General features: G+C 63.3%; 78 protein-coding genes (1 of these 78 running past the window's edge). 51 read left to right on the plus strand and 27 right to left on the minus strand.

All coding sequences use genetic code 11. The features are described from left to right. Positions 1-82 precede the first annotated feature (82 nt). From GA615_RS13065 to GA615_RS13105, 10 genes are all read right to left on the minus strand, one after another. Positions 83-277, minus strand: a complete 195-nt coding sequence (locus GA615_RS13065) for a helix-turn-helix transcriptional regulator (RefSeq protein WP_152051756.1) — start codon at positions 275-277, stop codon at positions 83-85. Further along, positions 274-852, minus strand: a complete 579-nt coding sequence (locus GA615_RS13070) for a hypothetical protein (RefSeq protein WP_161602313.1) — start codon at positions 850-852, stop codon at positions 274-276. Before GA615_RS13070 ends, GA615_RS13065 begins: the two co-directional genes overlap by 4 nt. Positions 853-1,845: 993 nt before the next feature. Beyond that, the gene (locus GA615_RS13075; protein ID WP_152051758.1) at positions 1,846-2,052 is read right to left on the minus strand and encodes a hypothetical protein; all 207 of its coding nucleotides are present in this window, start codon (positions 2,050-2,052) and stop codon (positions 1,846-1,848) included. Further along, complete coding sequence (locus GA615_RS13080; protein ID WP_152051759.1) at positions 2,049-2,381, minus strand: hypothetical protein; 333 nt, start codon at positions 2,379-2,381, stop codon at positions 2,049-2,051. The genes GA615_RS13075 and GA615_RS13080 overlap by 4 nt, the downstream gene beginning before the upstream one ends. Positions 2,382-2,423: 42 nt before the next feature. Next, positions 2,424-2,603 carry a hypothetical protein gene (locus GA615_RS13085; protein ID WP_152051760.1) on the minus strand — a complete coding sequence of 60 codons (180 nt, stop codon included), beginning with the start codon at positions 2,601-2,603 and terminating at the stop codon, positions 2,424-2,426. Positions 2,604-2,731: 128 nt separating this feature from the next. Beyond that, on the minus strand, positions 2,732-2,941 hold the full coding sequence (locus GA615_RS13090) for a hypothetical protein (protein ID WP_152051761.1): 210 nt from the start codon (positions 2,939-2,941) through the stop codon (positions 2,732-2,734). A 122-nt stretch (positions 2,942-3,063) separates the two neighbouring features. Continuing rightward, positions 3,064-3,471 (minus strand): hypothetical protein, encoded by a 408-nt coding sequence (locus tag GA615_RS13095; protein WP_152051762.1) that lies wholly within the window; start codon positions 3,469-3,471, stop codon positions 3,064-3,066. 47 nt (positions 3,472-3,518) lie between these two features. Beyond that, positions 3,519-5,189 carry a type IV secretory system conjugative DNA transfer family protein gene (locus tag GA615_RS13100; RefSeq protein WP_161602314.1) on the minus strand — a complete coding sequence of 557 codons (1,671 nt, stop codon included), beginning with the start codon at positions 5,187-5,189 and terminating at the stop codon, positions 3,519-3,521. Then, on the minus strand, positions 5,165-5,548 hold the full coding sequence (locus GA615_RS27450; protein WP_161602315.1) for a hypothetical protein: 384 nt from the start codon (positions 5,546-5,548) through the stop codon (positions 5,165-5,167). Before GA615_RS27450 ends, GA615_RS13100 begins: the two co-directional genes overlap by 25 nt. 188 nt (positions 5,549-5,736) lie before the next feature. Beyond that, positions 5,737-6,525 carry a ParB/RepB/Spo0J family partition protein gene (locus tag GA615_RS13105; RefSeq protein WP_152051764.1) on the minus strand — a complete coding sequence of 263 codons (789 nt, stop codon included), beginning with the start codon at positions 6,523-6,525 and terminating at the stop codon, positions 5,737-5,739. A gap of 605 nt (positions 6,526-7,130) precedes the next feature. Here GA615_RS13105 and GA615_RS13110 point away from each other — a divergent pair. The 3 genes from GA615_RS13110 (at position 7,131) to GA615_RS13120 (ending at position 10,218) form a co-directional block, all read left to right on the plus strand. After that, entirely contained in the window at positions 7,131-7,328 is a 198-nt protein-coding gene (locus tag GA615_RS13110; protein WP_152051765.1) for a hypothetical protein, read from the plus strand. Between the two features lie 65 nt (positions 7,329-7,393). Next, the gene (locus GA615_RS13115) at positions 7,394-9,190 is read left to right on the plus strand and encodes a DNA cytosine methyltransferase (protein WP_152051766.1); all 1,797 of its coding nucleotides are present in this window, start codon (positions 7,394-7,396) and stop codon (positions 9,188-9,190) included. Continuing rightward, positions 9,187-10,218, plus strand: a complete 1,032-nt coding sequence (locus GA615_RS13120) for a DNA-methyltransferase (protein ID WP_152051767.1) — start codon at positions 9,187-9,189, stop codon at positions 10,216-10,218. The genes GA615_RS13115 and GA615_RS13120 overlap by 4 nt, the downstream gene beginning before the upstream one ends. A 22-nt stretch (positions 10,219-10,240) precedes the next feature. Here the strand turns inward: GA615_RS13120 and GA615_RS13125 are convergent, their stop codons facing one another. Beyond that, positions 10,241-10,972 (minus strand): hypothetical protein, encoded by a 732-nt coding sequence (locus GA615_RS13125; protein WP_152051768.1) that lies wholly within the window; start codon positions 10,970-10,972, stop codon positions 10,241-10,243. A 285-nt stretch (positions 10,973-11,257) separates the two neighbouring features. Between GA615_RS13125 and GA615_RS13130 the strand changes: the two genes are divergently transcribed. From GA615_RS13130 to GA615_RS13150, 5 genes are all read left to right on the plus strand, one after another. Next, positions 11,258-11,524 (plus strand): hypothetical protein, encoded by a 267-nt coding sequence (locus GA615_RS13130; protein ID WP_152051769.1) that lies wholly within the window; start codon positions 11,258-11,260, stop codon positions 11,522-11,524. Positions 11,525-11,570: 46 nt separating this feature from the next. Further along, a complete protein-coding gene (locus tag GA615_RS13135; RefSeq protein WP_152051770.1) occupies positions 11,571-11,768 on the plus strand; it encodes a hypothetical protein in 198 nt (65 codons plus the stop codon). A 178-nt stretch (positions 11,769-11,946) separates the two neighbouring features. After that, complete coding sequence (locus tag GA615_RS13140) at positions 11,947-12,465, plus strand: hypothetical protein (RefSeq protein ID WP_152051771.1); 519 nt, start codon at positions 11,947-11,949, stop codon at positions 12,463-12,465. After that, positions 12,455-12,739 carry a hypothetical protein gene (locus GA615_RS13145; protein ID WP_152051772.1) on the plus strand — a complete coding sequence of 95 codons (285 nt, stop codon included), beginning with the start codon at positions 12,455-12,457 and terminating at the stop codon, positions 12,737-12,739. The genes GA615_RS13140 and GA615_RS13145 overlap by 11 nt, the downstream gene beginning before the upstream one ends. After that, entirely contained in the window at positions 12,736-12,975 is a 240-nt protein-coding gene (locus tag GA615_RS13150) for a hypothetical protein (protein WP_152051773.1), read from the plus strand. Before GA615_RS13145 ends, GA615_RS13150 begins: the two co-directional genes overlap by 4 nt. Before the next feature lie 269 nt (positions 12,976-13,244). Here GA615_RS13150 and GA615_RS13155 read toward each other — a convergent pair whose 3' ends face one another. Further along, positions 13,245-14,315, minus strand: coding sequence for a hypothetical protein (locus tag GA615_RS13155; protein WP_152051774.1), 1,071 nt, complete (start codon positions 14,313-14,315; stop codon positions 13,245-13,247). After that, positions 14,312-14,959 carry a helix-turn-helix transcriptional regulator gene (locus GA615_RS13160; protein WP_161602316.1) on the minus strand — a complete coding sequence of 216 codons (648 nt, stop codon included), beginning with the start codon at positions 14,957-14,959 and terminating at the stop codon, positions 14,312-14,314. Before GA615_RS13160 ends, GA615_RS13155 begins: the two co-directional genes overlap by 4 nt. Before the next feature lie 308 nt (positions 14,960-15,267). On the opposite strand from GA615_RS13160, the gene GA615_RS13165 reads away from it, so the two are divergent. The 17 genes from GA615_RS13165 to GA615_RS13240 all read left to right on the plus strand — a co-directional run bounded on the left by GA615_RS13165 (position 15,268) and on the right by GA615_RS13240 (position 22,414). Next, on the plus strand, positions 15,268-16,077 hold the full coding sequence (locus tag GA615_RS13165) for a DUF932 domain-containing protein (RefSeq protein WP_152051776.1): 810 nt from the start codon (positions 15,268-15,270) through the stop codon (positions 16,075-16,077). A 55-nt stretch (positions 16,078-16,132) separates the two neighbouring features. Further along, positions 16,133-16,405, plus strand: coding sequence for a hypothetical protein (locus GA615_RS13170; protein ID WP_152051777.1), 273 nt, complete (start codon positions 16,133-16,135; stop codon positions 16,403-16,405). A 25-nt stretch (positions 16,406-16,430) separates the two neighbouring features. Further along, positions 16,431-16,676, plus strand: a complete 246-nt coding sequence (locus GA615_RS13175; protein WP_152051778.1) for a hypothetical protein — start codon at positions 16,431-16,433, stop codon at positions 16,674-16,676. A gap of 151 nt (positions 16,677-16,827) precedes the next feature. Then, positions 16,828-17,313 carry a hypothetical protein gene (locus GA615_RS13180; RefSeq protein ID WP_201750180.1) on the plus strand — a complete coding sequence of 162 codons (486 nt, stop codon included), beginning with the start codon at positions 16,828-16,830 and terminating at the stop codon, positions 17,311-17,313. After that, positions 17,310-17,498, plus strand: coding sequence for an adhesin (locus tag GA615_RS13185; RefSeq protein ID WP_152051779.1), 189 nt, complete (start codon positions 17,310-17,312; stop codon positions 17,496-17,498). The genes GA615_RS13180 and GA615_RS13185 overlap by 4 nt, the downstream gene beginning before the upstream one ends. Continuing rightward, entirely contained in the window at positions 17,495-17,860 is a 366-nt protein-coding gene (locus tag GA615_RS13190; RefSeq protein ID WP_152051780.1) for a hypothetical protein, read from the plus strand. The genes GA615_RS13185 and GA615_RS13190 overlap by 4 nt, the downstream gene beginning before the upstream one ends. Next, the gene (locus GA615_RS13195) at positions 17,857-18,099 is read left to right on the plus strand and encodes a DUF551 domain-containing protein (protein ID WP_152051781.1); all 243 of its coding nucleotides are present in this window, start codon (positions 17,857-17,859) and stop codon (positions 18,097-18,099) included. The genes GA615_RS13190 and GA615_RS13195 overlap by 4 nt, the downstream gene beginning before the upstream one ends. Before the next feature lie 167 nt (positions 18,100-18,266). Further along, complete coding sequence (locus GA615_RS13200) at positions 18,267-18,686, plus strand: hypothetical protein (protein WP_201750181.1); 420 nt, start codon at positions 18,267-18,269, stop codon at positions 18,684-18,686. 7 nt (positions 18,687-18,693) lie between these two features. Next, on the plus strand, positions 18,694-19,218 hold the full coding sequence (locus GA615_RS13205) for a hypothetical protein (RefSeq protein WP_152051782.1): 525 nt from the start codon (positions 18,694-18,696) through the stop codon (positions 19,216-19,218). Between the two features lie 97 nt (positions 19,219-19,315). Then, positions 19,316-19,738, plus strand: coding sequence for a helix-turn-helix domain-containing protein (locus GA615_RS13210; protein WP_152051783.1), 423 nt, complete (start codon positions 19,316-19,318; stop codon positions 19,736-19,738). Between the two features lie 23 nt (positions 19,739-19,761). Beyond that, complete coding sequence (locus GA615_RS13215; protein WP_152051784.1) at positions 19,762-19,950, plus strand: hypothetical protein; 189 nt, start codon at positions 19,762-19,764, stop codon at positions 19,948-19,950. Between the two features lie 36 nt (positions 19,951-19,986). Next, the gene (locus tag GA615_RS27455) at positions 19,987-20,142 is read left to right on the plus strand and encodes a hypothetical protein (RefSeq protein ID WP_161602317.1); all 156 of its coding nucleotides are present in this window, start codon (positions 19,987-19,989) and stop codon (positions 20,140-20,142) included. A gap of 14 nt (positions 20,143-20,156) precedes the next feature. Continuing rightward, positions 20,157-20,666, plus strand: coding sequence for a hypothetical protein (locus GA615_RS13220; protein ID WP_152051975.1), 510 nt, complete (start codon positions 20,157-20,159; stop codon positions 20,664-20,666). Then, positions 20,663-20,944 carry a hypothetical protein gene (locus tag GA615_RS13225; protein ID WP_152051785.1) on the plus strand — a complete coding sequence of 94 codons (282 nt, stop codon included), beginning with the start codon at positions 20,663-20,665 and terminating at the stop codon, positions 20,942-20,944. Before GA615_RS13220 ends, GA615_RS13225 begins: the two co-directional genes overlap by 4 nt. Before the next feature lie 263 nt (positions 20,945-21,207). Then, a complete protein-coding gene (locus tag GA615_RS13230) occupies positions 21,208-21,459 on the plus strand; it encodes a hypothetical protein (RefSeq protein WP_161602318.1) in 252 nt (83 codons plus the stop codon). Then, positions 21,456-21,812, plus strand: a complete 357-nt coding sequence (locus tag GA615_RS13235) for a hypothetical protein (protein WP_152051787.1) — start codon at positions 21,456-21,458, stop codon at positions 21,810-21,812. Before GA615_RS13230 ends, GA615_RS13235 begins: the two co-directional genes overlap by 4 nt. Beyond that, on the plus strand, positions 21,809-22,414 hold the full coding sequence (locus GA615_RS13240) for a hypothetical protein (protein WP_152051788.1): 606 nt from the start codon (positions 21,809-21,811) through the stop codon (positions 22,412-22,414). Before GA615_RS13235 ends, GA615_RS13240 begins: the two co-directional genes overlap by 4 nt. Here GA615_RS13240 and GA615_RS13245 read toward each other — a convergent pair. Together GA615_RS13245 and mobF are read right to left on the minus strand one after the other, a co-directional pair. After that, entirely contained in the window at positions 22,386-22,835 is a 450-nt protein-coding gene (locus GA615_RS13245; protein ID WP_152051789.1) for a hypothetical protein, read from the minus strand. The genes GA615_RS13240 and GA615_RS13245 overlap by 29 nt on opposite strands. After that, positions 22,819-25,557, minus strand: coding sequence for a MobF family relaxase (mobF, locus tag GA615_RS13250; RefSeq protein WP_152051790.1), 2,739 nt, complete (start codon positions 25,555-25,557; stop codon positions 22,819-22,821). Before mobF ends, GA615_RS13245 begins: the two co-directional genes overlap by 17 nt. Positions 25,558-25,895: 338 nt before the next feature. On the opposite strand from mobF, the gene GA615_RS13255 reads away from it, so the two are divergent. Next, on the plus strand, positions 25,896-26,216 hold the full coding sequence (locus tag GA615_RS13255; protein ID WP_152051791.1) for a hypothetical protein: 321 nt from the start codon (positions 25,896-25,898) through the stop codon (positions 26,214-26,216). A 151-nt stretch (positions 26,217-26,367) separates the two neighbouring features. On the opposite strand, the gene GA615_RS27460 is transcribed toward GA615_RS13255, so the two are convergent. The 6 genes from GA615_RS27460 to GA615_RS13275 are packed head-to-tail and all read right to left on the minus strand — an operon-like array spanning position 26,368 to position 28,531. Beyond that, entirely contained in the window at positions 26,368-26,523 is a 156-nt protein-coding gene (locus tag GA615_RS27460) for a hypothetical protein (protein ID WP_161602319.1), read from the minus strand. Positions 26,524-26,529: 6 nt separating this feature from the next. Continuing rightward, the gene (locus GA615_RS27465; RefSeq protein ID WP_161602320.1) at positions 26,530-26,703 is read right to left on the minus strand and encodes a hypothetical protein; all 174 of its coding nucleotides are present in this window, start codon (positions 26,701-26,703) and stop codon (positions 26,530-26,532) included. Continuing rightward, positions 26,703-27,578 (minus strand): hypothetical protein, encoded by an 876-nt coding sequence (locus GA615_RS13260; RefSeq protein ID WP_152051792.1) that lies wholly within the window; start codon positions 27,576-27,578, stop codon positions 26,703-26,705. The genes GA615_RS27465 and GA615_RS13260 overlap by 1 nt, the downstream gene beginning before the upstream one ends. After that, positions 27,575-27,826, minus strand: a complete 252-nt coding sequence (locus GA615_RS13265; RefSeq protein ID WP_152051793.1) for a hypothetical protein — start codon at positions 27,824-27,826, stop codon at positions 27,575-27,577. The genes GA615_RS13260 and GA615_RS13265 overlap by 4 nt, the downstream gene beginning before the upstream one ends. Next, complete coding sequence (locus GA615_RS13270; RefSeq protein WP_152051794.1) at positions 27,826-28,125, minus strand: hypothetical protein; 300 nt, start codon at positions 28,123-28,125, stop codon at positions 27,826-27,828. The genes GA615_RS13265 and GA615_RS13270 overlap by 1 nt, the downstream gene beginning before the upstream one ends. Further along, positions 28,118-28,531, minus strand: a complete 414-nt coding sequence (locus tag GA615_RS13275; RefSeq protein WP_152051795.1) for a hypothetical protein — start codon at positions 28,529-28,531, stop codon at positions 28,118-28,120. The genes GA615_RS13270 and GA615_RS13275 overlap by 8 nt, the downstream gene beginning before the upstream one ends. Before the next feature lie 118 nt (positions 28,532-28,649). Between GA615_RS13275 and GA615_RS13280 the strand changes: the two genes are divergently transcribed. From GA615_RS13280 to GA615_RS13310, 9 genes are all read left to right on the plus strand, one after another. After that, positions 28,650-28,799 carry a helix-turn-helix transcriptional regulator gene (locus tag GA615_RS13280; protein ID WP_161602321.1) on the plus strand — a complete coding sequence of 50 codons (150 nt, stop codon included), beginning with the start codon at positions 28,650-28,652 and terminating at the stop codon, positions 28,797-28,799. Positions 28,800-28,820: 21 nt separating this feature from the next. Then, positions 28,821-28,991 carry a DUF1508 domain-containing protein gene (locus GA615_RS27470; RefSeq protein ID WP_161602322.1) on the plus strand — a complete coding sequence of 57 codons (171 nt, stop codon included), beginning with the start codon at positions 28,821-28,823 and terminating at the stop codon, positions 28,989-28,991. Between the two features lie 73 nt (positions 28,992-29,064). Then, positions 29,065-29,310: a hypothetical protein gene (locus tag GA615_RS13285; protein ID WP_152051797.1), complete on the plus strand. Its 246-nt coding sequence runs from the start codon at positions 29,065-29,067 to the stop codon at positions 29,308-29,310. A 3-nt stretch (positions 29,311-29,313) separates the two neighbouring features. Then, complete coding sequence (locus GA615_RS13290) at positions 29,314-29,925, plus strand: hypothetical protein (protein WP_152051798.1); 612 nt, start codon at positions 29,314-29,316, stop codon at positions 29,923-29,925. Continuing rightward, positions 29,922-30,368: a hypothetical protein gene (locus GA615_RS13295; RefSeq protein WP_152051799.1), complete on the plus strand. Its 447-nt coding sequence runs from the start codon at positions 29,922-29,924 to the stop codon at positions 30,366-30,368. The genes GA615_RS13290 and GA615_RS13295 overlap by 4 nt, the downstream gene beginning before the upstream one ends. A gap of 37 nt (positions 30,369-30,405) precedes the next feature. Further along, positions 30,406-30,792, plus strand: a complete 387-nt coding sequence (locus GA615_RS13300; RefSeq protein WP_152051800.1) for a hypothetical protein — start codon at positions 30,406-30,408, stop codon at positions 30,790-30,792. Continuing rightward, on the plus strand, positions 30,786-30,974 hold the full coding sequence (locus GA615_RS13305) for a hypothetical protein (RefSeq protein WP_152051801.1): 189 nt from the start codon (positions 30,786-30,788) through the stop codon (positions 30,972-30,974). The genes GA615_RS13300 and GA615_RS13305 overlap by 7 nt, the downstream gene beginning before the upstream one ends. After that, entirely contained in the window at positions 30,967-31,140 is a 174-nt protein-coding gene (locus GA615_RS27475; protein WP_161602323.1) for a hypothetical protein, read from the plus strand. The genes GA615_RS13305 and GA615_RS27475 overlap by 8 nt, the downstream gene beginning before the upstream one ends. Further along, positions 31,133-31,495 (plus strand): VRR-NUC domain-containing protein, encoded by a 363-nt coding sequence (locus GA615_RS13310; protein WP_152051802.1) that lies wholly within the window; start codon positions 31,133-31,135, stop codon positions 31,493-31,495. Before GA615_RS27475 ends, GA615_RS13310 begins: the two co-directional genes overlap by 8 nt. Positions 31,496-31,544: 49 nt before the next feature. Here the strand turns inward: GA615_RS13310 and GA615_RS13315 are convergent, their stop codons facing one another. The 6 genes from GA615_RS13315 to GA615_RS13340 all read right to left on the minus strand — a co-directional run bounded on the left by GA615_RS13315 (position 31,545) and on the right by GA615_RS13340 (position 36,286). After that, a complete protein-coding gene (locus tag GA615_RS13315) occupies positions 31,545-33,230 on the minus strand; it encodes a DEAD/DEAH box helicase (RefSeq protein WP_152051803.1) in 1,686 nt (561 codons plus the stop codon). Further along, positions 33,230-33,736, minus strand: a complete 507-nt coding sequence (locus tag GA615_RS13320) for an outer membrane lipoprotein (protein WP_152051804.1) — start codon at positions 33,734-33,736, stop codon at positions 33,230-33,232. The genes GA615_RS13315 and GA615_RS13320 overlap by 1 nt, the downstream gene beginning before the upstream one ends. Positions 33,737-33,753: 17 nt before the next feature. Further along, positions 33,754-34,488 (minus strand): hypothetical protein, encoded by a 735-nt coding sequence (locus GA615_RS13325; RefSeq protein WP_152051805.1) that lies wholly within the window; start codon positions 34,486-34,488, stop codon positions 33,754-33,756. 3 nt (positions 34,489-34,491) lie between these two features. Then, positions 34,492-35,007 (minus strand): DUF669 domain-containing protein, encoded by a 516-nt coding sequence (locus GA615_RS13330; RefSeq protein WP_152051806.1) that lies wholly within the window; start codon positions 35,005-35,007, stop codon positions 34,492-34,494. A gap of 85 nt (positions 35,008-35,092) precedes the next feature. Continuing rightward, positions 35,093-35,863, minus strand: a complete 771-nt coding sequence (locus GA615_RS13335; RefSeq protein WP_152051807.1) for an ATP-binding protein — start codon at positions 35,861-35,863, stop codon at positions 35,093-35,095. A 27-nt stretch (positions 35,864-35,890) separates the two neighbouring features. Further along, positions 35,891-36,286: a hypothetical protein gene (locus tag GA615_RS13340; protein WP_152051808.1), complete on the minus strand. Its 396-nt coding sequence runs from the start codon at positions 36,284-36,286 to the stop codon at positions 35,891-35,893. Between the two features lie 256 nt (positions 36,287-36,542). Between GA615_RS13340 and GA615_RS13345 the strand changes: the two genes are divergently transcribed. The 16 genes from GA615_RS13345 to GA615_RS13420 form a co-directional block, all read left to right on the plus strand. Beyond that, on the plus strand, positions 36,543-38,720 hold the full coding sequence (locus tag GA615_RS13345; RefSeq protein ID WP_152051809.1) for a bifunctional DNA primase/polymerase: 2,178 nt from the start codon (positions 36,543-36,545) through the stop codon (positions 38,718-38,720). A 91-nt stretch (positions 38,721-38,811) separates the two neighbouring features. Beyond that, a complete protein-coding gene (locus GA615_RS13350; protein ID WP_152051810.1) occupies positions 38,812-40,212 on the plus strand; it encodes a hypothetical protein in 1,401 nt (466 codons plus the stop codon). Positions 40,213-40,590: 378 nt separating this feature from the next. Next, a complete protein-coding gene (locus tag GA615_RS13355; RefSeq protein WP_152051811.1) occupies positions 40,591-41,091 on the plus strand; it encodes a hypothetical protein in 501 nt (166 codons plus the stop codon). Positions 41,092-41,172: 81 nt separating this feature from the next. After that, positions 41,173-41,718 carry a terminase small subunit gene (locus GA615_RS13360; protein ID WP_152051812.1) on the plus strand — a complete coding sequence of 182 codons (546 nt, stop codon included), beginning with the start codon at positions 41,173-41,175 and terminating at the stop codon, positions 41,716-41,718. Beyond that, positions 41,693-43,108 carry a phage terminase large subunit gene (terL, locus tag GA615_RS13365; RefSeq protein WP_152051813.1) on the plus strand — a complete coding sequence of 472 codons (1,416 nt, stop codon included), beginning with the start codon at positions 41,693-41,695 and terminating at the stop codon, positions 43,106-43,108. The genes GA615_RS13360 and terL overlap by 26 nt, the downstream gene beginning before the upstream one ends. Then, positions 43,109-44,467 (plus strand): phage portal protein, encoded by a 1,359-nt coding sequence (locus GA615_RS13370; RefSeq protein ID WP_152051814.1) that lies wholly within the window; start codon positions 43,109-43,111, stop codon positions 44,465-44,467. Then, a complete protein-coding gene (locus GA615_RS13375; protein WP_201750183.1) occupies positions 44,464-45,213 on the plus strand; it encodes a phage minor head protein in 750 nt (249 codons plus the stop codon). The genes GA615_RS13370 and GA615_RS13375 overlap by 4 nt, the downstream gene beginning before the upstream one ends. After that, positions 45,213-45,590, plus strand: a complete 378-nt coding sequence (locus tag GA615_RS13380; RefSeq protein WP_152051815.1) for a hypothetical protein — start codon at positions 45,213-45,215, stop codon at positions 45,588-45,590. Before GA615_RS13375 ends, GA615_RS13380 begins: the two co-directional genes overlap by 1 nt. Beyond that, the gene (locus tag GA615_RS13385) at positions 45,587-45,805 is read left to right on the plus strand and encodes a hypothetical protein (protein WP_152051816.1); all 219 of its coding nucleotides are present in this window, start codon (positions 45,587-45,589) and stop codon (positions 45,803-45,805) included. Before GA615_RS13380 ends, GA615_RS13385 begins: the two co-directional genes overlap by 4 nt. Positions 45,806-45,820: 15 nt before the next feature. Continuing rightward, on the plus strand, positions 45,821-46,465 hold the full coding sequence (locus tag GA615_RS13390; protein ID WP_152051817.1) for an HK97 family phage prohead protease: 645 nt from the start codon (positions 45,821-45,823) through the stop codon (positions 46,463-46,465). 4 nt (positions 46,466-46,469) lie between these two features. Further along, complete coding sequence (locus GA615_RS13395; protein WP_201750184.1) at positions 46,470-47,789, plus strand: phage major capsid protein; 1,320 nt, start codon at positions 46,470-46,472, stop codon at positions 47,787-47,789. A gap of 100 nt (positions 47,790-47,889) precedes the next feature. Beyond that, positions 47,890-48,303 (plus strand): hypothetical protein, encoded by a 414-nt coding sequence (locus GA615_RS13400; RefSeq protein ID WP_201750185.1) that lies wholly within the window; start codon positions 47,890-47,892, stop codon positions 48,301-48,303. Between the two features lie 52 nt (positions 48,304-48,355). Next, the gene (locus GA615_RS13405; protein ID WP_152051819.1) at positions 48,356-48,736 is read left to right on the plus strand and encodes a hypothetical protein; all 381 of its coding nucleotides are present in this window, start codon (positions 48,356-48,358) and stop codon (positions 48,734-48,736) included. Positions 48,737-48,739: 3 nt separating this feature from the next. After that, on the plus strand, positions 48,740-49,387 hold the full coding sequence (locus GA615_RS13410; protein WP_152051820.1) for a head-tail connector protein: 648 nt from the start codon (positions 48,740-48,742) through the stop codon (positions 49,385-49,387). Then, the gene (locus GA615_RS13415; protein ID WP_152051821.1) at positions 49,380-51,098 is read left to right on the plus strand and encodes a phage head closure protein; all 1,719 of its coding nucleotides are present in this window, start codon (positions 49,380-49,382) and stop codon (positions 51,096-51,098) included. The genes GA615_RS13410 and GA615_RS13415 overlap by 8 nt, the downstream gene beginning before the upstream one ends. A 27-nt stretch (positions 51,099-51,125) precedes the next feature. Then, on the plus strand, positions 51,126-52,151 hold the 5' portion of the coding sequence (locus GA615_RS13420) for a right-handed parallel beta-helix repeat-containing protein (protein ID WP_152051822.1). The gene runs 531 nt beyond the window's last position; only the first 1,026 of its 1,557 coding nucleotides appear in the window; the start codon lies at positions 51,126-51,128; its stop codon lies off the right edge, out of view.

A 52,151-nucleotide genomic window follows, 5' to 3' on the forward strand; every position in this document is an offset into this window, starting at 1 on the left:
TACGCGGAAAGGATTGTGTGGGAATTGTGGTAAGCGTCGGCATGTCTTAATCGGTAGCACGACTCGCAGCTCCGCGCAAGCATTACTTTCCAATCGGGCATCCCCGCTCGATCCATTCGGTCACCTCGGCCAGTCGCCAGCGGGTATTCCGCCCGATCCGCACGGGCTGGGGGACTTTCCCGCCGGAGAGCAGCCGCCACAGGGTGCGTTCGCTGACCTGCATGAGTTTGGCCAGCTCCTCGGCGGTGATCAGCCTGGGTGTCGTGTCGGTGCTCATCGCTCGCGCTCCTTTTCCTTTACCAGCTCCGATTCGTGTCTCTCGACCCCCAGCCCCTTGCCGTCCAGGATGTTCTGGAGTCGTTCCTGGGGCGTCTGCCACCGCTGCTCGATCTCGGGCAGCACTCTGTCCATATCCTCCGAACTCACTGCCGGAAGTTCTGGAGCGAGGTGTCTCACGGCGTCTGCCCCATCGGCCACCCGCTGCCCGTAGGTCGCCGCGTCAGTCTCGCCGTAGTCTCGGACGCGGGCCGCGTGCTCGTCGGAGCGGATCTCTGCGGCCAGGGCCTTGATCTCCTCGGCGGAGGGATAACTCTCTTCGATCCCATCCATCCAGAGGTCGGGCTCGTCGCCTTCCAGAACGCGTCTGATGACGCCCTCTCTTTGCGACTCGGTGAAACCCCTCCAGTCGATCGCCACCGTCAGTGCATCGGGTCGCTGGCTTTCGCTCAGGTCGTCCCAGAAGTGGTATCCGCCTTCCTGCCCGGGGGCTGCCTGGATGACTCGTCCCTCAGCGATAGAGACGACGTACAGGCCGGCCGTGAGGATCTCGATGGCGCTGGTGACCCGGTCCATCTGCTCGCGTGTCGGCACGGTTATGTCCCCCTGCCCACAATGGGATTGTCAATCTCCCCGCTATCCGAAGTTAATGCTTGCTCGAACCCTTCGGCGCTGTCAGCGCAACCTCGGGCGTCCAGCCTTTCGTGATTCGACGCTTAAAGGTTTCTGGCAATACGGCACAACGCCTATCCCGCGACCAATCGACCATCAGTTTCGACTCGCCAAAGATAGTTAGAATCCGTAGATTGTCACTGTTTCTTCGCTGCTCAACGTAACTCACCCACCTGCAGTTGGATGGCTCGTAGTCGCCCCGTCTGTCAGGGTAACGATCTATCGTCAAGTCGTCGCGATAACCACTGGCAAGCGCCCAATCACGAAACGCTCCGTAGTTCTGGAGCCACTCCTGGCAGACTGCAATCCCCCTTCCTCCGTAGTACGGATAACAGGGCTGGTTGGGATCGCAGCAACGGCGCTTCATGTTCTCCCAGATTCTGTATAGACGTTTGTGATTGCCTTTGGGCGAATCCCCATGCGTGCGATTATTCTCAGCGACTTGGCACGATCTGCACCGAGTAGACCTTCCCTTTAGGAGGTTCCTAACTGTGACCTTGCACATCCTTCCGCAATCACAGACACAGTCAATTCTGGCGTGCCAGAAGCTATCCCCGCGTGATCCTGGGGGCAGTTCGAGAACCGTCCACTCGCCAAATCGTTGTCCGACTTCAATATAAGGGGATTTGCGCTTGATTGTGCTTGAACCAAAATCATTGGTATGCATAATTTGTTCTCCAATCTCGACAATTGGGAGCCTAGCCCGAAACGCCTGTAGGCGCAAGGGCTAGGTTCATTCAACGCCTTGGGTTAATCTGCGTTGCCTTCTCCAATTCTTCCCGGATCGCCGCGTACATCTCGCGCAAGCACTCGCTAACTTCCTCCTGCCGCAACAACGGCTCAACGATTGATGTGCACCTCTGGGCCAATTTGATGCAAAGAGCGTGAAGCGAGGCGTCAGTTGACTGATGGCTTTGCAGCATGGACAGCCCCCGGTAATCGCCGCCTCGCTTCCTTCACGGCTTCGAGGCAGGCGTAGGTTATGAAGGAGATCAGCTCCGGCGTGGTGGCGGTCGGGCTCGTCTGGATCATCTCGACGATCAGGATGGCGGCGGCCAGGGAGCAGTCGTACTCGATCGCTTCGGGGTCATCGGGCGGTTTCATCGCTCCCTCCCGCCGCGCTCGCGGATCCTCTCGACGGTCCTGTCCTCCTCCTGCGTGGCCATGCCGATCAACCGGTTGCGCTGGGAGTCGCTGATCTTCCCGGGGTCGATCTCGGACAGCAGGATGTGGGCCTGGTCGCGGTTCGAGACGCCGGACCAGTCCACCGCGTCCTGGAGGATCGCGAGCTTGCTGCGCTCCGGCATGTCCTGCCACGGCCGCTCCTCGATCCGGTAGTTCTTTTCTTGACCGACCACGGCCGGGTAGTTGCCCTCCTTGATCCGCAGGATGTGGTCGAAAGCCTCCTTGAGTCGCTTCTCGTCGCTCGGCATGGCTCGCTCCGATCGGATGTGGGGCGTCCCTGCCCCGGTCGGTCATTTCCTGAGGTGCTTGAGGCCGAACAGGGTCGCCCTGCCGAGCCCGCGTGCGGCCCGGCCCATGTTGTCCTGGCCCATCTGGTTGAACTTGAAGACCGTGTCGGGGCGGGTGGCGAGCATCCAAGCCCAGAAGACGAACCAGGCGAAGAGGAACGCGCCGCCGATAACCTGTTCCATCGGGATCTCCTTGCGAATGATCGTTTGTCGCGCTAATGTCCATCCGCCGGCGCGGTGGGATGACGACCCAACGCCTTGCCTCGTCAGCGGGCGGCCGCCCGGCGGAACCTAACTCCGGCCTGGCCGGGTCATTTCCGCAGCATCTTTCCGATGGTCAGTCCGGCCTTCACGGCACCGCCCGCCATCCTGGACATCCGCTCGAGCTGCGCCCTCTTCGCCTCCTCGTGCTGCTTGGCGATGAAGGCCATGTCCTGGGTGCGGAACGTCCACATGTAGAGGTACCAGGCGATGAGCAGGCCGCAGAACACGATGCAGGCGGCCCAGAGCAGTTCGTTCATGCGAAGCTCCTTGATGCTTGGTGTGAAAGGCGCTATCGTCTGTTCGTCAGCTCCGCGCAAGTAGCGCGTGGAGCCTCGGTGGCCGGGGCCTGAACCTTGCGGTCGCAGCCCCGGCCGCCCCATCACATCTCCCGCCCCATGTCCCGGTCCTGCTGCTGCGAGGGGGGCGTCGGCTGGCTCCGGGCGTCCAGGAGGTCCTGGAGGCTGAAGTCGCGGGCAGTGGCGCCGATGTCCCTGAGGCCGCCCATCTCCTGCGTGACGATCTGGGGAGTCGGATTGCCGAGGACGCCCGGCTCCTCCATCGGCTTGATGTTGCTGTCGGGAAAGGCGGCCAGGGCCTGCGTGAGCTCGTGGGCGCCGAGGCGCCCCATCGCCGCCAAATGCCCCTCGCCGAGCTTCTTGCCCGCGGGCTCCTCCTGCCCCGCACCCGGAATGTTCGCCATGTCGTTCATGGCGTGGCGAACCACCGTCTGATCCGTCTCGAACTTGTCGCGTCCGGCCAGGATGTCCTCGAACTTCGCTGCAGACATCTCGATGCCTCCCTCGGTTGGCCCGGCTTGAGCCGGGGGTTGTGGTGCTACATCCCCGCCATCGCAAGCCCCGCTGCTGCCGCTGTCGCCAGCAGGAGGATCGCCGTCAGCCACACCTCCGCCATCCGGAGGAGGTGGCTTCGTCGCCCGTTTCCCGGGCTGAGTTCCTCGAAGTACCGCGTCAGCGTGGTCTGGATCGGCGGCACGCCAGGGGTGAAGGTGATCGCCGTCCGTGCCGGCAGCGCCACGACCTCCTCCGGCTTGAGAAGCTTTCTGGCCTGCTGCGACCAGTTCGCGTTGCTGCCCCAGGACTCGGTCAGGCTCGTGCTCGGCTCCGGGCTGTTGACCTGCCGCGAGCCGCCGTTGTTCGTCCCGCCGGAGTCCACGACGATGGTCGACTCGCCCAGCCGGGAGCTCACGAACTCCGAGGTCTGCTGGTCGTTGACGCCGAAGAAGACCTGCGTGGTATTCGAGATAAGTGTGGTGTCGCCACCCTCGCCCCAGCACTTTCGGAGCTGCCCCATCGACTGGTAATAGAACTGGAGGCGCACGCCGTAGCCGCGATACTTGTCCACCGCGTCGTCGAGGCAGTCCATGCGCCCCAGGCTCGCGGCCTCGTCGAGGATGAAGTCCACCGCGTTCTGCTCCTGGAGGCCCCCATCCACGACCGCCCGCAGGGCCGCACCGACCCACAGCCGCAGCAACCCGGCCTGGGGCGAGATCTGCTTGGGCGGCAGGACCAGGTAGAGCGTCATCCTCCCCTTGCGTAGGTCGGACAGGTCGAAGCTGCTGGACCTCGTGCTCGCTGCGATGGCGGGCGTGTCGAGGAAGTTCATGAACCGGTTCGCCGTGCTCAGGACCGACCCGAGTTCCTTGTCCTTGAAGTTCGTGAGCTGGTTGCCGAGGCGGGCCACCATGCCCTCGTGGCCGGTCTCATTGCGCAGGACTTGGACGATCGCCTCTCGCTTGGCCGGGTCGGTCAGGAGCGTCCTCACGGCCTGCAGCGACCGGTTCTCGTCCCGCCCGTACAGCGTTACGGCGACGATGATGGCGGTGATCCAGAGTTCGGCGCTGTCGTTCCAGTACGGGTCCTTCTCCTCGCCCGTCCTGATGACCATGGCGTTCGCGAGCGCCCGGCATTCGTCGATGAGCTGTGGCGACTTCGGATCGATCGAGTCGAGGGGGTTGAAGGTGTCGGGGCTCTGCGTGACGACTGTGAACGGATCGAGCACCACGGTCTTGTGGCCGAACCTCTCCTGGCGATGCCTGGCGGTGATCTGGTAGTTCTCGCCCTTGAAGTCAATGACGACCATCGACCGGGGGCTGTTGAGCAGGTGCGGGATGACGCAAGAGACTCCCTTGCCCACGCCGGTCGGGGCGAAGACCGCGATGTGGACGGCGTTCGAGAGGCGCACCAGGGCTGATTCCTGCCTGCCCCGCTGGAGCTTCCTCATCGAGTAGACGAACCGCTCGCACGCGACGCCGGCCGGGACACGCCTGTCGAACAGCCCATTGAGCGATTCGAAGAATCCCCTCTTGGGCAGGGCGATCCGCCCGATGAGCAGGCCCGGCTTGTCGGACAGCAGCCCGGCTCGCTCCAGGTCGTCCGCGTCCGCCCATCGGGCCGTGCCGTGGCTGGTGAGCCGGACGACCTTGCGCCCGCCGAGATACACGACGGCAGCGGCGCCGACGATCAGGATCGCGGGGTATCGGAGCATGAAGGCGAAGCCGAGGGCGGCGATGCCGAGGATCCCGGCGATGAGGAGGGCGCGACAGAGTCGCATGGCTGGTTCTCCTGATTGGGACGACGACGAGCGAGGGCGGCAAGGAACGCCACAAGGGCAGCGCCTCCGGACAGCACCGTGAACCGCTGCATCCACTGGGCATTACGAACGGCTAGGATCTGCTCTTGGCTGGGCTTTGCCTTGAGCGGGTTGGGCTGGTCGAAGAAGTCGAGGTTGCCCTCGATCTCCTCCGCCGCCCGTGGGACGCTGCTGGCCTTGTCGATGAGGGCGACCGACCGCTGGTAGCAGCACACCGCGCAGACCGTGAGCGCGGCGGCGATGATGAGCCGCATAGGCACCTCCGAAAGTTGTTGACCGAATGGGCGAGGCGTGGCAGGGTTCGAGAGCTGCGGCGGCGTGGATGGACACGCTTGCAAGGACAGGGCGTCGCGTTCACGGCGTAACCTGAGACCGGAATCAAGCCCGGCCCGCAGCAACGCCCCCCGCCACATGGCGCACCCGCCTCGCAAGGGGCGGGTTATCACCCAGCCTTCGCCTTGTCCCTGCACACAGCCTGAAGCGTTTTGGCGTCGAGGCCCTGGTCGCGGCCCTTCCGCATTTCCTTTTGCGCTTCCTGCACGGCCTCGATGGCCTCATCCAGCGTCATGTCGTCGCCGGAGATCGTGACCGTGGTTCCGTTGGTCAGGGCGATCTTGATCTTGCTGGCTCGAACTGCGGGCGCTGCGCTGGCTCGCTTCTTCCGCCCCTGCTGCTCCAGCATGTCGCGGCTGGCGCCTGACAGCTTTAGGGCCAGGAGCGCGGGCTGGTCATCCGGCGGCAGCTTGCTGATCGCGTAGATGTCGCTAATGCCCAGCTTGCCCTCTCGCAGCGCCTCCTGCGCCTCGGGGATGCACCGCGATGGCGAGAGCAGCCGCGTCACCGTGGACGGGTCGAGGTGCAGATGCTCGGCCAGCTCCTTGCCCTGCCAGCCGTTCAGCTCCAGCAGCTCCCGGCACGCCTGCCACTTCTCGTAGGGCGTCAGGTCGGAGCGGTGGATGTTCTCGGTCAGCTGCATCCCACGCACCTGCGCTGTGGACAGCTCCCCGTCCACGACGATGACCTGGAGCGATTCGAGGCCGACCAAGGCGGCGGCCCGGTATCGCCTGTGCCCGGCGATGATCGTCCCGTCCGGCCGCGCCAGCACTGGCTGAAGCTGCCGCTCCCGAAGCGACTCGCCGAGGAGCCGCAGTTCACATTCGTCGTAGGTCTGCCTGGCCTGCCCCGTGTCGGGCTTGAAGAAGGCCAGCGGCTTGATCTCGAGTTTCGGCATGGCCGCCTCGTAAATGCCTGTTATGCAAGACGTTAGGAGAACGGATTGCAGGATTTACAAATGGCGCGCCAAACCCTGCGCGACACAAAAAGAATGTCGCAAGGGATTTAAACAGAGCGAGTTGCGTTAACCGGACTCGCAGCGTCCGGTATTTATGGATGCGTGCGCCCGGCAAAGATTACCCGGTAAAGTTTGCCGGTGAGATGATGTGAATGGGTAAAGCTTACCCAAAAACAGCACCTATGAACGGAGTATCCCCCCGGAAAGCTGAAACCCGAGCTTTTTCGGATGGTCTCCATGGCTGGTACTGTACCGATGAGCGCTATTGCGGGCAAGGGGGCGGTCAGCGACACGTCGCTCTGCCCGCCCGATCTGGGGCAGCAGTCTGAACACTCAAAGCAATCCCCACCAGCTCCAGGCCCCGACCGACGCCTATTCTTGGCACGATGAACCCGCCGCCGGGATGCGCAAGCAGAGAATCGGCTCCCCCCGAGGGTCTCCCCCAATTCTCTGCTTGCCCACCGCCGAGGCTTCCCGTCCAAGGCGGGTTCTGTGGGCGTGCCGTAAGGCTCGATGGTCGAGCCTGTAACTAGAAGGAGAATGTTATGACTGATTCCAAACCCATCGCCATCATCCGCCAGACCACGACTGTCTCTATCGCTTTCGCCGAGAAGCCCTCGGAAGAACGCCGCCGACAGCTGCGTGACGCTGGCTATCGCTACGAGAACGGCAACTGGTTCCGTAGCGAGCCGCATAGCCAGATGGCTACCGAGGAACTGGTTGCGCAAGTCCTCGCGGCGTAGTAACAACGAAGGGGTGCAGCCGGAAACTGCACCCCTCAATTAACCGCTAAATGGAGTTAGCGATTATGGATTCTGTTTACAACAGTCCCATCCCTCTGGCAATATCCCCTGACGAACTGATCGTCGACAACTTCGCTGGTGGCGGCGGCGCGTCGCTCGGCATCGGCATGGCCCTTGGCCGGTCACCGGACATCGCCATCAACCACGACCAGGAAGCGATCGCGATGCACGCCGCGAACCATCCAGAGACGAAGCACTACTGCGAGGACGTCTGGCACGTCGACCCCGTCGAGGCCTGCGCCGGTCGCCCGGTCGGCCTCGCTTGGTTCAGCCCGGACTGCAAGCACTTCTCGAAGGCCAAGGGCGGCAAGCCCGTCAGCAAAAAGATCCGCGGCCTCGCCTGGGTCGTGATCCGGTGGGCGAAGGCCGTCAAGCCGCGCGTCATCATCCTGGAGAACGTCGAGGAGTTTCAGGACTGGGGACCGGTCCTCCCCAACGGCCAGCCGTGCCCATTGCGGAAGGGCTTAACTTTCCGCCGCTGGAAGTCCCAGCTCGAAAACCTTGGGTACCGCGTCGAGCTGAAAGTCCTTCGGGCGTCGGACTTCGGCACACCCACAATTCGCAAGCGGCTATTCATGGTCGCCCGCTGTGACGGACTGCCGATCCGTTGGCCTGAGCCTACGCACGCAGATCCCAAGAAGATCCAGCAAGACCTGTTCAGCATCAACCTTAAGCCCTGGCGGACCGCCGCCGAGTGCATCGACTGGTCGCTGCCGTGCCCGAGCATCTTCGATCGAGACCGTCCACTGGCGGAGAACACGCTCCGCCGGATCGCCGCTGGTATCCGCCGGTTCGTCATCGAGGCGAGCGAGCCGTTCATCGTCAACCTGACCCATCACGGCAGCGACCGCGTCGAATCGCTCGATGAGCCGTTTCGAACCGTGACGGGGGCGAACCGCGGCGAGAAGGCGCTGGTGACGCCGTTCATCGCGCGAACCGCGCACGGCGACGTCGACAAGAACGGCAAGCGTCGGGGCAAAGGTCAGCATTCGGTAGGCGAGCCGCTCCATACGGTGACCGCGTCCGGCGACTATGCCATTTGCACACCGTTCCTTGCCGGCGTCGGTGGCCGGGCCGGTCAGTCCCCAGAGCGCTCGCCGGACATGCCCTATCAGACGATCACGGCGAAAGCGGATGCCGCTCTCGTATCCCCTATACTCGTCGGCACTGGCGGACCGGCCTACTCGGCAAAGCCCCGCCCTGCCGGGCAGCCCATCCACACGATGACGACAGACTCGCGGGCGGCCCTCGTGTCCGCGTTTCTTGCCCAGCACAACAGCGAGCGAGGGGACGGCGTGAAGGCGGGCCGTAAGGCAACCGAGCCTGTGAGCACGATCACGTCGTCCGGATCCCACCAGCAGGTAGTGACGTCCCACCTGCTCAAGCTCTACGGGACTTGCAGGGACGGCCAGCCGGTGACCGAGCCGGTCTCGACGATCCGGGCCGAGGGGACCCACCTCGCGGAGGTCCGGGCCTTCCTGATCAAATACTTCGGCACCGACCAAGACCCGAGGCTCGAGGAACCATTGCATACCGTCACCAGCAAGGACCGATTCGGCCTGGTCACCGTCCGGGGCGAGGACTATGTGATCGTGGATATCGGCCTTCGGATGCTGACCCCGCCCGAACTCTACCGGGCGCAGGGCTTCCCCGAGCACTACCTGATCAGCCCGGTCATCGGCGGCAAGCGGCTCAGCAAGACCGCCCAGGTCCGGATGTGCGGCAACTCGGTCTGCCCGCCGATCGCGGCCGCGGTTGCGAGGGCGCAATTTGAAACCGCTCCTCTGGCGAGGGCGGCATGACGATCACCATCCTCACCGGCTGCTGCCTCTCCCTGCTTGCGACGCTTCCCGACCAGTCGGTTCATACCTGCGTGACAAGTCCGCCGTATTGGGGACTGCGGGACTACGGCATCACCGGTCAGTTTGGTCTTGAGCAGACGCCTGCTGAGTTCATCCAGCACATGGTCCGCGTGTTCCGCGACGTGCGGCGGGTGCTGCGGGATAACGGCACTCTCTGGCTGAATATCGGGGACAGCTATGCCGGACACTCTGGAGGCAATCAAGGAAAGAATGGTTGGCGGTCTGACCGCACTTTCACAGCCCGCGTGGCGGATAAGTTTGGGTCAGGCTTAAAGCCCAAGGACCTCGTCGGTATCCCGTGGCGCCTCGCGTTCGCCCTCCAGGACGACGGCTGGTTCCTTCGCAGCGACATCATCTGGTCGAAGCCGAACCCGATGCCCGAGAGCGTGACTGATCGGCCGACGAAGTCGCACGAGTACCTTTTCCTCCTGACCAAGAGCGAGCGGTATTACTATGACCGCGAGGCCATCGCCGAGCCGTGCCGCTGGAATCCTGGCGACACCAAGATGCCGGATGGATGGGATACCGGTCCAGGGGCCCATGGTCGTTATCACCGAGCCGGCCGCGAGCAAGGTGTTCGAATCAAGCGAAGCGGCAATAAAGAGCGGAAGTCCGGTTCTGCGCGTGGCTGCCCAGAAGGGACAGGGGCGAACGTGTGCGGGTCAGTACCGTGGGAAGGAACGACCCGGAACAAGCGGTCCGTTTGGACGGTAGCGACCAAGCCCTTCTCCGACGCCCACTTTGCCACCTACCCTCCTGAGCTGATCGAACCATGCGTCCTCGCAGGCAGCCCCATCGGAGGCACCGTTCTCGACCCATTCTTCGGTGCAGGAACGACTGGCTTGGTCGCTGACCGCCACGGGCGGCACTGCATCGGAATAGAACTCAACCCGGACTACGTGCAGATCGCCGAGCGGCGGCTTCGAAAGGACGCGGGAATGTTCGCCGACATCGTCGTCGCGGCGTGATCATCGACAACCCATTGCGTGCTTATAATTCAAGCCGACCTGATGCGGTTTTAAGCATTTCGACGACAGTCGTCGACAGCGTTTCAACAGTGTGGCCAGCAGGCATTGCCATTTCGCCCTCACCCAAAAGATGGTCAGCGAGGATTAGCATCAAGCCCCGCCAGTTGGTATTTGTATCGCTATGAAGGTCCATGAGTGACAGAAGGTGTCCAGGGGTGGCAGCCGGGATGAACATTTCCTTCGATACAGCCACCTGCCCATTCGATGCACCTTGGCCAATAGCTGCCAGCAGATTGGTCGATGCAGTCCGCACAGTGTGGTGTCGGTCGATAATACTCTGAGCGATGCCAGCTATTATGTAAATGTCTGTGAAGTTGTACTGGACCGAGACATTCTGACCGTTGACCGTGAGCTGCATCAGGACGACCGCCCCCTCCACTCCTGGCGAAGCAGCGGGCTCATACCCAAAGCGCTCCCAGTTCCTAGGAACCGGCCTCAGCACGTATTTCTTAATGTCATCCCAGCGTTTCTTCTTAGAGGTGTTCAGTAAAGTTTTGAGCTGCAGGCGAACGACTCGGTCTGCGTCATCTAGGATCGCATCAAAACCATCATGATCGACGTCCGAATAATACGACCGCAGGTGATAGCCTCTCTCGGCAGCCGCCACTTTGGTGTCGTACAAGAGTCGGCAGTTGAAAATCTCCTCTCGCGCGTGACTGTTCCCAGACTCCTGGAGGTATTCGACCAGAGGCATCCGACTGCTCCAATCAGGGAAGGTTAGGGATCGCCCTGGAGTCCTTCCATTCTACTTGATCCTTCGGCCGGATAAAGCGGGTGCTTGGGCTCGCCCTTGTCCTCTACTTTCCGGTCCCACCCCGCTCATGTGGCCTTTGGACGGGGAAGCTGAAGCCGCAGTCGGCCGGGTCAATCCTGCAGCGGGACCCTGCCCCCTTCGGTTGACCCGGCCGCCTCTGGCGGCTTCGGGGCGCTCCCGTAAGGCCCGATAGGCGGGCCGGAAACCGAAGAGAAGGAGAACACCATGTCCACCCCCGCCCACAAACTCCGCGATGGCTGCCTGCAGGCCGTGATCTGGCGAAACCACGGCGAACGTGGCACCTACTACACGGTCAACGTGGCTCGCAGCTACCGCCAGGGCGACGAAACCTGGAAGGAGACCGACTCGCTCAACGCCGACGACCTGCTGGCCATGGCCGAGCTGCTCCGCGAGGCTTATGCCTGGATCAAGACGCAAAAGCGGGCCGACGCCAAAGGGCTGCGGGAACGCGATGGCGTGACTGCGAAGTAGCGGAACCGGGGCGGCTTCGTGCCGCCCCTTTATCATGGAGGATGCTATGTCACCGAAATTCAGCCTGGAAGAGTGCCTGAAACGCTATTTGTACGACCTCAATGCACGCCTGTACCTGGAATCCACTTCGCCGCCGGTGCCGGAAAGCCACAAGGAATGGCTGGCCGAAATTGTGACTCAACAGGAGGATATCCGTTGCGTCCAATACTGGCTGGCGCGGGTGCAGTCTGGGGAAGTGATCTGAGCGGAGCGGGGGCGGCTCCTTCGGGGGCCGCCCCTTTCGTTTGACATCTCCGCAGGGCCGCGCTACTGTCCCCTCGCTGCGGCGGCGTTCGCGCGACGACCACGGTCCCGGGAGGCCGCCCCCTGAGGCCGGTGGTTAATCAGCCCGGCCCGCAGCACCTCGATCAGCAAGGAGGCCTATGCCGAGAAAGTCCAGAGCCAAGAAAGCCCAGCCAGAATCCCCCGCCACCGAGCCCACGCCTATCGCCGCCGTTCTCGAAGAATCTCCTGCCATGGAGGCCATCCGGGCGAGCCGCGAGGCCAAGGAGCGGATCGAGCAGGAATACCCCTTGCCCGATCCCGCCCTCCAGCTCCCCGCGCCGGAGCCCAAGCAGGCCGAGCCGCAGGCCCCCGCCAAGCCCCGCTGGACCGACCGCTTCAAGTCCATGCGGAGCTACCCGCAGGAGGGCGTGCGGATGGTCGAGTCCCTCGACCACAGCCGCGTCGGGATAGCCTTCGACAACGACAAGCCGCCGACTTCGGATGAGAAGCTCGCCATGCAGTTCCCCGACGAAAGTCGCAGGGATCACGGCTTCGCCTATGACAAGAAGCCGAAGGTCTGGGAGCAAGCGGCATCCCCCGAAAGCCGTGACGCCGCGATCAAGCTGGCGGACACGATCGCCCAGCGTCGCCGGGAAGAGTCCGAGCGTGAGCGCTAAGCCCGCCACCGGGCGAGACTTCCAGCCCTGCCCGGAGAAGCCCATCGTCTTCGGGCCAGGGGGCGTCCCTGAAGCCCGAGAACGGCTGCTCTTCGAGAAGGTCACCGAGCTCGCCTTCTCCCAGAACGAGACCTGCCGCGTCAGCCGCGAGCGGGACTCCCTGGCCAAGGCCCTCGAGCAGATCGCAGCCGGGCATGTGCAGGAACCGCGGCAATTCGCCAGCGAGATCCTCGCCAGACTGGCGAGCGGTAGCCTCCGGAAGGTGGGCGCATGACCTGGCAGAACCGCATCAAGGGCATCCAGGTCGGCGACACCGTCCGCTACTCACGAACCTGGCTCCAGTCCACCGGCACAATCACCGGCGACCTGCCTCGGGCCAAGGGCATCGTCACGGCCATCAAGGACCTCGGCAGCACGAAGATCGCCACCATCGAATGGGACAAGCCGGACATCCCGGAGCGGGTGAACGTCGCCAATCTCTCGAAGGTGAAGCAGCGCGAGGTTGAGTGACCCGAGGCTCCGCAGGCGGGCGGGAGACGCTCAGGAGGCACGGGGTCGAGCACTTCCGCGAGATCGGACGCAAAGGCTTCCAGAGCTTTACAGACCGCTACTTCCAAGGTGACCGGCAGCAGGCCGGTGACTGGCTCAGGACGCGGGCCCATTAGCGGCGGATCGAGTCGTTCGTGGAGCGGGAGCTTGCCCGCAGGCTCGAAAACGGTGAGCGGACGGTCTGCGAGGAATTGCCCGTGCTCAGTGAGCCGGGCGAGGTTCCTTTTTAATCATGTAATTTCATCGTGATCCCCGGATTGCCCGCGAACGACGTGGACATTCTCGCAACCCGCCTTTTCCAACAGTTGCTCCACCTTGCCCTCGTATCCCGGCGCGGACTCGGGACTGACCACAACTTCAAGAATCGCGCCGGCCAGCTTCATCGGAAGGTTGAATCCGGGAACTTTCTTGCTCCTGACATCCTTGGAGACCCGCTTGATCTCCTCCGCCTTCGGAACACTAGCCTCCATAATTGCTTCGACGCGTTCTCGGTGGAACTCAGGTCCCTCATTCGTGAAAGGGCCCCAAGCTTTCCTGAAGTAAGCGATCGCTTCCTCCTCGGAACTGAAAGCCAACCGCTCGTTCATATTGATGGTCACTGTTTTTGAGACGGTGAAGTTGATCTTTGCCAGCGCTGGGGACCTGGCGGAGAACCTGACTTCCCTTTGGTGCTTATACTTGCTTCGAACGAGCGAGAGGATGCCTTTGGCTCCGTCGTTCAGCGTGAAGTAAACGCCATGGCTCACATAGCCGACCTGGCAGACATCCGGGCGAGATGCTTCAGGTAGGTTTTGCGCACCAAGCAGGGCCTCCTTGACCAGGCCGACCGTGGACCGTACAGCTACGCCATCCTTACCTTGCTTCTTTGAATGGCGTCCCGAGAATCGCCACATCTTCGGATCCACGTTCTCGTTCATTTGCCAGCACGAGGCTCCGTAGAGGTCAGCGGTAGCCTCTATGGCGTCGTAAAGGTGCGCATTGCTGACCGAGAGGTAGAGTTCACGGAGAGCAGCCGCTTCCTTCTTCTTCAGACCCTTCTTCTTGATCACCTTCTCGATGTACTTCTCTCTCTGCCTACTCCGGGCGGGGAGCTTGCCCTCGAAGCGGTCCTTGAATGACCATGGGTATCCGAACCAGAGTTGACCAGGAGGCTGGGGCTTTTCACTGCTCGGAGCGCTAATACCCCAGTCGGCATGGGCTGTGAACGGATCAAGCAACGTGGCAAACTTCGCGGCGTTCATGTAACGCCAAATCACGGTTTCCGGCTCGGGGGACTTGGGATCCGTACTCGCCACGGTCATCGGCTCTCTCCGCCTTGGGTGCCGTGCCTGTCTTTGTTCATGCGGTAGAGCGCGATGAAGGGGAAGCCTGCGGGCACAGACTGTCCCGCTACTTCGAAGGTGGCGCCACGGGCGTCGAGGACGGTCCGCTCGATCACGTCACCCAACCCTTCGATCGCGATCCCGACGTCCCTGGTCGGTGAGAAGGAAGCCCCAGAACCCAACCCTACCCCGCCTCGCTTCTTGATCAGAGGGTCACGAGTGGCCGCGGGCAAGCGGTTCAGAATCTGGTGGGCAGTGAGCCAGGCGTGGCTCCCATTCGTGTCCACTGCATCCTGGACAACTTGGAGCACCTCTTGCTGAAGTGGCGTCATCGCTGATGGCTCCTTGAGCGCGTAGAACTCCAGCATCGTCGAGCCAGCCGCCTCGACGATCCGCTCGATCGTAACTAGGCCCGGATTCGCGGTTTCTCCTCGAACGATCTTCCACACGGCCTGCCGGTCGAGCCCGGCGGCTTTGGCGAGGTCTACGACATTGAGGCCCTTCAGCGCCAGCAGCGAACGGATACGCTGGGCGGGGGTCAGCCTTATTTCCTCGATGGGGTTGCTTCTCCAGCGGGACGCGAGTCGGCTTCGACCTGAATGGTACGGACCGTCCTGATCCACGTCAACAATAGTCCCTCTGGATTTTCTTCGCGTCTCCCCTCCGGGGCCGGGCCATCCCGGGGTGCGCTTCGCTCCCGTCGCTACGCGACCTGGCGCCCTCCCTGTCCCTGACGTGGGAAGAAGGGGCCTAACGCCCCTCGCTGCGTCAAGGACCTCGCAAGTCGCCTTCGCATCTTCCGCGCGCTGCACGCTTGTGCAGACGCTCGGCGATCCTTGACTGCGCACACCCCCGCTGAGGGCTTTTCCTTCGTTCCGGTTGAATGCGCGCGGCATTCAACCAGACCTTTTCAACGAAGGAGACCACTACCATGACCACCACCCTCGCGACCCTCTCCAACGAGCAGCTCCGCCGCTCCGCCCCTTCCATCTTCGCCTCCACCCCTTGGCATCGCATGAGCGACCGCTACCGCTTCGTGCCGACGATCGAGGTCGTGGACATGCTGCGCGACCGGGGGTTCATGCCCGTCCGCGCCCAGCAGAGCCGATCCCGCATCGAGGGCAAGGGCGACTTCACCAAGCACCTGATCCGCTTCCGCCACGATAGCCTGCTCGACTCGCCCCGCGTAGGCGAGGAGATCCCGGAGCTCGTGCTGGTCAACAGCCACGACGGAACCTCGTCGTATCAACTCATGGCGGGGATTTTCCGCCTGGTCTGCTCGAACGGCCTGGTCGTCCAGTCGGCCGACTTCGGCAGCATCCGGGTTCACCACTCCGGCGGCTCCGATTTCCACCAGCGGGTGATCGACGCCACCTACCAGATCGTGGAGGAGGCACCCCGCACGATGGCCGCCATCGAGGAATGGAAGGGGATCACCCTGACCCGCCCGCAGCAGCTGGCCCTCGCGGACGCCGCCATGGAGATCAAGCCGAACGCCAGCATCCGCCCCGCTCACCTGCTGACTGCCCGGCGGAGCGAGGACTACACCGACCAGGATGGCCGCCGAGACCTCTGGCGCACGACGAACGTCTTGCAGGAGAATCTCCTCCGGGGTGGCCTGGCCGGGCACAACGCGAACGGACGCCGGGTCCGCACCCGCCCCATCAAGAGCGTGTCGGAGGACGTGCGTGTGAACCGTGCCCTCTGGAGGCTGGCCGAGAGGATGGCCGAGCTGGTTTGAGACTGGCGAGGGGGTGGCAGGGATGCCGCCCCCTTCCTTCCTCGGAGTTACGACCATGATCTGGCGCTTCGTCGGCCCCAACCGCGAGGGGGAGCTTGAAGACCACGAAATCACCGCATCGAGCCTTCCCGAAGCGATCGAGGCGCTCAAGGCAACGCACTGGAAGCCTGGCCTGTGCTGCTCGTATGCGGTCTGGCACGACTACGCACTCGTGGCCCACGTCTATGAGGGCCTGATGCTGGACACCGGGAAATATGACCTGTACTGGGTGCGGGTTCCGCCGTCGATCCTCCCCGCAACCTGGCCGCGGAACCCGAGCGATAACTGAGGCCTCCCTTCACCGGAGCATTCCCATGCCCTTCCGCTTCATCCGCCCGAACTCTGACGGCACTCTGACCGACGTCACGGTCGTGGCTTCGGACCTGGTGACCGCGTTCCATCAGTTCATGCATCATCATCCCAGCCTCAGGGGCTGGTTCGCCGTGTGGTGCGGCGTGCGACTCGCCGGGTATGTCCACGAGGGAGAAAATCACCTCGTTCTGACCGACCTCAAGTCAGAGCCGCCCAGCTACGCGAACCCGTTTGCTTGTGGGGATTGAACAGGAGGAGGTGCGGGAGAGGAGGCCCGCCCCGCAGGCCGCGAGGCTCGCTTCGCTCGCCAGCGTGATCAACACAACGTGTAAATAATCGCTTGACCGAAGGATCAGGCTGCGCTACACGTTGTGACGTAACCAGCAAGGAGGCTGCAACGTGGATACCATCGAATATTACACCCAAGATAAAACCCAGTGGGGACGCGGCGATTGGGAAAGCGAACCCGACAAAAAGCAGTGGCTGGACCAGGCCACAGGCTACCCTTGCCTGATCGTTCGAGGACCTCTCGGCGCGCTCTGCGGCTACGTCGGCGTCTCGAAGGACCACCCACATTTCGGTAAGGACTACGAGGTTCCGAACGTCGAGGTTCACGGTGGCCTGACCTTCGCCGGAGCCTGCCAGCCAAATGCCGACGAAGCCCGCCACATCTGCCATAAAGTGGATGGCGAGGACCATGTCTGGTGGTTCGGCTTTGACTGTGCCCACTACCGGGACTATGTGCCGGGGATGAGGTCGATCCGCCGCGAGGCTGAAATGGTTGATCCCTTTGGGGGCTTCGAGAGATACAGGAACCTCGCCTATGTGACCGGAGAGGTCGAGTCGCTCGCCCAGCAACTCAAGTCGCTGGCGGTCGCCGCATGACCCCCGAGGAACTCAAGCCCATCGTCGCAGCGTGGGGCGGGCCGGAGAAGTTCGCCAAGCTGATCGACGTGAAGGAGCGAACCGTTAAGGCATGGCTATACGGGGAGCGCGGCATCAAGCCGCCCGTCGCCAAGCTGATACGGAGCCTGAAACTACCGAAACCAAGGAAGGAACTCAGTGAATGAGCGACATAGTTATCAAAGGCGACGCCATCGAAGCCATCATGGCAGCAGCAGCGATCAAAGTGTTCAAGGACAAAATCGAAGGCTGGCAAACGCCGCTTGGACCGATCATTGAGGACGCCTTCAAGCTTCACTCCGAAGCCATTCGCAAGGCGGTTTACACGGCAACAGCAGAGTGCGTCAACTCGCCAGACTTTGCCAAGCAGCTTGTCCACCAGCTCAACCACAAGCTGGCGAACTTGGTGATCAATAAATGTAGCGGATTGGTAGAAAAGTCCTTCAACAACTTGATGAGAGATGAGGTTCTGAGAACCCGGCTGCAAACCGCAGTGATCGAGATCATCGAAAAGGAATCGGGTGCATGAACACCGAGGCAACCCTCTGGCAGCCGATCGAGACCGCGCCCAAGACCGCCCTGAAGCGGATCGACCTGCTCGACGCCGGCAAGCGCCGCGTGCCCGACTGCTACTGGTCTCGGCATCACCAGAAATGGCGCTCGAAGCACTTCGACCAGTACGGGCAGCGGCTGAAGATCCGCCGCCCCACGCACTGGATGTTCGTGCCGAAGCCGCCGAAGGCCGAGACGGCAGCGGGGATCCTGTGATCTGCCACGTCTGCGAAGGCTCCGGCTGCCACATGCTTATCCGCAACTGGAAGCCGGAATACTGGCCGTGCCCCTGCTGCCGGTACGCGGGCGTGACGGTGATGTACGGCCCGGCAACCATTGGACGAGCGAGGCTCGTAAGAACGCAACAGAAGGAGAGATAGACCATGGAAGGAAAGAAACAAGATGTCGGGCTGACCGCCCCCACTTTTCAAGAGCGAGTTGGAGCCTGGATGGACGCCTGCTTCGGGCCCGTGATCTCCGCCGACAAGGTGGAGAGGAACCACCGCTTCCTTGAGGAAGCTCTGGAACTGGTTCAAGCCTGCGGAGCTACGCGCGAGGAGTGCCTGCAACTCGTGGACTATGTTTTCGGACGCCCGGTCGGCGAGCCGAAGCAGGAGTCGGGCGGGGTCTCCGTCACGCACGCCGCCCTCTGTCTGGCAAACGGCATCGAAGTGCACGAGGCGGCAGAAGTCGAGCTTAGCCGGGTCTGGACGAAGATCGAGCAGATCCGGGCGAAGCAGGCGGCAAAGCCGAGGGGCTCGGTGCTCCCGATCTCGCCGAGCTACAGCGGCGCGGAAGGGTGAGGCGGTCATGGGATGGGGAGATTGCGGCACCGACAGCAAGGGAAGGCCGATCGGCTACGTTCACGCGGCGACTTGCGACCATCCCGGATGCGACGCGAAGATCGACCGGGGACTGGCTTACGCTTGCGGCGGAATGCACGGGACTGGCGAAGGCGGCTGCGAGGGGTACTTCTGCGAGAAGCACCGCTACCATGTCGAGGACCCGTTCGGTTGGGTCGGCAGGCAGGAGGGCTTCGCTGTGCTGTGCGAGGCCTGCAAAAATGAACACAACGCCTACCTCGTCGAAGACCTGATCGAGGAACTGAAAGAACTTCGCGAGGGTCAGATCATGGCGCCCACCGACGCCCAACTCGCACGCCTGCGCGAGACGCTCCGCCCGACCATCGAGGAATGGGCTCGCGACTACGGCCTGCCGATGGGCAAAGAGCACGCCCAGCTCGAGAACCGTCTGGTGGCCGCGCTGCTTGCAATGCACGAGAGCGGGACGATAACGATTAACAGCAAGGCCGAGGGGCCGGAAGGAAGAGTATGAGAATAGGATTTGTGGAAGGATTATGGGTGGGTATGGCAGCGACGCTAATCCTGCTGATTTTGGTCGCAAAGACTTCGATGTGGATTTTGGATGATGCGTGTGCCCGCCAAGGTTGGAAGGGCGAGTCCTGCCAGTGCCGGAAGCTCGAAAAGGCGAAGGTGCAGCCATGACCGCCCCCGACCTCCCCGCCCGCCTCGGTGCCGTTATCCGGCAGCGGCGCGTCCTGCTCGGGCTCTCGCAGCCCGCCCTCGCCAAGCGGGTCGGGGTGACCTTCCAGCAGGTCCAGAAGTACGAGAAGGGCACGAACCAGCCGACGTTTTGCCGCCTGGTCGACCTGGCGAACGCCCTCGGCACCACCGTAGGCGACCTGGCCGCGTCCGCCCTGCGTGGGGATGCCGGGGCCCAGGACGGACTTTCCGACCGCGAGACGCTGGAGCTGATGAAGTGGCTCGCCAGCCTCAGCCCGAACCAGCGGCGGGCCGTGCGGCAGCTGGTGGACGTCATGGCGGGGGCTGCGTGAACGCCGGGCAGAACGACCCCCTCATGCCGGAGAACGAGCTGGTCGCCAAGGCCAAGCTCGACATCCGGGACGGCCGCATCCATTACCGTCTCTACCAGCAGGACGGAACCATGCAGCCGATGGACTGCCCCGATACGCCGAGCAACCGGCTATGCGTGTCCTGGATTCAGGCACACGACCGCTACACGCCAGGCGGTGCAAATGCGGCGTAAACGATTAATCAAAGGGCTGAGGCCCGAAGGAGGAGTATGGAAGAGAAGAAGGTTTTGCCGTTGAACGAACTGCTCGACACGCTGAGCGAGAAGCAAGCCACGTTCATCCTCAACGCTTTGGTGACCGCTGGTTATGTGAGCCGTGAGCTGCTGGAAGACGCGATCAAGCTGTCGCGCTGGGTCAAGCCATGACCGCGGCCCCGAGCATGTCGCTCCTGAAGCGAGCTGCAGACCGCCTGATTCGGCCCTTCTACCGGGATCCAGACTTTTACATCGGCGGCAAGGAGGACCCGTACCTGCTCCGCTGGTGGGTCATCCCACGGAACCGCTTCTTCAACATCTACCTGCACAAGTTCCTGCGGGACGACGACGACCGCGCGCTTCATGACCATCCCTGGGTCAGCCTGAGCATCATCCTGAAGGGCGGGTACATCGAGCACACCGCAACCGAAGTTCGGCGACGCTATGCAGGCAGCATTGTCTTCCGAAGGGCGAAGCACGCCCACCGGATTGAGCTGCTCCGCAATCATCGCTGCCCGGTCGTGCCACCTGGCGACGAGCCCGCCTACTTCCGGCTAAAGCCCGCCTGGACGTTGTTCGTCACCGGTCCCCGCATCCGCGAATGGGGCTTCCACTGCCCGCAAGGCTGGCGGCATTGGCGAGAGTTCACCAGCCCGGTTGATAGCGGGAACGTCGGGAAGGGCTGCGAGCCATGACGCCCTATGAACTGCGACTGGCCTGCGAGGAGCGAATCCAGCAGTGGGAGCGCGACAACTGGGCAGCCGCTGAGTATCCTCACATCTACCTCACGCTGCCCTGGCTGGCGACTGGCGAGAACACCCGTCTGGCAAAGACGAAGGGCCCCATGTCGGAGTTCATCGCCAACGTAGTCGCAGGCCGTGGCACCACGGCTGCGTTCGATGCCCGCAAGGTGCTGGCTTACCTCGAACGCCATGCTGCTCCCCCTCCGCCCTCAGCCCCGCACGGCCTTTGATGTGGTGATGCTGAGGCCGGAGCCATGCCGGGGCAAGGAAAAAAGACCGCTTTCCGCAAGCGGAAGCCTTCGGCTTTTTGTCCTTGCACGGCACAGCGCCACCGGCCTCGGGCGCACACACAGAAAGGCCCGATGAGCGGGCAAGAATCAGAGAAAGGAAGCTCGTTATGACAACTCAAATTGCACAGCCTTCTCCAGCTCCTTGGAGCTACGAGTACAGCCCTTACACGGTCCGCAACCCCGGCACTCACGGAGACAAGCAGGTGGGCGATGATATCCCCGCTTTCGAGATCTTCGACGCCGAGGGCAACAAGGTCTTCGACACGAATGAGGATACACCTGGTGAATTACAGGAGGCGAACGCCCGCTTGGGCTCCGCCGCTCCGAAACTGCTGAAGGCATTGGTCCGCTGCGCCGAGCTGCTTGCTGATCACGACGATTCCGAAGGCGAGGAAGGCGAAGCGTATCGTGATGCATTGGCCGCCATCGCTGAGGCGACCGGGAGGGCAGAATGACCAAGTACAACGTCCACATCTACAGGGAAATGAAGCTTTACTTCCCCGGTATCGAGGCCGAGAGCCCTCAAGCAGCCGCCGATCTGGCAGCCAAGATGGATACCGCTGACGCTGATGACATCGTAAGTTGCGACGGTATCGACCTGGCCGCATTGGTCGATGTGGATGGCGACGATAACTTTGAACAAAGCGTCACTATCGCCTTCGAGCCGCAGCGCATGCTGGATGCAGCGCCGAGACTGCTCGCAGCGCTAAGTGAAATAGTCCGAGTGTACGCGGAGTATCCAGATGAGACTGCCCGGCAAATCGCCGAATCCGCCATAGCAGAAGCCACCGGCAAGGAGGCCGCATGAACGTCATCGCCATCAAGCTCACCACCCCGGACGAGATCCGCACCGCCTGCGACATGGCTGTCCTGATGGGCGAGGAGCAGTTCCAGGTCATGTACAAGCCCGACCAGGCCGAGGACGACGACTACATCGGCGTCGACCTGGGCGAGTTCTCCCAAGCAAGGAGCGACGACTACTTCCTCGTCGAGTTCCTCGAAGGCCGCCACTCCTGGGAGATGTGGGTCTACGAGTTGAGGCCTGCGGCCGTGGCCGATTCCGCCACGGCGAGCCTTCCTCCCGGCCCCTACCACTTCGAGCCTGGCGAAACCGCCGACACCTACCGCATCTTCGCGGCTGGCGAAGACAGGCCGATGGTCGAGATGATCTACATCGGCGGGGCGGAGGACTTCGCGGCCACAGCCAAGGCGCTGGCCCGGCTGTTTGCGGCAGGGCCGAAGCTGGTGCAATCGCTCCGGACCCTCGCTGAGCAGGCCGACGAGGATTGCCCACACGAATATCGGAGCAGGCATTTTGTCGAGGCTTTGGCAGACGCCAATGATGCCATCGTCGGGGCGACCATCGGACAGCCCAGCCAGCCTACCCCACCTCCCTCTCGATCTCCTTGATCTGGATGCTCGTGATCAGAGCCTCGCCTTCGGCCCCTGCCGCGAACCCCCGGTCGCTCAGCCTGACCCACGGCATCCGATGCTGGTGGATCAGGTCGTAGAGCCGCCAGAGGTTGAGCCCTCCGATCGTAACCTCCCAGATCTTCGAGCCCACGAACCGCAGGCGGATGATCTGGCCCTCCTTCTCGGCCCTGAACTCGCTGTGGCTGTCGAGCTGCACAAACTGGAAGCTCACGCAGCCCTTCGCCCCCAGCAGGCAATGCAGGGCGTAGACGGCCTTGTTCGCCGCCCTCGCGTGCGCCTGGTACGGGGCGTCCAGGGCGGGCAGCTCGGTTTCGCCCGCGTCGTCGACTGCCGGAACATCCGGCTTGGGGACCAGGCCATTCGGCCCGCCCTTCAGGATTCTATCGAGTTCGGACATAGGCTCTCTCCTTCTCTCGCTGCACTGCAATAACAGTCGCAGCCTTCTCGCGCAACTGGGCAAATGCGAGCCGCATCCGCTCCGCGAGCGTGCGGACCCGCCGCCTCGGCTTCATCGGCACGGGAGCGCGGCGCAGCAGTTCCGTCGCCGACTTCCGCGGATCCGCCCTCTGGATGGCCTCGCGCAGCTCGGCCGGCGTCAGGTCGCTGTAGACCGTCGCCTGCTCCCGGCCCCGCGACACTGAGACGTAGAACTGCTCCGCGCCCATCGCCGGGCGGGACTCGTGGCCCATGGCGATCAGCACGCGGTCGACCGTCTTGCCCTGGCTCGCGTGCGAGGTGGTGACGTAGCCGTGGGCCAGGTGGCCGAAGTCACGCCCCACGACCCAGCCGTTCTCCAGCACGATGTCGTCGTCCTTCGTGAAGCCCTTGACCCGATACATCGCTCCGTTGTTCAGCTTGTGCTTACCGTCCTTCGTCTTCCCGTTGGCGGTGACGCGGATCTGGTCCCCGGCGGCCAGCTCGATGGACGACGGCGTGTAGACCGAGAAGTGCGACGGCTTGGCGAAGTGGGCACCGGGCTTCCAGTCGAGCACCCGGACGCGGTCCCCGGCCCGGAAGGTGCCCGAGTTCCGGTGGAACTGCATGACCTCGCCGCCCTCGTACCGCCCCAGGTCGCCCCGCTCGGCCTCCGTCCAGCCAAGGGGCACCAGCACCCCGACCTGCTTACCCTCGCTGGCGATTGCGCCCCGCTGCTTGAGCCGGGCCCGGATCTCCGCGGTGATCTCCCCGCCCTCCGCATGGGTCGGGGCGACGACCAGGACGGACTTCCGGGAATCGAGGGCCGCCAGGTAGTCCTCGACCAGCGTGGCATCGTCCTGGGCCTCCTTGACCCAGCCCAGGCCTTCGAGCTGGTCGTACCCGCCGAGGAGGTCGCCCTTGGCCAGTGACGCCACGGCGGCCTTGTAGCGGCCCTTCTGGCGGCGGATATCCTTCAGCTCCGCCACGGGCAGTCCGGCGAACTCCTCGAGCACCCGGAGCGTGGCTCCGCGCTCGACCGATCCGTGTTGCTTCCGGTCGCCCTGGAGCACGACGCGGGCACCGAGCCGCTCGGCGGCGTCGAAGACCTCCCGCACCTGCCGCATGCCCAGCAGCCCGGCCTCGTCCACCCAGATGACGCCGTCCCGAGCCTCCTCCTGGAACCTCTCGTCGATCAGGAACCGGGCCACGGTGTTGGCCTCCTGGAAGCCCTCCTTGCGGAGCACGGCCCGGCTGGCCTCGGCAGAGGGGGCCAGCACGACCACCGGGCGATCCAGCCCCTCGATGGTCGCCTTCATCGTGTGGGTCTTGCCAGTCCCGGCGGCCCCGCGGATCAGGATGACGCGGTCGGGCGAGTTCCAGACGTGGCGGGCGATGGCGGCCTGGTCGGGGGAGAGGTCAGTTCTCGGTTGCGCGAGCGGTGAGGTTGTGGCAGGATGCCTTTGGGATGCAGTAGTGGGAGCTTGAGGGTCGCAACCTGGGCTGTCCACACGGAGGGTCAAGAACTCCTGCATCCCAACCCCCATCGGCCGACACGTCCCCCGCCCGTTGCGGGCGAACCCGATCACCCGCTGCTCCTCGGCGTGCACCAGCCGGGTCGTGGCCTCCCCGTCCTTCGTGAGCAGGCCCTGCCGCTTCGCCTCCTCCTGAACCAGCTCCGGCGTGACCGAGCCGACGCCGTGGCGGATGGCCGTCTCGTAGAGCCTCTTCTCGTCCACCACGCTCCTGCGCTCGAACAGGTGGCCGATGGCGAACTCGACGGCCGCCTTCACGTCCCCCTCGTACCCCGCCTTGCCGACCAGCCCGGCAAGCTGCTGGCGCTCCGCGTCAGTCAGGCGGCTGACCCAGTAGCGGTTGAGGTCGTCGGCCCGCTCCTTGACCTTGCCCAGCCGGGTGGTCGCCCCGAGCGTGTTCCGGCCCTCGGGGCTGGTGATGCCCAGCTTCTCGGCGACCTGGTCGATGTACGCACGACGGCGGCTGAACTTCCTGACCAGCTCGTCGGAGATGCCCGCGATCTCGAAGGCCTTGTCCTTCTTCCGCACGCCGTAGCCGAGCTGCCGGAGGTTTGACGCCAGCCGGTTGTGGTAGATGGCCTCGTAGTAGGGCGCGTCGTGCTTGATCTGCCCCATCTCGGCGGCCTTCCACTTGCCCTCGGCCTGGTCCTCGGTGGCGTTGAAGACGACCACGTGGTCGTGAAGGCTCATGTCGGGCATGGCGTCCTGCCCGCTGACCCGCGTGTCTCGGTGCGTCACGCGGAAGGCGACCATGTTGCCGGTGATCCTGTCCTCGTTCTTTCCACCGGCCCGGACGCGACCGCGCATGTCCGCCTCGACATAGCCCATGGCATGGGCCACCGCCTCGCGGTGAGCCCACTCGATACGGTCGTCACCTCGGTTGCCTGGCCCAGCCAACTCCCGCGCGATGCCCACCGACTTCGTGCTGTTAAAGTTCAAGTCGATGCCGACCCGCCTGCCGTCTCGGGTGTAGGTCGTCAGCGGCTGGCCGGTGAGCGGGTTCACATTGTCGCAGAGCAGCTCGAAGTCTTCCTTCCGAGCGGGCCCCACAAGCCCGAGAACCTCAGCGCCCTTGCCCAGCCAGTCGCCTTGCGACTGCGCGTAGTAGTCCGACGCCTGGTAGTAGGCCTTCGCGGCAGCAGCATCGGTAATCCAGTGTGTTCGCAGCACGCTGGAATAATAGGGCTGGACAAGCGCGTGTCAATTAATGCTATGGGCGATTCGGCAAGCCGACCGGGCTGCTATGGGGTTCGCTTGCGCTCCCGTCGCGAGCGACCGGCTGGCGCCGCCCTCCGCATCCCTATCGCAATCGGCGAGAGATGGAGGCCAACGGGGCGCTGCAATGCCACGGCCCGGCCTTAATGCGGTCAAGGGTTTCACGAGCGGCTGCGCCGCCCTTGACCGCAGTCCGGGCCGCGGCGAAGGGGCATCCATTCGGCAGTAGGGCGAGGCATCGAGCAAGCTCGTGCCTTCCCTACTACCTCAACCATTAACAGAAAGGGAATCTCATGAGCACCAAGCAGCTTGGCATACAGGAAATCCAGAGAATCGCGAAGGAGTTAGGCGATCGTCTGGAGCAAGTAAGTAACCGAATGCCGTTGGGACGCAGGTTAAGGGACAAGGCCGATCGAATCAGAACCCTCGCCAAGACACTGGACGTGATAGCCAAGACGCCCAACGCCGCCGTGAACCGCGAGGCCCTCGACGCGTGGCTTGCAGAACTCCGTGAGGCCCATGCGGCGCTCAAGGCATGGTGCAAGCGGATGCTCCGCCTCGATGACCTTCAGGCCGACGAGGACGAAAGCGATTGGGACGAGATCCCGTTCTGAGGGGGCGGGGCCGGGTGAGAATCCGGCCCCTCTCCTGAGTCGGTCAACTGAGCCGGGCGGGCAAGCCGCGGTGAAATCCCGTGAGATTCGGCTTCACACATCTCTCCTGTGGGTTGCCCCCAGGTGATGGAACGGAGCAAGCTAACGGAGATCACCGAAAGTTTAGCTGCCAAAGCTCATCGTCCTGCGCCGGCAGCGTAGCGTCGGTATAGATCGCCTCCGGCGATTCCTGATGCCAGGCAGCGTATCCGACCACGCCCCAGAACAGGGCAAGGGCGAGCAGCGACCAGATCAGCCCCCAGTTCATCGGCAATCAATCCTTCGGTTGGCCGCAGTAGATACACACCCCGTCTTGTGTGACGCAAACAGTGTGGCGGATTTCGCCGTAACGCTTGCTGCCGTCTGGGTAGGTATATTCGGTCTGGTAGAATCCTGGCATGACCACCCTGACGCGGGCGTCAATCACGGTTGCTTTGTAGACGGCCATCACTCCCCCATCTCCCGCTCAAGGGCGGCGAGGGCGGTTTTCACCATCCGCCAGTTGCCAGTTTCTATCCCGCGTTGCAGGCCAGCCCTGACCTGCACCAAACTCTCGCGCTTTTCCTGTGTCATGGCTGGGCGGGTAAGTTGCTGGCGAAGCCTTCCAACCTCAGCCCTTTCAGACCAGAATCTGTCGTACCAGTCATTCCCAGAATTTTGGGTTGGCCGCTGGCATCCCTCGTAAAGCCCCTCCATGTAGGCTTGATGCAGGAATGCCTCTATTGCAGATGGCGCACCTTTAATGGCCTCCACGGAATCGGTTAGATTCACACGAAGCGCCCATCTTTCTGCCATATTTTCAAGGCAGCGAATTGCCTCATCAATCACCGGCTCCTGCGCTGGTGCGAGGGTGGGGAGGAGGGCTGCGACTACCGAGTTGGTTATCGCCTCTATGCCGCCTTCGGTTAGGATGTCAGGCGTAGAGAGCGCGGCATGCACCGAGTCACCGAGATGCTTCTTAATGGCAGCGCGGTAGTTTTGATGCCCTACGCGTACCGCCTCCCGAATCTTCTCCACCGCATCGGGCGCTACCATTTTCATGGCGTCAGGATTATGGTCTGTGGCAGCCTGTCCAGCAGATAGCACTTTTGCATGTTCCGCCTGCAACTTCTCGTACATTACAAGAAGCTGCGCATACATGGCCGATGGCACCGCATCGGGCTGTGGCGCGGGGCGGGTGCGCTCGTATTCGCCACGCCCACACCATGCGTCATAGGCTTGCGGGTGCTCAAGGAATAAAGGCGTTCCGCGCTTCTTCATCCATTTCTCAAACGCCTCGCGCTCACTCAGCGCCTCTGCGGGGGTGGTGTTTGTGGGGGTCATGCTTCATCCTTGATGTGCTTGGGTTGCTCGTCTCGCCGCTCGTAGGCCAGATACGGTTTGCCGATGGCTCGTATCCGGTCGTGGTGGATTCCGCACTGCCGCTTGGACAGGCTGGCCTCCCCGCGAGGTTGGATGTCGTACTGCCACGGGTTGCAGCGATGCACGCCCATGACCTTGCCCCGGCCTTCGTAGTTGCCCCGGTGGTCGAACACCATGACCTCTTGGCCGTGGGTGTAAGGTTCGGCCATCACCACCACCTCTTGTAGCTGTCGATGTTCTCCGGCGTGATGTTCCACACCTCGGCGATGACCTCGGCCCGTTCGTGGCTGTCGTAGATGACGTAGCCGTTCTTGCGGAGGACGACCGGCTCGGCGGGCTGATACACCTCAGACGGCCTCTTCACCGGCGCGGACGGTAGGCCATGCTTCGCCATCACGACGCTCATAGCCATGGACGCCAAGCCGGCGGCTATCAGGCCGTGGATGCCGGCGGAGAGCGGGGTGAGGCCCCGGTATGGACTGTCGAAGAGGCAAAGGAGCTTATTCATGGTCGAATCCTTTCGTTGCGGGGTTGGTCGGGATGGGGCGGAGCGTGTCGCGCAGCAGCTTGCTGCCGTCGATTGGCTTCGGGCGAAATGTATCGAACAGCCGCTCGGCTTCGGCGGCGATCAGCTTGTCGCTGTCCACAGGGGTGACGCTGAAGGTGTGGGTCGGGCACAGCTCCTCCAGCTCTGTCAGCGCGTGGTCGAACTCGTGGGCCATGCCTTCGGAGACCTGCTCCATGATGCAGGCCAGCTCGCGCTCGTGGTACGAAACCCGGTCCTTGATCGCTGCGTCCACCACGGCCTTCAGGACGTTGTGCCAGTGGCGGTGCGCCCGCTGCAGCTCACCATCGGCCTCCTCGACGCGGTGCTCGGGGGTGTACTCGATGTTGTCTCCTTTTCGTGCTGACATGACGCTAACCTTTTTGTTGACTTGATGGAAACACCATGCCACAACTGGAATAGCAGCGCAAGCACTATTTACGCGATGTAAACAACGAAGTGACAACATGCTGAACGACAAGAATTTTATGTCCGTAGCCGAGGCCGCTGAGGCGCTTGGCATAACCCGCCAGTGGCTTCACAAGCTGGTCAAGGCCGGGAAGGCCCCGGCACATATCCAGGTTGCCGGGCGGACCATCTTCGACCGAGCGGACGTCGAACGGCACGCCAAGAAGTAACCATTGACAGGGAGAAACCACATGAAATTCCAGATCACCCCCACGAAGAAGGGCCACACTATCGAACTGCTGGACGGGAACGGCAAGCCGATCATGAGCGGCACGCGCCGCTATGCCCGCGCCCGCGATGCCGAGCGGGCCGTCGAGCGCATCCAGGAGCGGGCGATGTTCGCCCCCGTGGAGGTCGCGTGAACGCCCTCGGGTTCACCTGCGGCCTGCTGCTGCTCTCGCATCACGTAGGCTATCCTCTGGCGACGTCCAGCTGGTGGCTGTGCTTCGTCGGAGTGCTCCTCGGCACGTCATCCTCGTCGGGGAGGTCGAAATGAAGATCGATTTGCTCACGCTCACCAGGCAGAAGTACTCCCAACGGCACCCGGAGCGCGATACGCGCCAGATGCCGGTAGATGACACCCTCTTGGCTGCCCTTGAGGCCGTCGAGGAGCAGCTTGAACGCCTCCGGACGCGGCAGGAACGCCTGGAGGCCAAGCTGAACGCACGGGACGCGGAGTAGGCCATGCTGCACCACGCGTACCTCATCAAGGGATGGCTCCTCGACAAGGACCCGCCCGCGGCCGTGACCGAGGCACTGGAGGCGATTATCGGCTCTCTCGGCCGTGAGACGGCTCCCGAGCAGGCTATTCCGGTTCTGCCGATCCCCACTCAGCCACCTGCCCCGGCTCCTGACACTGCCGATGAACAGCAGGAGCAGGCCGGCAGCGAACCCAAGGACGACCATGAGCCACCGGCTCCCGCCAGGAAGAAGCACAACATGTCCCCCGAGGCCCGCGAGGCCGCCCGGCAGCGAATGATCGCCATGCAGGCCCGGAAGCGGGCCGAGCGTGAGGCCGCCACAAGGGAACATCAGCCTGTCTTTACGAAAGAGGAGCTCCGCATCACCGTTCCCGCACCCAGGCGGAAGACCAGCTTGTCGGACGGCGACTGGCCCGAGATCAAGCGGATGCTCGCCGAAGGCCGGAGCCGAGCTGCGATCGCCAGCGATTACGACGAAGACCCCGAGGACCTCGACTTCTTCATCTCCTCCTGCCAGCGCCGGGAGGCAAGAACACCGGGGGAAGCCCTCGCGCCCCTGCCGGGAGCGGCGGCGGGCGCAGCGAGGCGGACATGATCGCGGCTTTCATCCAGGAGCGCGGGGTGACGGTCTGCCCGCCGAGGACAGGGGATTGGACGCATAAGGCTACCGCCAATGGTCACGATACGCCGGATTGCTCTCTCTTCCGCGAGAGCAACACCAGCAGGACACCGGAGCAGAAGCTGGCGGTCGCAAAGATCCTCACGATGCTTCAGGACTTGGCCGGAAAGTCGCATGTCGGCGCGAGCGAGAGGGGCATAATCCGCTGGGACGCTGAACGCTGGTTCTTCGAGAAGTCTGACTTGGATCTCTGGTGCGAGATGGCCGGTCTTGAGGTACACGTCGTGCGGGCGAAGGCCCGTGACATTCTGCAGAACGGCTGGCCGCAGTGGCGTGCTGAGGCGGGAAAGGGGGCGCGCTACGAGGAGCGCAAAGCCTACCGGATCGGCCGCAAGCGCCGGAAGGCAGGCCTCGCATGAAGCAGCCCCCTATCGCCGTTGACCGGAGGGCAAGCTGATGGCCCGCGAGATCGACTGGTCGCCCGAACTCCACGACCCCGTCCTGATCCGGCTTCGGAAGGGACGCAAGCTCAGCATCGAGGCCTGCGCCGAGGAGATGCGGTTCAGCTACAGCACCATCCGTCGGCACGCCCACCGCCTCGGACTTATGCCGACCCTCAAGCCGAACCTGCCATCCGAGCCGCCTCCGCCGAAAAACGAGAAGCCCAACCCCATGGCCGTGGCCCAGTTCTGGCTCGGCACACGCCTCGAAGAGCGACCGGCCGGGTACTTCCTGGACCGGCAGCCAGCCGGCCTCGATACGATTATGCGCGAGGCGAACCGCGTGGCCATGGCCAGCGGCGCCGAGCCGCTGCTCTACAAGGACAGCTGGCGGCCATGCTGATCACCCCGGGCTTTGCGATCGTCTACAACCGCACCTACGCCCTTCGGCAGGAATACGAGCTGGCCCGGAAAGAATACGACGAGGTCTTCGACCTGCCCTACGACGCCCCGGACCGTCGCGAACGATTCCAGGCCGCCCGGGAGCGGATCGACCGAGCCAGGGGGCTGCTCGCCAGTGCGTAGTAAGCCCGAGGAGCCAGCCGACGACGCGGAGCGGACCGGTTTGCCGATCCAGCCGGTCGACACCTACACGGACGAGCTCGGACGGAAGATCACGATCTATCCCACTCGCTACGCCGAGGGAAGCGGCGTCCAGCCATTCACGGCCAAACCGAGGCGTCGTGAGTAGCGAGTCGGTAATCGTCGCCCAATGCCTCGAATGGCTCGCGCTCCATCGCGTGTTCGCATGGTGCAACAACACCGGAGCTGGCAGAATCGATGGCCGCTGGATCAGATACGGTCATCCGGGAAGCGGCGACATCCTCGGAATCCTGCCCAGTGGCTTGTTCCTCTCCGTCGAGTGCAAGACCCCCACTGGCAGACAGGCCAAGCAGCAGAAACTGTTCCAGAAGATGATCGAGCGGAACTGCGGCGTGTATATCCTTGCACGCAACGCCGCCGACCTAGAACGGCACCTCATCGAACACCCACGATTCGCAACCTTCGGCCTGAACCTCGGCGGGCGGAATGGCCTCGGCAAGTGAGCACACCCCGCCGCTCCAGTGCTGGCATGTGCGGCAGGATCGCCGGACATCAATACGTTCGAGAAAAGTCAATAAAGTCCTCAACGCCTGCAGCATCTCCTGCCTCAGCTTCGGGTCCATTAACCGTGAATCCTGTAAGGTCATAGCCAGTAATCTCCCAGTACTTATCTTGCTGCTTCACACGAATGCCGAACGGCTTTCGCAGCACGTCGGCATAATATAGGGCCGTCTCAATATGGTCGGGTGGCTCGATGCCGGACCGCCGCTTCCACCAACCGATCGCCTTCGCCCTCGCGAAGCCCGGCGGGTGCTGGAGGCAGATCCACTCGCGATAGGTCTGAAGGCCGCATCGGTACTCGACCCTAAGGCTCGGAATCTTCCCTTCCTTTGCATGCTTGTGATAGCTGACCGACTCGACCCTGACCCACTCGCCAAGGTCGGGCGGAGGCGGTGGCTCAAGAACCATAACCTCGGCCGTGCTCGCCTCGGTCCCGTGACTAACCCGCTCTGGCCGGGTGAACGGGCGGCCGCAGTCGGCGCACTCCAACGTGCCTAGGGGGGATGCCATCCGGCAGTCTGGGCAAACCAGGCAGGTTCTCTCGTGGGACTCACGAGGCCCTCTACTGCCTGCCGCGCGCGGCGGCTTGAGCTGGGTGATTGGCCCGTGGTAGTCGATGTTCCCGGCGTAATCAAGGACGAGGCAGTTCAGTTTACCGGGGTGCAGCCGCATCCCCCGGCCGAGGATCTGGTAGTAGAGACCGGGCGACAGGGTTTTCCTCAGCAGAACGAGCAGGTCGATGTTCGGGGCGTCGAAGCCGGTCGTGTGCACCCCGAGCGACACCAGGGCCCGCAACTTCCCAGCCTTGAAGTCGGCGTGCGCGGCGTCCCGCTCGTCGTCGGGCGTGTCGCCGTGCACGAACCTGGCGGTGATGCCACGAGCGAGGAGAGCAGCCTCGACGTGCTCCCCGTGGGTTCGGCCCGCAACGAACACGAGCCATGATTTGCGGTCCGAGGCCAGCGAGAACACCTCGTCCAGCGCGGCCTGAGTCAGCTCCTCCTTGTCCACCGCGGCTTCCTGCTGGCGGTTGTTGAGTTCGCCACCTTCGATCGCCACCCCGGTCAGATCGGCCTGGATCAGCGAGGGGCGGCTCTTCAGCGGGCTGATGTGCCCGGCGTCCAGAAGCTCGGTCAGGCTCACCTCGGCCGCGATGTCGGTGAACAACCGGTCTTTCCCCTCGTGCAGCATCCCGGTCTTTAGGCGGTATGCCGTTGCCGTGAGGCCCACGACCTTGAGCCGCGGGTTGGTCTGCTTCAGCCCTTCGAGGAACGTGCGGTACATGGAATCCGAGTCGGGCGAAAGCAGATGGCACTCGTCGATCAGCACCAGGTCCCGCCAGCCGAAGAGGTGGGACTTGCGGTAGACGGACTGGATGCCGGCCACCGTGATGGGATCTCGGCTGCGTTTCTGACGGAGCCCGGCGCTGTATAGCCCGGCCGGAGCCTGCGGCCAGAAGGCCGTGATCTTGCCGAAGTTCTGTGCGAGCAGCTCCTTAACATGCGACAGGATCATCAGCCGCTGGTCCGGCCAGGCCTGGAGGATCACCTTACATAGAGCACCGATGATCACGGACTTCCCTGCCCCGGTCGGTAGGACGAGGAGCGGATTGCCTGTGTTGTGCTCGAAATACTCGAACAGCCCGTCTATCACACGCTGCTGGTAATCTCGGAGCTGCATCAGTCCTCGACCTTGATGCGCTTGGCCTTCTTGACCTTCTCCGGCAGGTGCTTGGCGGGCAGCACCCGCTGGTACTCGCCCGACTGCTGGACCATGACGCGGTCGCCCTCCTTGATGCCCTCGATCTCCTTCTCGAAGGTCTGGACGATGGTCAGGATCTCGCCGTTCTCCAGGGCGACGGTGAACTCGACCCCGTCGTAGTCCTGGATGGCCTGCTCGACCATGTGCCCGGCGATGCCGGCCACCAGTGCGCCGGCGATCATGCCGCCGAGGGAGCCTCCGCCGTTGCCGATGTACGAGCCGCCGAGGGCGCCACCTGCGGCCCCGGCCAACGCGCCGGTCCCGGTGTTCCTGCCCTGGACCTGCACGAGGCGATAGGAGACGACGGTGCCGAACATGACGCGGGTCGCCTTGCCGACGTCCGGGTATCCGTAGCGGTTCTGGCCGGGGTGCTGGCAAGCGGTCAATAGAGTTAACGCTAAACACATTGCAATCATTCTGTTCATGGTTATTCTCCTTACGATTAATATCTTTGATGGCAGGCTTCGTGGAAGTCGCACATTTTGCATTTGAAGTACTCCGGCCGCTCCGAGAGGCGGGCCGGAGGCGATCCCGCCGACAGGATTCGCTGGGCCTTGGCAAGTAGCGCCCTGGCCATTGTCGGATTTGCCTCGGTGCGGCAGGCGTTGTGATCCCGACCGCCGGGCGTGCAAACCGTCAGGAAGTGGCGGGTCAGGTCGAGCAGCTCCATGTAGACGACGGCCTGGGCGTAATACACCGGGTCCCAGGCTTGGAGCGTCAGCTTCTCCCCAAGCGAGGACTTCAGCTTCCCGAACTCGTCGAACTTCTTCTGGCCGACCTGCTTGTGTTCCCAGACGTGGGGTGTCTCGGGTGACTGCAAGAGGCCACGGATCACGCCGTCGACGTGCCAGCCAAACCTTCCCTCGAACAAGGTTCCCCCGATCTGTCCTCCCGTCTGATCGTCCTCCGTCCAAAGCTCCACGCCGGGCACCATTCGTAGCCGCTCGGCCATGATGGCTTCGCCCCGGTGGCCGTCATCGAATCGCTTGATGCTGGCTGCGTTGAATGGCTTGCGCGGGACCTCGGGCCGGATCGAGTACCATAGCTTTCGCTCGCACTCGTCGCCGATGGCCGACGCCCCGAGATAGGAGCGGCGAGGCTCCAACGCCTTACGCCGCTCCAGTTCCCGGTCGATCGCCGCGAGCGTGGGGTCGCACACTTCGGGGATCAGCGCCATGGGCTACTTACGGGCCCAGGCGGGGGCCGCCTTCGCTCCTGCGGAGGCCGACCCGGTAGGTGCACCGACAGCGCTGGAAACCCCTTCGCTGCCAACAGCCTCGAAGCCCTTGATGACATTTCGGGGGTTGTAGCCTTCCTTCCGCTCGACATCGACCTTGATCATCAGCGGCTTGTTATGCAGCTCGCTGGAGTCCTTGACTTTCAGCTTGCCGACCGCATGGCAGACCGCAGATAGCTCACGCTGGCCGATTTCCTGGGCCTGCGGGTTCGTGTTGACAATGTTGAGGTTCGAGAAGATCAGGGCATCTTTGTGATCGCCCTCGATGACGCGGAAGCTCAGGGTCAGGAGGCGGTCATTCGCCTCCGGCCCACCGTACTGCGTGGCCTCCTGCGCCTTCTTGGTGGGTTTCACGTCGCTGGCCTCGATGATCGCCTTGTACCAGCCGGGGGGCACCACTTCGCGTGGCTTGGAGGGTTCTACCTGGGAAGCGTCGAATTCAGCACCTAAGTAAGCCATAAGTCTTTCCTTTCGTAAGTTGATTGATGGTTGTCGGCTTGAGCGGGGAGCCACCCCAATGGCGGGGGTCAGGCCGCCATGTTCCTTATGCTGCCTCGGCAGACGGTTCCGAGATGGCGTTGGTCATTGCGTCGTTGAACGCTGCCCAAGAGAACGGAAGCTCCGGCGGCAACCCGTATCGATTGCCTGCCATGAAGGCGGGGCTCTCGACGGTATGCAGCACGCGGTCGCCCGCGCGGCCCTTCGTTACCTTCTTCTTGAAGCCAACGTCCTTTGCGTCTATGTATACGTCCTGGTTGGCGAACAGAAGGCAGTCCGACCACTCGGTGAGGATCGCGGCCGACTTTGCATGAAGCTTAAGCATGTGTCGGTCGTAGGAGTCGGTGAGCGGGTTATCGTAGCGTTTCACCTGGTCGTGGGCGATCAGAAGCACGGCCATCCCCTTGTCGTTGCGCAGGGCGGTCAAGCCATCGAAGAGTTGCTTCCACAGGTTGACGGCAGCCACATAGCCGGCCCCGTAGCCGATGTCCTCGATGGACTTCTTCCCGGCCTCGGCGGCGACCTGCTGGAAGATCAGCGCCTCAAGCCAGTCGGCGGAGTCGATAACAACCGTGGAGAACGGGTGCTCCTGAGTGTAGAGTGCCTCGACCGCACCGATCACGTCGCTGTAGGAGGTGAGTTTGTCTTTCGTGACGCGGGCGACATTGAGCGCCCCAGAGCCGCCTTCGATGTCGAGCACGATGGCGCCCTCGATGTCGGCGGCGAAGGTCGTCTTGCCGATCTTCGGGGGCCCGTAGAGGACGAGGCGGGGGGGGAGAATGACGCGGGAGGGTTTGATCTCGGAGAGGTTTAGCATTAGTGAGTCCTTTCACACTTAGAGTTGTTACGCGGCTTCTTTTACGCTGAACGCCGGCTTCTTCGGCTTCAGCGTCAGGGCGGGCTGGATCTTCTGGTAAGCCTCCGGCACGTTGTCGCGCAGGTATCCGATCGCCTTACCGTCCGGCTTCCATACGCCGGTGAACGGAAACGGCACGGATGCGTCCCAGTCCTGATAGGCAGCTGTGATCCGCTCCTGCGACCATTCCTCGCTGTAACCGGTGGCGATCTTCATGCCCGTCGGCAGTGTGTGCGTGCCCTTCTCCGGTAGCTCGCTCTCGACAAGTTCGTAGATCTGGGATTCGATCGCGATTCGGCGTGCGTTGGCGTCTGTCTCTTGCTGTTTCGCTTCTTTCCACGCGGCAGTAAGCAGCGCGAGCTTCTTGTCGGCGTCTTGGTCCATAGGTCGTTCCTTCAGTTGGTTGTTGCATGAATAAATGAGTTGGTGTATTGATACCTAATAGCTTCTACGCTAACTGTCAACCGAAAAATGAGGTCCCAATGGAGGAAGAAACAATCAGCAGCAAAACAGAGTCCTATTACCTTCCGTCCGACGTGTCAGCCTGGATCGAGCAGCAAGCGAAAGCGGAGAATCGCTCAGCAAGCAATTTCTTAACGACCCTGATACGGAAGATTCGCGACAGCGGCGGTAACGCAGCATGACACGCAGTCCCTTTCAGGCCGCCGCACCGGCCATGCGTGCACATGGCTATTCCGTCATCCCGCTCGCGCCCACCCAGAAGTACCCGACGATCGAGCGTTGGAGTGAATACTGCTCCCGCCTTCCGACGGACGAGGAGCACACTCGCTGGATGGGCTGGGTGGCCTCGAACATCGGGTTATGCCTGGGCTCCGCCTCCGGCGTCATGGCGCTCGACTTCGACGACGACGTCGACGGACTTCACGAGCGCATCCTGGCGATCGTGCCCGACTCCCCGGTCAAGAAGCGGGGCGCCAAGGGGTTCACGGCTTTCTACCGGTACGGCGGGCAGCGTAGCCAAGGGCTCAGCCTGCGTGGAACCCGTGTGCTCGACGTGCTCTCCGACGGCCGCCAGACCGTCCTGCCGCCCTCCCTGCATCCGTCCGGCGGGGCCTACGAATGGATGACCCCGAGAACGCTCGCCGACCTCTCTCCGGATGACCTCCCCGAGATCCCAGCCGCCGCGATGCAGGCGGTGGGGGCGCTGTTCCGCTCGGAACCGGCCCGTCCGGCTTCCAGGCCCTTCCTCCAGGACCCCTACCGCGAGACCGACCTGGCCGAGGTCGCCGATGCCTTACGCTGCATTCCGGCCGACGACTACGACGTCTGGATCAGGATGGGGATGGCGCTCAGGCAGCACCTGGGCGACCGAGGCATGGCCCTCTGGGATCAATGGTCCTCGACCAGCTCGAAATACGACGCCCGGGAGATCCCGAAGCGATGGAGGAGCTTCAACCGGGCTGACATCACGATCGCCAGCCTCTTCTATACGGCCATGGATCACGGCTACATCCCCCCGAGGCGGATGCCCGAGCGGCCCGAGTTGCCGGCGGTGGTCATCGAGGAGGGAGGGAACCTGCGCCCTTTCGCCAGCGGCCGCGCGGCCCAGCCATCGGTCGACGCGGCCATCCTGAACCCTCCGGGTTTGGTCGGTAGGGTCGCCCGCTGGATCAACGACACGAGCATCTATCCCCAGCCCATGCTCGCCGTGGCGGCGGCGATCACCGCGGCCGGGGTCGCGATGAGCCACAAGGTCCAGTCGCCGACGCGATTGCGGACGAACTTCTACACGATGGGCCTGGCGCCCAGCGGCGCGGGCAAGGACCATGCTCGCGACTGCGTCACGACCCTGCTATGCCGCGCCGGGCTGGAAGGTCTCATCGGGGGCACACCGGCGAGCGGCGCGGGGCTACTGACGGCCCTGCGGGAAGGTGGCGGGCGCTGCCTGGTGCTCTGGGACGAGTTCGGGCGTGTGCTGAAGAACCTGACCCACAAGAACGCGGGGAGCCATCAGCGGGACATCCTGACCTACCTGATCGAGCTATTCAGCTCATCGAAGAGCATGTACGCCGGGGTCCAGTACGCCAACCACGACGGCAAGATGAAGCGGACACCGATCGACCAGCCCTGCCTGTCGGTCTACGCGACCACGGTGCCCGAGCGCTTCTTCCAGACGCTGACCTCGGACGACGCGATTGACGGCTTCCTGGCTCGCTGGCTGGTCCTGGAGAGCAAGGAATACACGCTGAAGCCGGCCAAACCCGCAGGCAACGTGAACGACCCCCCGGAGGAGATCCTCGCCGAGCTGCGGCGGTGGAAGGATGCCCCTAGCAACTACGACCCCCGCGGCAACGTCGATGGGGTGCTCCGGATCAGTCCGATGGTGGTCAGCTATTCGGAGGAGGCGGAGAAGATCATCGGGGAGTACAGCGAGACCATGCGACGCCGGGCCGCAGAGGAATCGGCGGCACGCAGCGGCCTGTCTGCCATCTACGCCCGCTCGGCCGAGCACGCCATCAAGCTGGCCCTGGTCGCCCATGAGGGGGACACGATCGGGGCCGAGGCGATGAGCTGGGGCATCGCCATGGCCGACCACTGCGCGGCCTACATGGCCGAAGCCGTGAAGGCCAACGTCGCGGAAAGCGACCACGAGCGGAACCTCAACAGGGTCCTGCAGGTCATCCGCGACGGCAAGGGAGCCTGGGTCGAGAACCGCACGCTACTCCTGCGCACCCGCAACCTCAAGTTCAGGGAGCGAAACGAGATAATCGCGGACCTGGTCGAGTCGGGCGAGATCGAGCGTGAGGAGGTCGAGGGCAAGACCAAACGCTCTTACCGCTTCCGCGCGGTACGATAGCCCCCGACGCGGGCTAGACGCCACGAACCCGGCAGCCCCGTGGCGTGTCGGCTATAAGTTTCGATGATCAAACGGGTTCGGAGCCCCCCCCGTGGACATCCTCACGCCTGTGGTCCCCGAGGACCGGCAGCACCCCAACTTCCGCATGCTGACGAGCATCGAGCTCTCCGGCCCTGAACGGGCCGTGCTTCAGGGCTGGGCGGATGGATTTCGTGACCGGGACGGCAAGTTCGCGAAGGAATTCCAGACGACCTACAATTCCAGCTTCTGGGAGCTCTACCTGTTCGCGGCCTTCAGGGAGCTGGGCTGCGATGTCGACCAGAGCCACTCGTCGCCGGATTTTGTCCTGAGGACCCCGGTCGGTGAAATCGTCGCAGAGGCCACGATCGCCTCGCATGCGGAGGGGTACGCCCCGGAGTGGGAGCGCCCGGATCCCGAGGCAAGGCTCGACGTCAACCGCGAGGAGCTCATCACGCTGGCCACGATCCGCCTGGCGAACGCGGTCACGTCGAAGCACCGGAAGTACTTTGCCTCCTATGCGACGCTACCTCACGTCGCCGGCAAGCCGTATGTGATCTGCGTGGCCCCGTTCGAGCAGCCCTTCTTCTTCATGCAGAACGACCTGGCGCTCCGGAGGGTCCTGTACGGCTTCGACCAGCACATCTTCATCGACGACAAGGGGACCGGGGCGAGGCTGGTGCTCGGGGTGGCGACGCGCGACAGCGTCACGAAGGACAACGGGTCGCAGGTGCCACTGGGGCTATTCACACGCCCAGGCATGGAGGACGTCAGCGCCGTCATCTTCAGCAACACAGCGACCTTCACCAAGGTTCAAGCCCTTGCGAGCGAGGGTTCGTACCCGGTCATCTTTCTGGCGAGCCGATACAATGCGGCCGGGATCGAGCCTCACCTGATCCGCCTGCCGCGCCCCCACTACCAGGAGACGTTGCTCGACGGCCTTCACGTCTGCCTCAACCCGTTCGCTACCCGGCCCCTCGACCCCGGCTGGTTGCTAGAACGAGGGGCGGCGCTTCACACCTATGACCCGGCGACCAAAGAATACTCGGGGCTTGGGCCAGACGGATTCCTGATCCAGCACGGCAGCTTTTCGGCGTTGCGACCGGGCATGGCGCGGGGCTTCGCGAGGGAGCCCAAGCCCCCGGATTCGTTCAAGCGGCCGAGCCTACCCGATTTCCCCGAGGGTCAGTTGGTGGCCGTTGGCGGTCAGGTAATGAGCTTCGTCGACCACCACCTCGGCCATTATCGCGGCTGGACCGTCATGGTCGCCCGCGACCGAGGGGACAACGACTGGGGAGCCCAAGCGTTCGAGGGGCTATATCGGTCGCTTGCCGAGTGCCAGAGCGTGCCGAAGGAGATGCGATACCTGCCGGCGGCGGACTGGCGGGCGACCCGAGATGAGGCGTTCGAGGACATGAAGCGACGGATCGACCGCGAAGTCGCCCGTTCGCGGGAATCGAGACAGGCCGACTGAGATAAGTAACAATGATCGAGATAAATCGCACGGCTCCTTGCGATTTATTCGAGGACGCCGTTCCCTTAAATTTCAATATATTATTGTAATATGATTATATAAATAATAAATAAGTAACATAAATCACATGGTATCTCTTGCCCTCCTCTTCTACAGTAGGGATGTGCTATAGGGTGTACTGCTGCGATTTATTCTGGCGACGTCCGGCTGGCAGCGAGATTTACTAGCAATGTCATCAGGTTAGAGCGACAAGATAAATCGCTGCGACTTTTTCGGCCTGCGATTTATCTCCCCTCCCCGCAACAGCTCCCCATAAAGAACCCGCTTGCGCACCACTTCATTTCGTGGCAGTGTTTGGCAAACCAGCTAGGGGGGGCTATGCGGGGGCACATCATCACCTGGGAACGGGCGGCCAAGGGCGACCTTCACATCACGCAGGACGCCGCAGGGTTCATGTCACGGGCGTCCGTGATCGACAACAGCATCATCAGCAGGCTGCACGAGAAGCGGATCCTCGGATGGAAGCACATCGAGGCCGCAGCGACCTACTCCCTGTGGCAGCACGCCTTCAAGCGCCCCTTTTACGCCGAGCCCCGCAAGCTCTACATGATCGAGATCGCCGGCGGCCAGTCGAACGGCAAGAAGGACGAGGGCAGCTACCGGAAGCTCCTCCGCAGGCTTACGCGGCTCGACCAGTACATCGTCGACACGGCGATCACCGGCGACTACGTCGAGCCCGTGACCGAGCAGGAGGTGATCCGCCAGGCCCACACGAACAAGCAGGTGGTGCATGCCTTCGACCTGCTGTGCGAGGCCATCCGGCAGGTGAAGGAGGAGATCGAGCGGGATGAAGATAACGCTTGCGCAACGGATAATTAACTGCTATCCTTAGAATTAAGCCACGCCACAGGTGCGTCCAGAATTTACCGCCCGCGTTCAGCGGGCTTTTTTATTGCCCACATGTCCGAGACCCTTACCCCGAAACAGGAAAAGTTCGCGCAGAAGTTCGTCGAGATCGACAACGCCAGCGAGTCATATCGCTTTGCGTATGACGCCGAAAACATGAGCGACGAAGCAATCGCGGTTGAGGCTTGCCGCCTTCGAGACAACCCTAAGGTGGCCCTAAGAATTGAAGAGCTTAGGAAATACCAGCTCAAGCGGCACGAAGCGACCGCGGATCGCGTCATCGCCGAGCTGGCCCGTCTGGCCTTCCTGGATATCCGCAAGGCCTTCGATGAAGAAGGCAACTTGAAGCCGATCCACGAGCTGGATGACGACACCGCGGCCGCCATCTCCGGCCTCGAGGTCGAGACCCTCTTCGAGGGCAAGGGGTCGGAACGTGAGGCGGTAGGCCGCCTGCACAAGATCAAGCTCAGCGACAAGAAAGGGGCGTTGGACAGCCTGGCGAAGACGCTCGGCATCGCCCCCGACAAGCTGATCGTGATGAACCAGCCCCTGCCCGAGGAGGATCGGGCACTGCTTGACGAGTACACGAAGGCCAAGTGACCAGGAGGCGTTCGACGCCCTCCTGCGCCATCGGCTGTCCGCGTTCACGCGAAAGGCATTCGCGACCGTAGATCCGGGGGCGACCTACAGCCACAACTGGCACATCGACCTTATCGCCGAGTACCTGGAGGCATGCACCAGGCGCGAGATCAAGCGGCTGATCATCAACATCCCGCCCCGCTACATGAAGTCGATATCGGTCACGGTGGCGTGGCCGGCATGGCTCCTAGGCAGAGACCCGAGCGAGCGCATCCTCGCGGCGTCCTACGCCGAAGTGCTCTCCCTGAAGCACAGCATGGACTGCCGCCTGGTGATGCAGTCGGACTGGTACCGGCGCATCTTCCCCGGGCTTCAGCTCACCGGGGACCAGAACGAGAAACGCAAATTCGTCACGACGGCGCGGGGCCATCGCTTCGCCACCTCAGTCGGCGCCTCGGTCATCGGCGAGGGCGGGCGGTTCCTGATCGTGGATGACCCGCTCAATGCCCAGCAGGCATTGTCCGACACCCAACGCGAGGCCGCGAACACCTGGTTCGACCAGGGGTTCTCGACCCGCCTCGACGACAAGGAGAACGGCGTCATCGTCGTGGTGATGCAGAGGCTCCACGCCGACGACCTATCCGGCCACCTGCTGGCGAAGGGCGGCTGGGAGCACCTGTGCATCCCCGGCATAGCCGAGGTCCGCACGGTCGTTGATTTCGGGCGGGTGAAAGTCATCCGGGAACCGGGCGACGTGCTTCATCCGGCCCGCGAGAGCCGGCAGGCTATCGAGCGGCAGAAGACCGAGATGGGTTCCTACGCCTTCGCCGGGCAGTACCAGCAACGTCCCGCGCCTGCGGACGGCGGCATCTTCAAGGCCGGCTGGTTCAGACGCTACGAGAAGCCCCTGGAGACTTACGAGCAGATCATCCAGAGCTGGGACACGGCGAGCAAGCCGGGCCAGCTCAACGACCCGAGCTGCTGCCTGACCTTCGGTGTCAGGAAAGACGGCTTCGACCTGCTGCAGGCGGTTGTTCGCCGCCTCGAGTACCCGGACCTGAAGGCCCTCGTGCTCAAGCAGGCCGTCGACTGGAACCCGAACGCCATCCTGATCGAGGACAAGTCGTCCGGTCAGGCGCTCCTGCAAGACCTTCGACGGGAGACGAAGCTGCCGCTGATCGGGATCAATCCCGAGAAGGACAAGATCACCCGGGCTTCGGCCGTCTCCGCCATGGTGGAGGCTGGCAAGCTGGCCCTGCCTACGCAGGCACCATGGCTAACCGATTTCGAGATGGAACTGATGACCTTCCCCAACGCTCCGCATGACGACCAAGTGGACGGGCTGAGCCAGTTCTTGAACTGGATGCGGGAGCGCCAGCACGCCCCCGAGATCCGCATCCGCAGGCTCTAGATGGTCTGGCCCTTCCGCCGCAAGGACGTGGCGCCCCCGCCCGGCCGTAAGAACGCGACCTACTTCTTCTCGCTCGGCCTCGGCAAGGCCGGGCTCACCGGAGCCGGATATGACAAGCTCGCGAGCGAGGGCTACGCCCAGTGCGTGGTGGCCTACGCCTGCATCAACCTGAAGGCGACTGCGGTCGCCTCGGTGGACCTCCAGCTCTACCGGCGCGGCAAGAAGGGCAAGCTGGCGAAGGTTGAGGCGCACGAGCTGCTCAGGCTGCTGGAGAACCCGAACCCGACCCAGTCGGGCCGCGAGTTCATGCGGCACCTGACAAGCTACCAGCAACTCTGCGGCAACGCCTACATCTTCGGCAACGGCATCGACCCGGCGAAGCGCACCGGCAAGCCGCCCCGGGAACTTCAGCTGCTGAACCCGGGCAAGATGCGGATCGAGCCGGGGACGGGTCTGTTCCCGAAGCAGTACGAATACCGCTCGGCCCAGAACGTGGCCACCACCTTCCCGGTGGAACAGATCACGGGCCGCTCGGCGATCCTGCACCTGAAGTCGTTCAATCCGCTCAACGCCTGGTACGGCATGAGCCCGCTGGAGGCGGCCGCCCTCGGCGTGGACATCCACAACGACGGCCAGCGCTGGAACAAGCGGCTGATCGAGAACGGGGCCCGCCCCTCTGGCGCCCTGGTGGTCAAGGGCGGCGAGGGCCATCCGGCAACGCTCTCGGACGATCAGTACCTCCGCGTCAAGCAGATGATCGACGAGCAGTTCAGCGGCCCGGCCAACGCAGGCCGACCGATGCTCCTCGAGGGCGGGCTGGAATGGAAGGAGATGAGCCTGAACCCCAAGGACATGGAGTTCTTGGAGGGCAAGCACTCCGCCGCCCGCGACATCGCCCTGGCCTACGGGGTGCCGCCGCAGCTTCTCGGCATCCCGGGCGACTCGACCTATTCGAATTACTCCGAGGCCCGCACCGCCTTCTGGACGGACACCGTCCTACCGGAGCTGGGCTGGACGCTCGACGCCCTGAACCGCTGGCTGACGCCGCTCTACGGCGAGGATCTCTACGTCTGGTACGACGAGGAGATGATCCCCGCGCTGGAGACCCGGCGCAAGGAGAAGGCCGAGCGGATCAACGCCGCGAGCTACATGACGATCAACGAGAAGCGCCGGGCGATGGGCCTGGACGACGTCGAGGGCGGGGACGTGATCTTCGTGCCCAGCACGAACGTGCCTCTGGAACTGGCCGGTCAGATAGACCTGCCCGAGCCGGGGAGCCAGGCTGACCAGGGCGGAGAGCCCGCGACGGACGCCCCGGAAGACGACACGGACGATCCGGAAGACGACGAGGCCGAGTGACCGACCGCCGCCTCGCCCTCCGCGCCTGGCTACTCGCGATGAGTCGGCTCGAAGTCCAGCTCCGCGTCGAGCAGGCCCGCGCCCGCAACGCGATGATCCGGGCGGCGGCCAGGGCCTACGAGAAGAACGGCCACCCACCGTCCCATGTCTTCCTCGCCCATCGGGTGAGGGTGAAGGGCGTGCTGGACGATCACTACCGCCGCACCATCCCCCTCTTCGGGCAGATGGCACTGAAGCAGGTCAAGTCCCGCCGCATCGAGCGGAAGGCCGCCCAGACCATCTACGAGGCGCTGGTTGCCGAATGGATCGGTCGCGAGGCACTGCGCAAGGCGACGCTGATCGCGGACACCGACCGCGACGACGTCCTCGGCGCCATCGAAGGCGGCATGGCCGAGGGGATCGGCACGGAGGAAATAGGGAGGAGGATACGGAAGGTCGCGCAGATGACACCGTATCGGGCCGCCACGGTCGCCCGCACGGAGACGCACGCCGCCGCCACGTTCGGCAGCATCGAGAGTGTCCGGCAGGCAGAGCGCGACCTGGGCGTGGTCATGGTCAAGGAATGGCTGGCCACGAAGGACGACCGCACCCGCCCGGAGCACCTTGCTGCGGACGGGCAGAAGGTCGGCATGGACGAGAAATTCACCGTCGGCGGCGAGCTGATGGACCGGCCGGGGGATTCGAGCGCGAGTGCGGAGAACGTCATCGCGTGCCGGTGTGCGCTGGTTTATGAGGAGAAAAGTTAGTGATTCCAGTCAAACAGAGCAAGCTCTACGCGAAAGACGGCATCCACAACGGGAATTGCTTTGCTGCCTGCCTTGCCTCACTGCTTGAGATTCCTCTATGGATGGTCCCGCCCTTCGATGACATGTTCGGGCGGAGCGATTGGCGTCCGCGTGTTGACGAGTGGCTGCTACAGCTTTTCAAGCTCAAGCTAGTGCGCTGGGACGCAGGCGATGACCCGGTGGAATTCCCCGATTTCTACATCGCCAGCGGCATGTCCGCTCGTGGCGTGCAGCACTCGGTCATCTACAGCAATGGCGTGATGGTGCACGACCCGCACTACAGCGACAGCGGCATCGCCGAGGTGGATTGGGTTTGGTATCTGGCACCGGCCGCATGACCGACCGCATCCGCTCCCAGCACGGCAACGTCATCGCCGCCGACTTCCGGCCGCGCGTGGGCGAAATCACGGTAGGAATCGAGTTCCGCTCCGAAACGCTCTACTGCGACGACCACATCATCCTGACCCGAGCGACCGCCTTCATGGATGGCGAGGTCATCGCGGTCATGCACTTCGCCGGGAATCTGCAGACCGGCACCATCGTAACGCTGTAACAACTGGGAACCCATATGGACAAGGAAGTCTCCTACTTCGCCTTCACCGAATTCAAGGCGGACGACGAAACCCGCACTATCGAAGGTTGGGCGTCCATCTACGACTACGTCGACTCGCAGAAGGACATCGTCGTCCGCGGGGCGTTCGCCAAGTCGCTCAAGAGCGGCAAGCCGGCCATGCTCTGGCAGCACCGCCAGGACTCCCCGATCGGCGTTTGGGACGTGGCCGAGGAAACCGACAAGGGCCTGCTCGTGCGGGGGCGCATCCTCGACACGACCTTGGGAAACGATGCCTACAAGCTGGCCAAGGCCGGCGCCATCAAGGGCCTCTCCATCGGGTACACGGCCAAGCGTCAGGAGTTCGACCGTGATAAGGGCACGCGCAAGCTGCTCGAGGTGGACCTCTGGGAGGTGTCGCTCGTCACCTTCCCGGCCAACGACCGGGCCAAGCTGACCAGAGTCAAATCGGACGACGGCGCGTTCATGACCGAGCGCGACTTCGAGGAATTCCTGCGGGACGCAGGAGGTTTGAGCCACAAGGAGGCCAAGATCGTGGTCTCCGAGGGCTACAAGGCTTTGCTGAAGCACCGGGACGGTGGGGCGGAGGAGCAGACGGTATTGCGCGAATTGCGCGACGTATTAACCAACTTTAGGATTTAGCAACATGAGTGAGATTGTAATTAACGAGGTCAAGGAAGCCCTCAAGGGCATGGAGACCAAATTCTCGACCGCAATGAACGGCTTCGACGCCTTCAAGTCCGAAATCGCCCCGAAGCTCAGCAAGCTCGACAGCCTGGACGAGGCTAAGTTCAGCAAGATTTCCGAAACCATCGCCAACGCGGTCGAGGAAAGCCAGAAGCTGAACCTCAAGCTCAAAGCGGCTGAAGAAGCCATCGAGACCAAGACCAAGGCCCTCGAAACCGAACTGGCAGATGTGAAGACCGCCTTCAACCGCCAGGCCGCCTCCGGCGGCGGCGACGGCGATAAGGAAGCGAAAGCACAGCTCACCAAGCTGTTTAATCAGTTCGCCCGCTCGAAGAAGTCCCAGAACCAGGACTTCCACGAGTATCTGGAATCGGTCGACGCCCCGGCCGAGGTGAAGGCCCTGTCGGTCGGCAGCGACCCTGACGGCGGCTACCTGGTCATGCCGGAGTTCGGCGGGATCATCCAGACGAAGGTGTTCGAGTCGACCCCGCTGCGCCAGCTGGCCAGCGTGATCACCATCAACACCGACTCCTACGAGTACGTGCTGGATAACGGCGAGGCCGACGGCGAGTGGGTGGGCGAAACCTCCTCGGGTTCGACCGAAACCACCCCGACCCTGGGCAAGAAGTCGATCGTCGTGCACGAGCTGGCGGCCAAGCCGAAGGCCACGCAGAAGATGATCGACGACGGCATCGTGGACATCGAAGCATGGCTGGCCGGCAAGGTGGGCGACATCTTCGCTCGCAAGCAGGCCACCGCGTTCGTGTCCGGCAACGGCGTCGGCAAGCCCCGCGGCATCCTGACCTACACCGCAGGCACCGACATCGCCCAGGAGCAGGTCGAGCAGGTCGTGTCCGGTTCGGCCAGCACCGTCACCTACGACGGCATGGTCGACCTGCAGAACGCGCTGAAGGAGCCCTACCAGGCGAACGCGGCGTGGCTCTACAAGCGCTCCACCAACGCGGCGATCCTGAAGATCAAGGACCTGGAAGGTCGCCCGATCTTCAACATGACCTACGACAAGAACGCGGGCCTGCGCCCGACGCTCCTGGGTCAGCCCGCCTACTTCGGCAACGACATGCCGGCGATCGCGAGCAACGCTCTGCCCCTGGCCTACGCCGACTTCAAGCGTGCCTACCAGATCGTGGATCGCATCGGCATCCGCGTGCTGCGTGACCCGTATACCGCCAAGCCGTTCGTGATGTTCTACAGCACGACCCGCGTCGGCGGTGCGGTGATCAACCACGAGGCGATCAAGCTGCAGAAGATCAGCACCTAAGCCACCTCCTCCGGACGGCCGGCGCTAACTCGTCGGCCGTCGCACTCCCCACATTCGCAAGAAAGGAATCACCATGCGTGACATTACTTCCAACTTCCTCGTGAAACGGGCCATCAGCCCCGTTTCTGTGTCGGACAACACCGCCCAGGTATCGCAGATCATCGATCGCCAGGGGTTCGACTCCCTCATGTTCGCAATCGCCATCGGCTCGGTCGCCGATGCCGACGTCACCTTCACCACGTTACTCGAAGAATCGGACAACTCCGACCTCTCGAGCGGCAATGCGGTGGCCGATGCTGACATGACGAGCCAGACCTACGGCACTGCCCCCGAAACCGCCGCGTCGTTCCAGTTCGACGACGACAACGAGGTGCGCAAGATCGGCTATCTCGGCAACAAGCGCTACGTGCGGCTGACCATCACCCCGGCCAATAACGCCTCGGCAGCTCTCTTGGCCGCCGTTGCGATCCTCGGCCACGCGGGTCAGAAGCCGGTGACGCAGTCCGCGTCCTAACCACCTTGGGGGGGGGCTCGGGCCTCCCCCGCACTTTCTTATGGAGCGATAAATGAAGCAGAAAGTCAAAATGCTGAAGACCCTGGCAGGCGTAGACGAGGGGAAAGTTTACCCCGAGACCTACCGCGAAGGTCAGGAATACGCGGTCGGCGAAGATCTGCTCCGCTGTTTCGTCGACCTCGGCGGCGTGGAGCTGGTCGATGCTCCGACCTCGACCGGCAAGGCTCACAGCCGCGAGACGAAGGTCGGAGGCCCCGATGAGACCAAGCCCTTCGACATCACGAAACTCAACAAAAAGCAGATCGTGCAGTTCGCCAAGGACAACTTCAACCTGGAGCTGAACGAGGAAGACAAAAAAGACGACCTGCTCGCCGCCATCGAACTGGCCGCGGAGCAGAGCAAGAGCCAGAGCGAAGAAGCTCCCGCCGAGTAAACCGTGCTCCGTCAGTCCCTCGCCCTCGTCACCCCTCCGGCCAGCGAGCCCGTTTCGCTGTCCGAGGCCAAGGCGTGGGCGAGGATCGACGGCAGCGACGACGACGCGACCCTTACGGCGCTCATCACCGCCGCCCGTCTGGCCGCCGAGCAGTACCTCCGCCGCTCGCTGATCACCCAGACCTGGAAGCTAACCCTCGACCTGTGCGGCGCCAGGGGCTCCGAGCCGTGGTGGGACGGCGTCGTGGACGGGCCGCTCAATTCCCTCTATGGCGGCCTGCCCAACACGATTCCCCTTCCCAGGGGGCCGGTCTCCGCCATCTCCTCGGTCGTAACCTACGACCTGGACAACTCTTCCGCGACCTATTCCGCCAGCAACTACCGCCTGGACAACTCCGGCGACCGCCTGATCCTGAACTACGGGGCCATCTGGCCCGCGAACATCCGCCCGAAGGCCGGGTGCGAGATCACCTACACCGCCGGGTACGGTTCGGCTGCCACTGCCGTCCCCCAGCCGATCAAGCAGGGCATCCTGATCCACGTCGCGAGCCTCTACGAGCAGCGTGGCAACTGCGAGGACGCCATGGCCCTGCCGCCCGGAACCGCCATGCTCTACTCGCCTTACCGGATCATGGGGGATCGCCTTGGCTGAATGCTGCGCGTCGATCGTCAACAGCCTGAGCAAGCGGGTAGCCATCCAGCGCGTCCAGTACCAGGCCGACGGGCAGGGAGGCTTCGAGGAAAGTTGGGCGGACGTCGCCACGGTGTACGCCTCCATCGTGCCGCTGAAGTCCTACGAGCGCTACCAGGCCATGCAGCTCGCGGTGCCGATCACCCACAAGGTGGTCATGCGCTACAACCCGGACGTGGACGAGACGACCCGGCTGCGGTACGGCGAGCGGATCTTCACCGTTAAGGAGGTGATCAACCACGAGGAGCAGAACCGCTTCCTGTTCCTGAAGGTCATCGAGACAGACGTCATCGACAGCAACACCGACCCCGTGGTGGCCATCAACTCGCTGACCGACGAACTCGGCCAGCTCATTACCGACGAGCTTGACAACCCGATCGACATCACCCCCAACCCGGTGCCGATCATCACTAGCGCGAGCAATTACACCGTTACCGAAGGAGTTACACTCACCTTTGCCGTAGCGGCCGATGGTCCGGTCACCTGGAGCATCGAGGGCGCGGACGAAACCCGATTCACCCTGGTCGGTAACGTCATCACCCTGCCGTACCAGGATTTCGAGACCCCGACCGACGCCGACGGCGACAACGTCTACGAGCTCACCGTCCGGGCCACCAACGCCCAGGGCAACTCGACCGCGCAGGCCGTTCGGGTCACGGTCACGAACCTGATCGACGACATCACGCCGGACGCCTTCGTATTCCCGGACGTGCTGACGCCGCTGCGCGACACGCCCTTCACGACAGAGACCATCACCCTCTCGGGCATGAACGTGCCCGCTAACCTGACGATTACCAACGGCCTGTATTCGCTTAACGGTGGAGAATTCACGAGCGCCCCGGCCGTCGTGTTCACGGGGGATACCATCGCCCTGCGTGCCACCTCGTCGTCGGACGGCACACCGGTGGTGGCAACACTCACCGTGGGGACCTACTCAACGAACTTCGGCATCTACGACGACCCGAACCCGCCCGTCACCTCAGGCCTTCGGCTGTGGCTCAGTTCCTCGGTCGCCGAATACATCGTCAGCTCTGGCGGACTGGTCAGCCAATGGACGGATCGCAGCGGGAACGGGAACCACCTCACCCAGGGCACGGCGGTCAACCAGCCTACAACGGGCACCCGCACGCTCAACGGCCGCAATGCCCTCGACTTCGACGGCACAAACGACTTCATGCTCCTGCCGAGCGCACTGCACTCGATCCCCGGCGCGAACAACACCGTCTTCGTCGTGGCTCTGAGCGACACCGGGGCTGGCTCCGGTGGGGCCCAGGCTCTGCTACGTGGTGATACGACGAACTTCCAGATGCAGTTCAACCCCGGCAGCGCCCGCATCGAGAATCGGAACCACACCAGCACCAACGTCTTCACCACCGTAACAAAGAACGCCACGGCCAACATTTTCGCCCAGTGCCGGAACGGCTCTGCCCTGACCGCCTGCTTTAACACCACACAGACCGTCAACGCCTCAGGCGCGAACAACGTGACCGTGACCGGCATCGGCCTGGGTGGCAGCGCGACCGGTACGCAACCGTTCAATGGCCTGATCGCCGAGGTGCTCGTCTACAACCGGGCGTTGACGCTGGCCGAGGCCAACCAGGTGGCGACTTTCCTGAAGGACAAGTGGAACGTGGCCAACTTCTCCGGCTCCTACGCCAGCGGCTTCGCCTGATAGCAACCAGAATGTAGAGGAATGTGAATGCGGATTAACGAGTTGAACGGCGGCAATGCACTCGGCTTCGCCAAACTGATCGCGCCCAGTGCCCAGTTCCCCATCATTCAGGGCGGCGTGACCTACCCCATCGCACTTCAGGACGCCCTTCGCGCCGGCCAGTTCTACATCGACCCCCACGCCTTTGGTGCGAAGGGGGATGCAGTGGCAAACGTGGATGGGGTGATCACGAACGGCACGACCCTCACCTCCGCGACCTACCAGTTCACCGAGAAGGACGTGGGCAAGCTCTGCTTCATCAACTCCAGCGAGCGAACCATCACGTCCGTATCGAACGGCTCGGCCACACTGAGCGCCTCGGTATCCAACGCCAGCGCCGTGCGCTGGCTCATCGGCACGGACGATACGGCCGCGATCGAGGCGGCGATGGAGGCGGCACGGACTGTGGGCGTCACCATCCCCGACGGGAACACGTCCGAAACCTCCCGCTGGGGCAGCATCCCATTCGGCGGTTTGGTTCAGCTTCGCAGTAGGGGCTACCTCGTGCGCAACACCCAAGCCCGCTACGACGCTGGGAAGCTTGGCGCCATCACCGTCCCTCGCCGGTGCGGCCTGCGTGGGGCCGGCATGGGCCAGACGCACATCTACCTGGCCCCCGGCAACATCGGTCACGGCATCGCCAACCGGGGTTCCTCGGTATCCGGCGGCGGCTGGGACGACTTCATGCAGCTCAGTGATTTCACACTGTTCGGAAACCACGACCTGCAGACCTCCGCCTGCCTGGACGGCATCCATTACGAGGCCGCTTTCAACAACTACCTCAAGGTGGACAACTTCACCTGCATGTCGAACATCCGCGTCTACGAGCCACGCCGGCACGGCATCTACATCAACGGTCGCGGCGAGATGGTCTACTTCAACCTCTTCGTGTACTCGGCGTTCCAGTACGGCGTGTTCATCGAGAACAACATGGACAGCCGCTTCTACTCGATCAACGCGGGCGGTTGTTCCCGAACCGGCATCCGCATCAACAAATCGGCGAACATCCACCTG

Origin of the sequence: Tautonia marina (assembly GCF_009177065.1) — a bacterium.
GTDB lineage: Bacteria > Planctomycetota > Planctomycetia > Isosphaerales > Isosphaeraceae > Tautonia > Tautonia marina.

Bases quoted from the DNA above. Each gene is read 5' to 3' on its own strand.
- GA615_RS27455 (WP_161602317.1), top strand. From the start codon at position 19,987: ATGGAAGAGAAGAAGGTTTTGCCGTTGAACGAACTGCTCGACACGCTG.
- GA615_RS13315 (WP_152051803.1), bottom strand. From the start codon at position 33,230: ATGCAGCTCCGAGATTACCAGCAGCGTGTGATAGACGGGCTGTTCGAG.
- GA615_RS13360 (WP_152051812.1), top strand. From the start codon at position 41,173: ATGTCCGAGACCCTTACCCCGAAACAGGAAAAGTTCGCGCAGAAGTTC.
- GA615_RS13070 (WP_161602313.1), bottom strand. From the start codon at position 852: ATGGACCGGGTCACCAGCGCCATCGAGATCCTCACGGCCGGCCTGTAC.
- GA615_RS13110 (WP_152051765.1), top strand. From the start codon at position 7,131: ATGACTGATTCCAAACCCATCGCCATCATCCGCCAGACCACGACTGTC.
- GA615_RS13105 (WP_152051764.1), bottom strand. From the start codon at position 6,525: ATGCCGAAACTCGAGATCAAGCCGCTGGCCTTCTTCAAGCCCGACACG.
- GA615_RS13270 (WP_152051794.1), bottom strand. From the start codon at position 28,125: ATGAATAAGCTCCTTTGCCTCTTCGACAGTCCATACCGGGGCCTCACC.
- GA615_RS13085 (WP_152051760.1), bottom strand. From the start codon at position 2,603: ATGGAACAGGTTATCGGCGGCGCGTTCCTCTTCGCCTGGTTCGTCTTC.
- GA615_RS13205 (WP_152051782.1), top strand. From the start codon at position 18,694: ATGGGATGGGGAGATTGCGGCACCGACAGCAAGGGAAGGCCGATCGGC.
- GA615_RS27465 (WP_161602320.1), bottom strand. From the start codon at position 26,703: ATGGCCGTCTACAAAGCAACCGTGATTGACGCCCGCGTCAGGGTGGTC.
- GA615_RS13390 (WP_152051817.1), top strand. From the start codon at position 45,821: ATGGACAAGGAAGTCTCCTACTTCGCCTTCACCGAATTCAAGGCGGAC.
- GA615_RS13185 (WP_152051779.1), top strand. From the start codon at position 17,310: ATGACCCCCGAGGAACTCAAGCCCATCGTCGCAGCGTGGGGCGGGCCG.
- GA615_RS13095 (WP_152051762.1), bottom strand. From the start codon at position 3,471: ATGTCTGCAGCGAAGTTCGAGGACATCCTGGCCGGACGCGACAAGTTC.
- GA615_RS13130 (WP_152051769.1), top strand. From the start codon at position 11,258: ATGTCCACCCCCGCCCACAAACTCCGCGATGGCTGCCTGCAGGCCGTG.
- GA615_RS27460 (WP_161602319.1), bottom strand. From the start codon at position 26,523: ATGAACTGGGGGCTGATCTGGTCGCTGCTCGCCCTTGCCCTGTTCTGG.
- GA615_RS13140 (WP_152051771.1), top strand. From the start codon at position 11,947: ATGCCGAGAAAGTCCAGAGCCAAGAAAGCCCAGCCAGAATCCCCCGCC.
- GA615_RS13065 (WP_152051756.1), bottom strand. From the start codon at position 277: ATGAGCACCGACACGACACCCAGGCTGATCACCGCCGAGGAGCTGGCC.
- GA615_RS13330 (WP_152051806.1), bottom strand. From the start codon at position 35,007: ATGGCTTACTTAGGTGCTGAATTCGACGCTTCCCAGGTAGAACCCTCC.
- GA615_RS13290 (WP_152051798.1), top strand. From the start codon at position 29,314: ATGCTGCACCACGCGTACCTCATCAAGGGATGGCTCCTCGACAAGGAC.
- GA615_RS13090 (WP_152051761.1), bottom strand. From the start codon at position 2,941: ATGAACGAACTGCTCTGGGCCGCCTGCATCGTGTTCTGCGGCCTGCTC.
- GA615_RS13340 (WP_152051808.1), bottom strand. From the start codon at position 36,286: ATGGACCAAGACGCCGACAAGAAGCTCGCGCTGCTTACTGCCGCGTGG.
- GA615_RS13355 (WP_152051811.1), top strand. From the start codon at position 40,591: ATGCGGGGGCACATCATCACCTGGGAACGGGCGGCCAAGGGCGACCTT.
- GA615_RS13255 (WP_152051791.1), top strand. From the start codon at position 25,896: ATGAGCACCAAGCAGCTTGGCATACAGGAAATCCAGAGAATCGCGAAG.
- GA615_RS13295 (WP_152051799.1), top strand. From the start codon at position 29,922: ATGATCGCGGCTTTCATCCAGGAGCGCGGGGTGACGGTCTGCCCGCCG.
- GA615_RS13080 (WP_152051759.1), bottom strand. From the start codon at position 2,381: ATGCCGAGCGACGAGAAGCGACTCAAGGAGGCTTTCGACCACATCCTG.
- GA615_RS13280 (WP_161602321.1), top strand. From the start codon at position 28,650: ATGTCCGTAGCCGAGGCCGCTGAGGCGCTTGGCATAACCCGCCAGTGG.
- GA615_RS13395 (WP_201750184.1), top strand. From the start codon at position 46,470: ATGAGTGAGATTGTAATTAACGAGGTCAAGGAAGCCCTCAAGGGCATG.
- GA615_RS13325 (WP_152051805.1), bottom strand. From the start codon at position 34,488: ATGGCGCTGATCCCCGAAGTGTGCGACCCCACGCTCGCGGCGATCGAC.
- GA615_RS13275 (WP_152051795.1), bottom strand. From the start codon at position 28,531: ATGTCAGCACGAAAAGGAGACAACATCGAGTACACCCCCGAGCACCGC.
- GA615_RS13220 (WP_152051975.1), top strand. From the start codon at position 20,157: ATGTCGCTCCTGAAGCGAGCTGCAGACCGCCTGATTCGGCCCTTCTAC.
- GA615_RS13370 (WP_152051814.1), top strand. From the start codon at position 43,109: ATGGTCTGGCCCTTCCGCCGCAAGGACGTGGCGCCCCCGCCCGGCCGT.
- GA615_RS13200 (WP_201750181.1), top strand. From the start codon at position 18,267: ATGGAAGGAAAGAAACAAGATGTCGGGCTGACCGCCCCCACTTTTCAA.
- GA615_RS13100 (WP_161602314.1), bottom strand. From the start codon at position 5,189: ATGCTCCGATACCCCGCGATCCTGATCGTCGGCGCCGCTGCCGTCGTG.
- GA615_RS13215 (WP_152051784.1), top strand. From the start codon at position 19,762: ATGCCGGAGAACGAGCTGGTCGCCAAGGCCAAGCTCGACATCCGGGAC.
- GA615_RS13335 (WP_152051807.1), bottom strand. From the start codon at position 35,863: ATGCTAAACCTCTCCGAGATCAAACCCTCCCGCGTCATTCTCCCCCCC.
- GA615_RS13235 (WP_152051787.1), top strand. From the start codon at position 21,456: ATGACCAAGTACAACGTCCACATCTACAGGGAAATGAAGCTTTACTTC.
- GA615_RS13260 (WP_152051792.1), bottom strand. From the start codon at position 27,578: ATGACCCCCACAAACACCACCCCCGCAGAGGCGCTGAGTGAGCGCGAG.
- GA615_RS13305 (WP_152051801.1), top strand. From the start codon at position 30,786: ATGCTGATCACCCCGGGCTTTGCGATCGTCTACAACCGCACCTACGCC.
- GA615_RS13245 (WP_152051789.1), bottom strand. From the start codon at position 22,835: ATGTCCGAACTCGATAGAATCCTGAAGGGCGGGCCGAATGGCCTGGTC.
- GA615_RS13135 (WP_152051770.1), top strand. From the start codon at position 11,571: ATGTCACCGAAATTCAGCCTGGAAGAGTGCCTGAAACGCTATTTGTAC.
- GA615_RS13115 (WP_152051766.1), top strand. From the start codon at position 7,394: ATGGATTCTGTTTACAACAGTCCCATCCCTCTGGCAATATCCCCTGAC.
- GA615_RS13300 (WP_152051800.1), top strand. From the start codon at position 30,406: ATGGCCCGCGAGATCGACTGGTCGCCCGAACTCCACGACCCCGTCCTG.
- GA615_RS13075 (WP_152051758.1), bottom strand. From the start codon at position 2,052: ATGAAACCGCCCGATGACCCCGAAGCGATCGAGTACGACTGCTCCCTG.
- GA615_RS13125 (WP_152051768.1), bottom strand. From the start codon at position 10,972: ATGCCTCTGGTCGAATACCTCCAGGAGTCTGGGAACAGTCACGCGCGA.
- GA615_RS13120 (WP_152051767.1), top strand. From the start codon at position 9,187: ATGACGATCACCATCCTCACCGGCTGCTGCCTCTCCCTGCTTGCGACG.
- GA615_RS13265 (WP_152051793.1), bottom strand. From the start codon at position 27,826: ATGGCCGAACCTTACACCCACGGCCAAGAGGTCATGGTGTTCGACCAC.
- GA615_RS13150 (WP_152051773.1), top strand. From the start codon at position 12,736: ATGACCTGGCAGAACCGCATCAAGGGCATCCAGGTCGGCGACACCGTC.
- GA615_RS27450 (WP_161602315.1), bottom strand. From the start codon at position 5,548: ATGCGGCTCATCATCGCCGCCGCGCTCACGGTCTGCGCGGTGTGCTGC.
- GA615_RS13225 (WP_152051785.1), top strand. From the start codon at position 20,663: ATGACGCCCTATGAACTGCGACTGGCCTGCGAGGAGCGAATCCAGCAG.
- GA615_RS13170 (WP_152051777.1), top strand. From the start codon at position 16,133: ATGATCTGGCGCTTCGTCGGCCCCAACCGCGAGGGGGAGCTTGAAGAC.
- GA615_RS27470 (WP_161602322.1), top strand. From the start codon at position 28,821: ATGAAATTCCAGATCACCCCCACGAAGAAGGGCCACACTATCGAACTG.
- GA615_RS13405 (WP_152051819.1), top strand. From the start codon at position 48,356: ATGAAGCAGAAAGTCAAAATGCTGAAGACCCTGGCAGGCGTAGACGAG.
- GA615_RS13385 (WP_152051816.1), top strand. From the start codon at position 45,587: ATGACCGACCGCATCCGCTCCCAGCACGGCAACGTCATCGCCGCCGAC.
- GA615_RS13195 (WP_152051781.1), top strand. From the start codon at position 17,857: ATGAACACCGAGGCAACCCTCTGGCAGCCGATCGAGACCGCGCCCAAG.
- GA615_RS13320 (WP_152051804.1), bottom strand. From the start codon at position 33,736: ATGAACAGAATGATTGCAATGTGTTTAGCGTTAACTCTATTGACCGCT.
- GA615_RS13345 (WP_152051809.1), top strand. From the start codon at position 36,543: ATGACACGCAGTCCCTTTCAGGCCGCCGCACCGGCCATGCGTGCACAT.
- GA615_RS13190 (WP_152051780.1), top strand. From the start codon at position 17,495: ATGAGCGACATAGTTATCAAAGGCGACGCCATCGAAGCCATCATGGCA.
- GA615_RS13155 (WP_152051774.1), bottom strand. From the start codon at position 14,315: ATGACCGTGGCGAGTACGGATCCCAAGTCCCCCGAGCCGGAAACCGTG.
- GA615_RS13165 (WP_152051776.1), top strand. From the start codon at position 15,268: ATGACCACCACCCTCGCGACCCTCTCCAACGAGCAGCTCCGCCGCTCC.
- GA615_RS13240 (WP_152051788.1), top strand. From the start codon at position 21,809: ATGAACGTCATCGCCATCAAGCTCACCACCCCGGACGAGATCCGCACC.
- GA615_RS13175 (WP_152051778.1), top strand. From the start codon at position 16,431: ATGCCCTTCCGCTTCATCCGCCCGAACTCTGACGGCACTCTGACCGAC.